Annotated in this window: 51 protein-coding genes (1 of these 51 running past the window's edge); 36 read left to right on the forward strand and 15 right to left on the reverse strand. The window is 64.5% G+C overall.

Annotated elements, in window-relative coordinates:
- The first annotated feature begins 149 nt into the window (after positions 1-149).
- Both dinB and ACREXZ_RS18705 read left to right on the forward strand, forming a co-directional pair.
- Positions 150-1295: a DNA polymerase IV gene (dinB, locus tag ACREXZ_RS18700; RefSeq protein ID WP_431765604.1), complete on the forward strand. Its 1146-nt coding sequence runs from the start codon at positions 150-152 to the stop codon at positions 1293-1295.
- A gap of 187 nt (positions 1296-1482) precedes the next feature.
- Positions 1483-2772, forward strand: a complete 1290-nt coding sequence (locus tag ACREXZ_RS18705; protein WP_431765605.1) for an amidohydrolase family protein — start codon at positions 1483-1485, stop codon at positions 2770-2772.
- 145 nt (positions 2773-2917) lie between these two features.
- Here the strand turns inward: ACREXZ_RS18705 and ACREXZ_RS18710 are convergent, their stop codons facing one another.
- Positions 2918-5020 (reverse strand): M3 family metallopeptidase, encoded by a 2103-nt coding sequence (locus ACREXZ_RS18710; protein WP_431765606.1) that lies wholly within the window; start codon positions 5018-5020, stop codon positions 2918-2920.
- Positions 5021-5345: 325 nt separating this feature from the next.
- Here ACREXZ_RS18710 and ACREXZ_RS18715 point away from each other — a divergent pair, with 325 nt between their 5' ends.
- Positions 5346-6470 carry an acyltransferase family protein gene (locus ACREXZ_RS18715; RefSeq protein WP_431765607.1) on the forward strand — a complete coding sequence of 375 codons (1125 nt, stop codon included), beginning with the start codon at positions 5346-5348 and terminating at the stop codon, positions 6468-6470.
- A 31-nt stretch (positions 6471-6501) separates the two neighbouring features.
- On the opposite strand, the gene folD is transcribed toward ACREXZ_RS18715, so the two are convergent.
- The 3 genes from folD to fixL form a co-directional block, all read right to left on the reverse strand.
- The gene (gene folD / locus ACREXZ_RS18720; protein ID WP_431765608.1) at positions 6502-7359 is read right to left on the reverse strand and encodes a bifunctional methylenetetrahydrofolate dehydrogenase/methenyltetrahydrofolate cyclohydrolase FolD; all 858 of its coding nucleotides are present in this window, start codon (positions 7357-7359) and stop codon (positions 6502-6504) included.
- A 311-nt stretch (positions 7360-7670) separates the two neighbouring features.
- Complete coding sequence (gene fixJ, locus ACREXZ_RS18725) at positions 7671-8315, reverse strand: oxygen response regulator transcription factor FixJ (RefSeq protein ID WP_431765609.1); 645 nt, start codon at positions 8313-8315, stop codon at positions 7671-7673.
- Positions 8312-10825, reverse strand: coding sequence for an oxygen sensor histidine kinase FixL (gene fixL, locus ACREXZ_RS18730; RefSeq protein WP_431765610.1), 2514 nt, complete (start codon positions 10823-10825; stop codon positions 8312-8314). Before fixL ends, fixJ begins: the two co-directional genes overlap by 4 nt.
- Before the next feature lie 290 nt (positions 10826-11115).
- On the opposite strand from fixL, the gene aceE reads away from it, so the two are divergent.
- The 3 genes from aceE to lpdA all read left to right on the forward strand — a co-directional run bounded on the left by aceE (position 11116) and on the right by lpdA (position 17438).
- Positions 11116-13821 (forward strand): pyruvate dehydrogenase (acetyl-transferring), homodimeric type, encoded by a 2706-nt coding sequence (gene aceE / locus ACREXZ_RS18735; protein ID WP_431765611.1) that lies wholly within the window; start codon positions 11116-11118, stop codon positions 13819-13821.
- 73 nt (positions 13822-13894) lie between these two features.
- A complete protein-coding gene (aceF, locus tag ACREXZ_RS18740; protein ID WP_431765612.1) occupies positions 13895-15547 on the forward strand; it encodes a dihydrolipoyllysine-residue acetyltransferase in 1653 nt (550 codons plus the stop codon).
- Between the two features lie 127 nt (positions 15548-15674).
- Positions 15675-17438, forward strand: a complete 1764-nt coding sequence (lpdA, locus tag ACREXZ_RS18745) for a dihydrolipoyl dehydrogenase (protein WP_431765613.1) — start codon at positions 15675-15677, stop codon at positions 17436-17438.
- Positions 17439-17764: 326 nt separating this feature from the next.
- On the opposite strand, the gene ACREXZ_RS18750 is transcribed toward lpdA, so the two are convergent.
- On the reverse strand, positions 17765-18337 hold the full coding sequence (locus ACREXZ_RS18750; RefSeq protein WP_431765614.1) for a phasin family protein: 573 nt from the start codon (positions 18335-18337) through the stop codon (positions 17765-17767).
- Positions 18338-18991: 654 nt separating this feature from the next.
- Between ACREXZ_RS18750 and pbpG the strand changes: the two genes are divergently transcribed.
- Positions 18992-20170: a D-alanyl-D-alanine endopeptidase gene (pbpG, locus tag ACREXZ_RS18755; RefSeq protein WP_431765615.1), complete on the forward strand. Its 1179-nt coding sequence runs from the start codon at positions 18992-18994 to the stop codon at positions 20168-20170.
- A gap of 103 nt (positions 20171-20273) precedes the next feature.
- Here pbpG and ACREXZ_RS18760 read toward each other — a convergent pair whose 3' ends face one another.
- Positions 20274-21095 (reverse strand): IclR family transcriptional regulator, encoded by an 822-nt coding sequence (locus ACREXZ_RS18760; RefSeq protein ID WP_431765616.1) that lies wholly within the window; start codon positions 21093-21095, stop codon positions 20274-20276.
- Between ACREXZ_RS18760 and ACREXZ_RS18765 the strand changes: the two genes are divergently transcribed.
- Genes ACREXZ_RS18765 through ACREXZ_RS18775 form a run of 3 tightly spaced genes read left to right on the forward strand, consistent with a single transcriptional unit; the run spans position 21043 to position 23465 of the window.
- Positions 21043-21306, forward strand: a complete 264-nt coding sequence (locus ACREXZ_RS18765) for a hypothetical protein (protein ID WP_431765772.1) — start codon at positions 21043-21045, stop codon at positions 21304-21306. The genes ACREXZ_RS18760 and ACREXZ_RS18765 overlap by 53 nt on opposite strands.
- Positions 21276-21998, forward strand: coding sequence for a (Fe-S)-binding protein (locus ACREXZ_RS18770; RefSeq protein ID WP_431765617.1), 723 nt, complete (start codon positions 21276-21278; stop codon positions 21996-21998). The genes ACREXZ_RS18765 and ACREXZ_RS18770 overlap by 31 nt, the downstream gene beginning before the upstream one ends.
- Positions 21999-22052: 54 nt before the next feature.
- Entirely contained in the window at positions 22053-23465 is a 1413-nt protein-coding gene (locus tag ACREXZ_RS18775; RefSeq protein WP_431765618.1) for a lactate utilization protein B, read from the forward strand.
- Positions 23466-23493: 28 nt separating this feature from the next.
- On the opposite strand, the gene ACREXZ_RS18780 is transcribed toward ACREXZ_RS18775, so the two are convergent.
- Positions 23494-24096, reverse strand: a complete 603-nt coding sequence (locus ACREXZ_RS18780; protein WP_431765619.1) for a hypothetical protein — start codon at positions 24094-24096, stop codon at positions 23494-23496.
- 277 nt (positions 24097-24373) lie between these two features.
- Between ACREXZ_RS18780 and ACREXZ_RS18785 the strand changes: the two genes are divergently transcribed.
- The 10 genes from ACREXZ_RS18785 (at position 24374) to iscX (ending at position 31436) form a co-directional block, all read left to right on the forward strand.
- On the forward strand, positions 24374-24610 hold the full coding sequence (locus ACREXZ_RS18785; protein WP_431765620.1) for a hypothetical protein: 237 nt from the start codon (positions 24374-24376) through the stop codon (positions 24608-24610).
- A gap of 123 nt (positions 24611-24733) precedes the next feature.
- Entirely contained in the window at positions 24734-25234 is a 501-nt protein-coding gene (locus ACREXZ_RS18790; RefSeq protein WP_431765621.1) for a low molecular weight protein-tyrosine-phosphatase, read from the forward strand.
- Positions 25235-25352: 118 nt separating this feature from the next.
- Positions 25353-25886, forward strand: a complete 534-nt coding sequence (gene iscR / locus ACREXZ_RS18795) for a Fe-S cluster assembly transcriptional regulator IscR (RefSeq protein WP_431765622.1) — start codon at positions 25353-25355, stop codon at positions 25884-25886.
- Between the two features lie 60 nt (positions 25887-25946).
- Positions 25947-27170 carry an IscS subfamily cysteine desulfurase gene (locus ACREXZ_RS18800; RefSeq protein ID WP_431765623.1) on the forward strand — a complete coding sequence of 408 codons (1224 nt, stop codon included), beginning with the start codon at positions 25947-25949 and terminating at the stop codon, positions 27168-27170.
- Between the two features lie 50 nt (positions 27171-27220).
- On the forward strand, positions 27221-27640 hold the full coding sequence (gene iscU, locus ACREXZ_RS18805) for a Fe-S cluster assembly scaffold IscU (RefSeq protein ID WP_431765624.1): 420 nt from the start codon (positions 27221-27223) through the stop codon (positions 27638-27640).
- A 160-nt stretch (positions 27641-27800) separates the two neighbouring features.
- Positions 27801-28124 (forward strand): iron-sulfur cluster assembly protein IscA, encoded by a 324-nt coding sequence (gene iscA, locus ACREXZ_RS18810; protein WP_431765625.1) that lies wholly within the window; start codon positions 27801-27803, stop codon positions 28122-28124.
- A 126-nt stretch (positions 28125-28250) separates the two neighbouring features.
- Positions 28251-28778, forward strand: a complete 528-nt coding sequence (hscB, locus tag ACREXZ_RS18815) for a Fe-S protein assembly co-chaperone HscB (protein ID WP_431765765.1) — start codon at positions 28251-28253, stop codon at positions 28776-28778.
- 103 nt (positions 28779-28881) lie between these two features.
- On the forward strand, positions 28882-30753 hold the full coding sequence (gene hscA / locus ACREXZ_RS18820) for a Fe-S protein assembly chaperone HscA (protein WP_431765626.1): 1872 nt from the start codon (positions 28882-28884) through the stop codon (positions 30751-30753).
- Positions 30754-30881: 128 nt separating this feature from the next.
- Positions 30882-31223: an ISC system 2Fe-2S type ferredoxin gene (fdx, locus tag ACREXZ_RS18825; RefSeq protein WP_431765627.1), complete on the forward strand. Its 342-nt coding sequence runs from the start codon at positions 30882-30884 to the stop codon at positions 31221-31223.
- Positions 31224-31238: 15 nt separating this feature from the next.
- Positions 31239-31436, forward strand: coding sequence for a Fe-S cluster assembly protein IscX (gene iscX, locus ACREXZ_RS18830; protein ID WP_431765628.1), 198 nt, complete (start codon positions 31239-31241; stop codon positions 31434-31436).
- Between the two features lie 127 nt (positions 31437-31563).
- On the opposite strand, the gene ACREXZ_RS18835 is transcribed toward iscX, so the two are convergent.
- The 5 genes from ACREXZ_RS18835 to ACREXZ_RS18855 all read right to left on the reverse strand — a co-directional run bounded on the left by ACREXZ_RS18835 (position 31564) and on the right by ACREXZ_RS18855 (position 38263).
- Positions 31564-32265, reverse strand: a complete 702-nt coding sequence (locus ACREXZ_RS18835) for a glycine zipper 2TM domain-containing protein (RefSeq protein ID WP_431765629.1) — start codon at positions 32263-32265, stop codon at positions 31564-31566.
- Between the two features lie 304 nt (positions 32266-32569).
- Positions 32570-34096 carry a lysine--tRNA ligase gene (gene lysS / locus ACREXZ_RS18840; protein WP_431765630.1) on the reverse strand — a complete coding sequence of 509 codons (1527 nt, stop codon included), beginning with the start codon at positions 34094-34096 and terminating at the stop codon, positions 32570-32572.
- A 116-nt stretch (positions 34097-34212) separates the two neighbouring features.
- Positions 34213-35317 (reverse strand): peptide chain release factor 2 gene (gene prfB / locus ACREXZ_RS18845; RefSeq protein WP_431765631.1). Its coding sequence is split into 2 segments (ribosomal slippage): positions 34213-35235 and positions 35237-35317, totalling 1104 coding nucleotides; the frame shifts between segments, so codons are not numbered across the junction.
- 104 nt (positions 35318-35421) lie between these two features.
- Complete coding sequence (gene recJ, locus ACREXZ_RS18850; RefSeq protein ID WP_431765632.1) at positions 35422-37128, reverse strand: single-stranded-DNA-specific exonuclease RecJ; 1707 nt, start codon at positions 37126-37128, stop codon at positions 35422-35424.
- Between the two features lie 28 nt (positions 37129-37156).
- Positions 37157-38263 carry a regulator gene (locus ACREXZ_RS18855; protein WP_431765633.1) on the reverse strand — a complete coding sequence of 369 codons (1107 nt, stop codon included), beginning with the start codon at positions 38261-38263 and terminating at the stop codon, positions 37157-37159.
- 315 nt (positions 38264-38578) lie between these two features.
- On the opposite strand from ACREXZ_RS18855, the gene ACREXZ_RS18860 reads away from it, so the two are divergent.
- From ACREXZ_RS18860 to ftsB, 9 genes are all read left to right on the forward strand, one after another.
- Positions 38579-39832, forward strand: a complete 1254-nt coding sequence (locus ACREXZ_RS18860) for a lipoprotein-releasing ABC transporter permease subunit (RefSeq protein ID WP_431765634.1) — start codon at positions 38579-38581, stop codon at positions 39830-39832.
- 31 nt (positions 39833-39863) lie between these two features.
- Entirely contained in the window at positions 39864-40577 is a 714-nt protein-coding gene (gene lolD, locus ACREXZ_RS18865) for a lipoprotein-releasing ABC transporter ATP-binding protein LolD (RefSeq protein ID WP_431765766.1), read from the forward strand.
- A gap of 47 nt (positions 40578-40624) precedes the next feature.
- Positions 40625-41413: a TatD family hydrolase gene (locus ACREXZ_RS18870; RefSeq protein ID WP_431765635.1), complete on the forward strand. Its 789-nt coding sequence runs from the start codon at positions 40625-40627 to the stop codon at positions 41411-41413.
- Between the two features lie 102 nt (positions 41414-41515).
- Positions 41516-43969, forward strand: a complete 2454-nt coding sequence (locus ACREXZ_RS18875) for a DNA internalization-related competence protein ComEC/Rec2 (RefSeq protein ID WP_431765767.1) — start codon at positions 41516-41518, stop codon at positions 43967-43969.
- A gap of 101 nt (positions 43970-44070) precedes the next feature.
- Positions 44071-44874: an alpha/beta fold hydrolase gene (locus tag ACREXZ_RS18880; protein ID WP_431765636.1), complete on the forward strand. Its 804-nt coding sequence runs from the start codon at positions 44071-44073 to the stop codon at positions 44872-44874.
- Positions 44875-45168: 294 nt separating this feature from the next.
- On the forward strand, positions 45169-46842 hold the full coding sequence (locus tag ACREXZ_RS18885) for a CTP synthase (RefSeq protein ID WP_431765637.1): 1674 nt from the start codon (positions 45169-45171) through the stop codon (positions 46840-46842).
- Positions 46839-47693, forward strand: coding sequence for a 3-deoxy-8-phosphooctulonate synthase (gene kdsA / locus ACREXZ_RS18890; RefSeq protein ID WP_431765638.1), 855 nt, complete (start codon positions 46839-46841; stop codon positions 47691-47693). Before ACREXZ_RS18885 ends, kdsA begins: the two co-directional genes overlap by 4 nt.
- A 247-nt stretch (positions 47694-47940) precedes the next feature.
- A complete protein-coding gene (gene eno / locus ACREXZ_RS18895; RefSeq protein WP_431765639.1) occupies positions 47941-49224 on the forward strand; it encodes a phosphopyruvate hydratase in 1284 nt (427 codons plus the stop codon).
- A gap of 89 nt (positions 49225-49313) precedes the next feature.
- Positions 49314-49781 (forward strand): cell division protein FtsB, encoded by a 468-nt coding sequence (gene ftsB, locus ACREXZ_RS18900; protein ID WP_431765640.1) that lies wholly within the window; start codon positions 49314-49316, stop codon positions 49779-49781.
- Between the two features lie 99 nt (positions 49782-49880).
- Here the strand turns inward: ftsB and ACREXZ_RS18905 are convergent, their stop codons facing one another.
- From ACREXZ_RS18905 to ACREXZ_RS18915, 3 genes are all read right to left on the reverse strand, one after another.
- Positions 49881-50276, reverse strand: a complete 396-nt coding sequence (locus tag ACREXZ_RS18905; RefSeq protein ID WP_431765641.1) for a hypothetical protein — start codon at positions 50274-50276, stop codon at positions 49881-49883.
- Between the two features lie 86 nt (positions 50277-50362).
- Positions 50363-51313: an Hsp33 family molecular chaperone HslO gene (gene hslO, locus ACREXZ_RS18910; protein ID WP_431765642.1), complete on the reverse strand. Its 951-nt coding sequence runs from the start codon at positions 51311-51313 to the stop codon at positions 50363-50365.
- Between the two features lie 74 nt (positions 51314-51387).
- On the reverse strand, positions 51388-51912 hold the full coding sequence (locus tag ACREXZ_RS18915; RefSeq protein ID WP_431765643.1) for a gamma carbonic anhydrase family protein: 525 nt from the start codon (positions 51910-51912) through the stop codon (positions 51388-51390).
- 226 nt (positions 51913-52138) lie between these two features.
- Here ACREXZ_RS18915 and ACREXZ_RS18920 point away from each other — a divergent pair, with 226 nt between their 5' ends.
- The 7 genes from ACREXZ_RS18920 to ACREXZ_RS18950 all read left to right on the forward strand — a co-directional run.
- Complete coding sequence (locus ACREXZ_RS18920; protein WP_431765644.1) at positions 52139-53002, forward strand: ferritin-like domain-containing protein; 864 nt, start codon at positions 52139-52141, stop codon at positions 53000-53002.
- An 83-nt stretch (positions 53003-53085) separates the two neighbouring features.
- Positions 53086-53970, forward strand: coding sequence for an alpha/beta fold hydrolase (locus ACREXZ_RS18925; protein WP_431765645.1), 885 nt, complete (start codon positions 53086-53088; stop codon positions 53968-53970).
- Positions 53971-54102: 132 nt separating this feature from the next.
- Positions 54103-54933, forward strand: coding sequence for a 3',5'-nucleoside bisphosphate phosphatase (locus ACREXZ_RS18930; RefSeq protein ID WP_431765646.1), 831 nt, complete (start codon positions 54103-54105; stop codon positions 54931-54933).
- Between the two features lie 82 nt (positions 54934-55015).
- On the forward strand, positions 55016-55651 hold the full coding sequence (locus tag ACREXZ_RS18935) for an L-threonylcarbamoyladenylate synthase (RefSeq protein ID WP_431765647.1): 636 nt from the start codon (positions 55016-55018) through the stop codon (positions 55649-55651).
- A gap of 80 nt (positions 55652-55731) precedes the next feature.
- On the forward strand, positions 55732-56397 hold the full coding sequence (locus ACREXZ_RS18940; protein WP_431765648.1) for a site-2 protease family protein: 666 nt from the start codon (positions 55732-55734) through the stop codon (positions 56395-56397).
- Positions 56398-56401: 4 nt separating this feature from the next.
- A complete protein-coding gene (locus tag ACREXZ_RS18945; protein ID WP_431765649.1) occupies positions 56402-57604 on the forward strand; it encodes a tryptophan--tRNA ligase in 1203 nt (400 codons plus the stop codon).
- Positions 57605-57625: 21 nt separating this feature from the next.
- On the forward strand, positions 57626-57671 hold the 5' end (the start) of the coding sequence (locus ACREXZ_RS18950; protein WP_431765650.1) for a class I SAM-dependent methyltransferase. It continues 560 nt past the right edge of the window; 46 of the gene's 606 nt are visible here — the first part of the coding sequence; its start codon is at positions 57626-57628; the stop codon falls past the right edge of the window.

Here is a 57671-nt window from a genome sequence, read left to right on the forward strand (position 1 = left end):
TATCGTCTGCTTGAGCAGGCGGTTATATGCGAACCGGTCACGTACCGTGATGTTGCCCGAAAGCATGACGCACCGACCGCACCAGATTCCCACAATATGGAATAGTGGTGCTAAGTGGATAGCCCTTGTTTTTGTACAGTATCGGCATCTTGGAACCACCCGATCCCGATTCCTCTCCGCTTTCGTCCGAACCGTCGCCGCTGCGCAAGATCGTCCATTGCGACTGCGACTGCTTCTACGCGTCGGTCGAAATGCGCGACGACCCGTCGCTGCGCGGCCGGCCGCTTGCGGTTGGCCGCCGGCCCGAGCATCGCGGCGTGGTCGCGACCTGCAATTACGAGGCGCGCCGCTTCGGTGTGCATTCGGCGATGTCGTCCGCGCTCGCGATGCGCAAGTGTCCCGAACTGCTGATCATGCCGCCGTCGATGGAAAAGTACCGCATCGCGTCCCGCCAGATCATGGCGATCTACCGCGACTACACGGCCGACGTTGAACCGCTGTCGCTCGACGAAGCCTATCTCGACGTCACTCACACCACGCGCTGCAAGGGCAGTGCGACGCTGATGGCGAGCGAGATCCGTCAGCGCGTGCGCGAGACGGTCGGCGTGACGGTGTCGGCGGGCGTCGCGCCGAACAAGTTCGTCGCGAAGATCGCGTCGGACTGGAACAAGCCCGACGGCCTCTACGTCGTGCGGCCGCACGAGGTCGACGCGTTCGTCGCCGCGTTGCCGGTGCGCAAGATTTTCGGCGTCGGCAAGGTGACGGCGGCGCGGCTCGAGAAGCTCGGGCTCGTCACGTGCGCGGATGTCCGCACGTGGTCGCTGATCGATCTGCACCAGCACTTCGGCGTGTTCGGCAAGCGGCTCTACGAGCTGGCGCGTGGCATCGATGTGCGGCCCGTTCGTGCGAACCAGGAGCGCAAGTCGGTGAGCGTCGAGACCACCTACGTCACCGATCTCACGACGCTCGACGCATGCGCGGACGAAGTGCGTCGGCTCACCGCGATGCTCGATGAGCGCATCGCGCGGGCAGAGGCGGGGCCGGCGGTCCGCAAGCTGTTCGTGAAGATCCGCTTCGCCGATTTCCAGCGGACGACAGTCGAATGCGTTGGTGACGCGACCGACGTGCCGACGCTGCTCGGCCTGCTCGAAAAGGGTTTCGCGCGGCGTAACCAGCCGGTGCGGCTGCTTGGCGTCGGTGTGCGGCTCGAAGAGGACGATGTGGCACAGCGTGGGCAGTTTGATCTGTTCGATGAGGATGATGCGGACGGGCCCGATGAAGTTGCCTCTGTCTGACTTTGCCGATCTTCGCGTAACCATTCGCCGCATGGTTTTCTGATGCCGATAGAATTCGAAGCAGACAGCAACTATCTTGCATGGGACAGTAGTAGGCGCTAAAGCCGCCAACTGCTGTCGACAGCTTTGCATGGGACAGCAGTAGGCGCTAAAGCCGCCAACTGCTGTCGACAGAGGAGAGACGCACATGGACCTGATCATTCGCCGCGCCGCATTGCCACGCAGTACGTCGCAGCACGAGGGACTCGTCGACATCGGTATCGACGCTGGCCGCATCGTCGCAGTCGAACCACGTCTCGCCGCGACCGCAGCCGACGAAATCGATGCGGCAGGCTCGCTCGTCACGCCGCCGTTCGTCGATCCGCATTTCCATATGGACGCGACGCTGTCGTACGGGCTGCCGCGTGTGAACGCCTCGGGCACGCTGCTCGAAGGCATCGCACTGTGGGGCGAACTGAAGCCGCAGCTGACGCAGGACGCGCTCGTCGAACGCGCACTGCAGTATTGCGACTGGGCGGTCGCGCGCGGGCTGCTCGCGATCCGTAGCCACGTCGATATCTGCGACGAGCGGCTGCTCGCGGTCGAAGCGCTGCTCGAAGTGAAGCGCCGCGTCGCGCCGTACCTCGATCTGCAACTCGTCGCGTTTCCGCAGGACGGTCTGCTGCGCAGTCCCGGTGCGTTCGACAACCTGAAGCGCGCGATCGCGCTCGGCGTCGACGTGGTCGGCGGCATTCCGCACTTCGAGCGCACGATGGCGGACGGCGCACAGTCGGTGCGGCTGCTGTGCGAATTCGCGGCGGACAAGGGGCTGCGTGTCGATATGCATTGCGACGAATCGGACGATCCGCTGTCGCGCCATATCGAAACGCTCGCGGCCGAAACGCATCGGCTGGGGCTGCACGGTCGCGTCGCCGGCTCGCATCTGACGTCGATGCATTCGATGGACAACTACTACGTCAGCAAGCTGCTGCCTCTGATGCGCGAAGCGGGCGTCGCGGCGATCGCGAATCCGCTGATCAACATTACGCTGCAGGGCCGCTCGGACACCTACCCGAAACGACGCGGTATGACGCGCGTGCCGGAGATGCTCGCCGCGGGTATCACGGTTGCGTTCGGCCACGACTGCGTGATGGACCCGTGGTACAGCCTCGGCTCCGGCGATATGCTCGAGGTCGCGCACATGGGGCTGCACGTCGCGCAGATGACGGGCGTCGACGCGATGCACGCGTGCTTCGACGCGGTGACGGTGAACGCCGCGCGCATCCTCGGACTCGACGGCTACGGCATCGCGCCGGGCTGCGACGCGAACTGCGTGGTGCTCGACGCACGCGATCCGGTCGAGGCGATCCGTCTGCGTGCGGCGCGGCTCGCGGTCGTGCGGCGCGGCAAGGTGGTGAGCCGTGCGCCTGCGGCCCGTGCTGTGCTGTCGCTCGACGGGCGGCCCGCCGAAGTCGATTTCCGGCTGCACCGCGAATAAAAAAGCCGGCGCCCGCACGAGGCGGGCGCCGGCTTCGGCGAATGGACATTGCAGGGTGCCGCGTGATCCTTCGCTGCGATGTGTCACGGCAATATGCCATCGCTATCTGCCACTTCAATTCAGCAGCAGCGGATAGCAGCGACGCTCAGTTCGCGGCGCCTGGTGTCATCCCGTTATGCCGCAACAGCGCATCGATGTCCGGCTCACGACCACGAAACGCCTTGAACGATTCCATCGCCGGACGGCTGCCGCCCACTTCGAGAATCTCCTTGCGATAGCGCGTGCCGGTGGCCGCATCGAGCACGCTGCCGTTCGACGCCTGCGCAGCTTCTTCGAACGCCGCGTATGCATCGGCCGACAGCACCTCCGCCCACTTGTAGCTGTAGTAGCCCGCCGCGTAGCCGCCCGCGAAGATATGGCTGAACGTGTTCGGCCAGCGCGAGAACGACGCCTGCGGCACGACGTGGAAGCGCTCGTTGATCTCGCGCGCCAGATCGTTCGCGCTCTTCGGACCGGACGGATCGAAGTCGACGTGCAGCCGCATGTCGAACATCGAGAACACGATCTGCCGCGCGGTGCCGAGGCCGCTCTGGAAATTCTTCGCCGCGAGCATCTTGTCGAACAGTTCACGCGGCAGCGGTTTCGCGGTATCGACATGCGACGTCATGTCGGACAGCACGTCCCACTCCCAGCAGAAGTTCTCCATGAACTGCGACGGCAGTTCGACCGCATCCCATTCAACGCCGTTGAGACCCGACACGCCCAGCTCCTCGACGCGCGTCAGCATGTGATGCAGGCCGTGTCCGGTTTCATGGAACAGCGTGATCACTTCGTCGTGCGTGAAGCATGCGGGCTTGCCGCCGACCGGCGCGGAGAAGTTGCACGTCAGGTACGCGACCGGCGTCTGCACACCGCCGTGCGCGAGCTTGTGACGCGCGCGCGCATCGTCCATCCATGCGCCGCCGCGCTTGCCCTCGCGCGCGTAGAGGTCGAGGTAGAACTGCGCGACGAGGCCGCCGTCCTGATTCTCGACGCGGAAGAAGCGCACGTCCGGATGCCACAGCAGGGCTTCGTCGCGGCGGATGCGCACGCCGAACAGCGTCTCGATCACCTTGAAGAGTCCCTTCAGCACCGCGTCTTCGGGGAAGTACTGTTTGACCTCGTTTTCGGAGAACGCGTAACGGTTCTGACGCAGGCGCTCGGCGGCGAACGTCGTGTCCCATGGCTGCAGTTCCGCCATGCCGAGTTCGTCGGCGGCGAACGTGCGCAGTTCCTGCCAGTCGCGTTCGGCGTGAGGCCGCGCGCGGTCGGCGAGGTCTTCGAGGAACGCCATTACCTGCTCTGGCGACTCCGCCATCTTCGGCGCGAGCGACACTTCGGCGAAGTTGCGATAGCCGATCATGTGCGCTTCTTCCGCGCGCAACTGAAGCTGCTCGGCCAGATTCGCGGTGTTGTCCCACTCGGGCTTGCCGCCGCCGTATGCGGCGCCGAGTTCCGACGCGCGTGTCACGTACGCGCGATACATTGCTTCGCGCATCGCGCGGTTTTCCGAGTACTGCATCACGGGGAAGTACGACGGGAAGTGCAGCGTGAACTTCCAGCCTTCCTTGCCTTCGCGTTCGGCTGCTTCACGCGCGGCCGCGATCGTGTCTTCGGGCAGGCCGGCAAGTTCGGCTTCGCTGGTCGCGATGTAGGCGTAGGCGTTGGTCGCGTCGAGTACGTGGTCGGAGAACGCTTTCGACAGCCCCGCCTGGCGCTCTTGCAGTTCAGCGAAATGCGGCTTCTGGTCTTCAGGCAGTTCGGCGCCGGACAGGCGGAAATCGCGCAGCGAGTTGTCGAGGATCTTGCGGCGCTCGCCGGTGAGCGCGGAGAATTCGCCGCCGGCGGCGATCGCCTTGTACTTTTCGTAAAGCGCGAGGTTCTGTCCGACGCTCGACCAGAACTCGGTCACGCGCGGCAGGTTTTCGCCGTACACCGCACGCAGTTCCGGCGTATCGGCCACAGCATTCAGATGGCCGATGACGCCCCACGCGCGCGACAGCGGCTCGCTCGCACGTTCGACGGGCTCGACGACGTCGGCCCACGACGAAGGCGTGGCGGGGGCGCTGGCGCGCTCGACGGCGGCGCTCGCATCGGCGAGCAGCACGTCGAGTGCGGGCGTCACGTGTTCGGGGCGGATGTCGCCGAAGCGCGGCAGGTCGGAGAAGTCGAGGAGCGGATTGTCGGATGTCGATTGGGTTTGGGACATGGTGCTTCCTGTCTAACGCGAAAAAGGGGTAGGCGAAGCGGCTTGCCGCCCGTGCCACATGAACACATATAGGCACTATGGGGGCGGTGCGTGGTGATTCCAGTCCGCCTGCAGGACAAATTACCAGAACTTTGAAGAGAGGGCGTTTTCTGAGGGGATTTTTGGTCCGGTTCCGCGTACCCGGGTATGCACGGCCACTGTGGGCGAGCGCACCGTCATCGCGCTGCATTTGCCGCATCGTGGCGGGCATGCCTGGTTCGGCGCCGCGATGTCAGCCGGCCTGCATGTTTATCCATCCCTCTCCCGCCTTGTCATTGTCATCGCGATGAATCTGCTTTCGCATTCGCTGTCGCGCAACGGGAACAATTTCGGCCTCGTGCGTCTGATTGCCGCAATCTCGGTGGTCTATTACCACTCGTTCCTGATCCAGTTGCCCGACGGCACGAGCGATCCGGTTGGAGCCGCGCTCGGGTTCGACGGCGCGGGCTGCTTCGGTGTGTACGCGTTCTTTCTACTGAGCGGCATGCTGATCACGGCGAGCTTCGTGCACCAGCGCTCGGCGGCGCGCTTCGTTGCGTTGCGGGTCGCGCGGCTGTGGCCGGCGGTCGCGGTCGGCTCGCTGTTCGCGGTGTTCGCGATCGGACCGCTGTTCACGACGCTGCCGCTGTCCGCGTATTTTCATCTGCACGCGACGTGGGCCAATCTCGACAACTTCTCGACGCTCGTGTTGAAGCACGGCTGGGTGCTGCCTGGCGTGTTCGAGCACAACCGCTTCGGCCCCGACGTCAGCGCGCCGCTGTGGACGCTGCCGCTCGAGGTCCGCTGCTATCTGATCGTGCTCGCAACGGGGATGGTCGGACTGCTGTCGACGAATCGTGGGATCGTCGCGGCGGCGTTTATCGGGCTCGTCGCGTTCGGGCTGCACGTGCACGTCGCTCCGTTCCAGCTCGGTCTGCGCGATTTCGCCGACAAGCCGGGCGGCTACTCGTTCTGGCCGGAGCCGTTCTTCATGCTGGGGATGCTGTTGTACGGAGTGCGCGACCATGTGCGCATCGACGGGCTCGCGGCGCTCGCGTTGTTCGGCCTGTATTTCGCGTTCCACGATACGGCCGCCGCGCAGCCGTTGTTCTATCTGGCGTTCGCGTACGGCGTGCTGTGGACCGGCACGACGCCGCTGCTGCGCCGCTGGGTGCCGGGCAACGATTACTCGTATGGGATCTATCTGTATGGGTTCGCGATCCAGCAGTGCGTCGCGGCGATTGCGCCGCGGCTGGATCATCTGACCGCGCTACTGATCGCGGCGCCGGCGATCCTGCTGTGCGCGGCGCTGTCGTGGCATCTCGTCGAGCGGCCCGCGTTGCGCTGGTGCCGGCGACGCATCGCGCGTTCGCCGGGTTCGTCTGGTCGCTCATCGGGTGCCGACGAAAGCGCGGTCGAGCCGGCGAACTGAACTACGCGCGACGCAAAACTGCGTGTGTCGTTTAAGCGCGGCCCGCAGCCCGTTCGGCGGCTTCGATCGTGTTGACGAGCAGCATCGTGATCGTCATCGGACCGACACCGCCCGGCACCGGCGTGATATAGCCGGCCACTTCCTTCACGCCCGCGAAGTCGACGTCGCCGCACAGCTTGCCGGCGTCGTCGCGATTCATACCGACGTCGATCACCGTCGCGCCGGGCTTCACCATGTCGGCGGTCAGGATGTTGCGCTTGCCGACGGCCGCGACGATGACGTCAGCGGTGCGCGTGTGCGCGGCGAGATCGCGGGTCTTGCTATGGCAGATCGTGACGGTCGCGCCCGCTTCGAGCAGCATCAGCGCGACCGGCTTGCCGACATTGTTCGAGCGGCCGATCACGACCGCGTTCGCGCCGCGCAGCGCAATGCCGTACGCGTCGAACATCTTCATCACGCCGTATGGCGTGCACGGGCGGAACAGCGGCTTGCCGGTCATCAGCGCACCCGCGTTCGCGACGTGAAAACCGTCGACGTCCTTCTCCAGCGCAATCGCTTCGATGACCTTGTGGGGGTCGATATGCGGCGGCAGCGGCAACTGCACGAGAATCCCGTGGATCTCCGGCGCGCGGTTCAACGCATCGATGCGTGCGAGCAGGTCGGCTTCGGAGAGCGTCGCGGGATAGCGGTCGTACGACGAGAAGAGGCCGTTATCCTCGCAGGCCTTGACCTTGTTGCGCACATACACTTCGCTCGCCGGATCGTCGCCGACCAGCACGACGGCGAGGCCGGGGCGATGGCCGCGGGCCGTCAGCGCGGCGGCGCGTGTGGCGACATCGGTGCGCAGGGTCCTGGAAAGGGCGGTGCCGTCGATCAGTTTGGCTGTCATGGTCGGTCAGATAGGGCGGTCGGAATGTGGGCGGCGGGCAGCGCGGATGCGGTGGCGTTTTTCAGCAGGAACCTGGCGGCTCGCGAAAAGCGCGCGGTGCGGAAACTGCGGCGCGTCGGGAGCGACATTATACCGTCGCGGTTTTGTTCGGCGAGGGGCAGCGTCTACGAGACGCCGGGCGCACAAACGACGAGGCCGGACCACAAAGGGCCCGGCCTCGTCAACAGACAGGAAGTGCTGCGCACACCCGTTCGGCGTGCGTGAATAAGCTCGGCGTCAATACGTTCGGCGCGCGACGGCGCCCAGCGTGACTACCCTTGCTGTTGCGGCTTGTTCGACAGCGCGAGTCGCAGCAGATCGGCGACCGTGTTGACGTTGAGCTTTTCCATGATGTTCGCGCGATGCGCTTCGACCGTCTTGATGCTGATGCCGAGATCGTCGGCGATCTGCTTGTTCAGCCGGCCGGCGATGATCCGCTCGAGCACCTGATGTTCACGCGCGGTGAGCTTGCCGAGGCGCTCGGCCGCCGCACGCTGCTGCTGGACACTGGTGCTTTCGCTGCGCGCCTTGTCGAGCATCCGCTCGACGAGCTTGCGCAGTTCGGCTTCGTCGAACGGTTTCTCGATGAAGTCCATCGCGCCTTTTTTCATCGTCGACACGGCCATCGGCACATCGCCGTGACCCGTGACGAAGATGATCGGCAGCGACGCGTTGTCGGCGATCAGCCGCTCCTGCAGTTCGAGCCCGCTCATGCCGGACATCCGCACGTCGAGAATCAGACACGCGATCTGTCCCGGATGCTGCGCGGGGTGCCATGCGTCGAGAAACTGCTCAGAGCTGGAGAAGCACTGCACGCGGTAGCCGTTCGCCTCCAGCAGCCAGCGCAGCGAGTCGCGCACGGCCTCGTCGTCGTCGACAACAAAGACGGTTTCCTGTGTGGTGACTGGGGTGTTCATGGCTCTCCCGTAACGGTTTGTGGTATCGGCGCCTCGGACCCGCCGTTGCTCGGGCCGTCAGGCTCCCCAATGGGCAGACTGCAGTGAAAGGTCGCACCGGTGATGTGGCCGTCAGCCTCGACGTTGTTGACCACCCACAGACGACCTCGATGCGATTCGATAATCGAACGGCAAATGTTGAGACCCATTCCCATGCCGTCCGACTTGGTACTGTAGAACGGCTCGAACAGACGCTCGGCCATCGCCTCGTCGACGCCCGGCCCCTGATCGACGACGCTGATGCAGACGAATCCGCTGTCGAGCCGCACGACTACGCGAACCACCGGATCGATCGCATTCGGCCGCGCGTCGTGCATCGCTTCGGCCGCGTTCTTCAGCAGGTTCACCAGCACCTGCTCGATCAGCACCGGGTCGACGTAGATCACGGGCAGCCGCGAACGCAGGTCGGTGACGATGCGGATGCGGCGTTTGCGTGCCTCGAGTTCAGCAAGACCAACCGCGTCCGCGACGATGTCGGCAACGCGGGTGGCCTGGCGCTTCGGTTCGCTGCGTTTCACGAATTCACGGATCCGCTTGATGATCATGCCTGCCCGAACGGCCTGCTGCGCGGTCTTTTCGAGCACGGGCAGCAGATTGTCAGGCGTCGTCCGACCAGATTTAACCAGTGCGACGGTTCCGGAGCAATAGTTATTGATCGCGGCGAGCGGCTGGTTCAGTTCGTGCGCGAGCGACGACGCCATTTCGCCCATCGTCATCAGGCGGCTCGTGAACTGCAGCTTTTCGTCCTGCTGGCGCGCCAGTTCCTGCGCCTGCTTGCGGGTCGTGATGTCGGTGGCGATCTGCATCTGCGCGAGGTGGCCGTCGACCCACTGAATGTACTGGCGCCGTACCTCGAACCATTTCTGGGCGCTTTGTACGTAGATTTCCTGCGCGTCCGCGGTGCTTTCGGTCAGCGCTGCGGCGGGCAGGCCGGCGTACGCGTCGACCAGATCGATCGAATCGGACGACGCCTCGCCGCTGTCGAAGCCGCCGCCCGCGAGTTCGAGATGGCCGTCCGGGCGGATGCCGAACAGGTGCCGGTAGTAGCGGTTCGCGAACAGCAGCTCGGCTTCGTCGGCGGCGAGCACCGACACCGCAGCATCGAGGCTTTCGAGTACCGTCGTGAAGCGCTCGTGCGCGGCGGCGAGTTCTTCGCGTGCGCGCTTCGGTTCGGTGATGTCGGTCATCGACGACATCCAGCCGGTCTGGCGGCCCGAACTGTCGATCAGCGGCGATACGTAGAGCCGTGCATGGAACAGCGAGCCGTCCTTGCGGCGCACGCGCAACTCGAAGCCGGACGACGGCGCCTTGCCGCGCAGCGTCATGTCGAGCTGACGCTGCATCTCGGGATACGCGTCGCGCGGCCAGTACGGGAACGGCGCGTTCTTGCCGACGAGGTCGCTTTCGTCCCAGCCAGTCATCCGGCAGAACGCCGGATTCACGTGCGTGATGCGGCCGTGCATGTCGAGCACGCGCATACCGATCAGCACGGAATTTTCCATCGCGCGCCGGAAGAACGCTTCTGCATACAACGCCTGCTGCGCCTCGAAGCGCTGGCGGGTGTGCTTCCACAAGCTCCACAGGCTCCACAGCACGAAGCACGACAGACCCGCGACCAGCCACACGAGCGTGTTGTTCGTGAAGTTGGTCATCTGCGGATACGAGTACACGCGTACCGATACGCCGCGGCCCGGCGGGTCGAGCGGCAGATCGTAGAACACGTCGCGCGGCAGGCGCGGACGCGACGACGTGGTCGCGAGTTCGTGGTTGTTGACGTCGATGATCGAGATCTTGTACTTCGCGGACAGCTCGGGCGGAATGTCGTGCTTCAGGATCCCTTCGATCGAAAACACCGCGGCGATCGTGCCGAGAAAGTCGCGATCGCGATAGACCGGCGTCTGCAGCGTCAGATAGCCGTTGCCGACGTCGTCGTAGATCAGCGGCGAGTAGATCTGGCGGCGCGTGTTGCGCGCCTCGGCGAACGCGGCCTTGACGGCCTCGTCCATCTGCGTGTCGTTGGGTTTTGCGAGGCGCTGGCCGAACAGAGGCAGCGCGGTATTCGGCCAGCGCGGCTGCTGCAGGCTCGTGTACCAGTTCATGTAGAGGATTTCGGGGTGCCCCTGCATGATGTCCGTGGTGGACACCTGGAACGAATGCGGATCCGCATGGCCTGCAACGAGATCGCGCGACAGCGCCTGGATCTGTTCCTGCGCGCCTGTCATCGACAGGCGGATCTGCTGCTGCGCCCAGGCCACATTGCGATAGAGCGTGTCTTCCTGCTGCTGCTGCTCGCGCCGGTTGAGGCTCCACAGAATCAGGCTCATGACGATCAGGAACACCAGGATCGACAGCAGCGGCGTGAGCAAATAGGAGTTCGACCACCACGGTCCGTGGTGCCAGCGGGACGGCGACGAGTCCGCCGGCGAACCGGAAGGCCGCGCCGAGCGTGCGAAAAGCCGTTCGGTCAACATTGCGGCATTGTAGCGCAGCGTGTCGGGCTCAAATGCCGCAAAAAAGCACTGAAACTCCCCCTAATCGGAGCAAACTAGCCGACGTATCGGCAAGGGAGCAGTCAATTCAAGGTGCGCCGCAACAATTTTCCGCATTATGAGAATACATCTCGTAATTCGAAAATTTTGTTGCGCGGACATCGGGCGACTCATTACAATCGGCGGCAAAGCTAGCTGCAGTGGGTGAGTCTTGCCCGCGTTGTCCGTTCAGTCTGTCCAAAGAGGCGTTCCTTCAATTCTAGGAGACAAGCATGTCCGCTGTACCCGACGAAGTCATGAAATATGTCGCCGCCGAAAACGACGACGATCCGCAGGAAACCGGTGAATGGCTTGAAGCGCTGGATGGCGTGATTTCTGCTGTCGGACCGGACCGTGCGCACTACCTGATCGAGAAGCAGATCGAATTCGCCCGCGTGCACGGCGAACACCTGCCGTTCTCGGCCAACACACCCTACATCAATACGATTCCCGTTTCGCGTCAGGCGAAGATTCCCGGCGACCAGGACATCGAACACCGCATCCGCTCGTACACCCGCTGGAACGCGATCGCGATGGTGTTGCGCGCCGGCAAGGACACCAACGTCGGCGGCCACATCGCATCGTTCGCATCGGCCGCGACGCTGTATGACGTCGGCTTCAATCACTTCTGGCATGCGCCGTCGCCCGAGCATGGCGGCGACCTCGTGTTCGTGCAGGGCCATTCGTCGCCGGGCGTGTATTCGCGCGCATTTCTGCTCGGCCGTCTGACGGAGAACCAGCTCGACAACTTCCGTCAGGAAGTGGGCGGCGAGGGCATCTCGTCGTATCCGCATCCGTGGCTGATGCCGGACTTCTGGCAGTTCCCGACGGTGTCGATGGGCCTCGGTCCGATCATGGCGATCTACCAGGCGCGCTTCATGAAGTACCTGCAGGCGCGCGATATCGCGAAGACCGACGGCCGCAAGGTATGGGCGTTCCTCGGCGACGGCGAGACGGACGAACCGGAATCGCTCGGCGCGATCGGCATGGCCGGCCGCGAGCGGCTCGACAACCTCGTGTTCGTCATCAACTGCAATCTGCAGCGCCTCGACGGTCCGGTACGCGGCAACGGCAAGATCATCCAGGAACTCGAAAGCGAATTCCGCGGCGCGGGCTGGAACGTGATCAAGGTCGTGTGGGGCAGCCGCTGGGATGCGCTGTTTGCACGCGATCGTTCGGGCGCGCTGATGCGCCGGATGATGGAAGTCGTCGACGGCGAGTACCAGACGTACAAGTCGGAGTCGGGCGCCTTCGTGCGCGAGCATTTCTTCAACACGCCTGAACTGAAGGCGCTCGTCTCGGACTGGTCCGACGACGACATCTGGAATCTGAACCGCGGCGGCCACGACCCGCACAAGATCCACGCGGCGTTCCAGGAAGCGACGCATACCAAGGGCCAGCCGACCGTGATCCTCGCGAAGACGATCAAGGGCTACGGCATGGGCGAAGCCGGCCAGGCGATGAACATCACCCACCAGCAGAAGAAGATGCAGGTGGAGCAGCTGAAGCAGTTCCGCGATCAGTTCCGTCTGCCGATCTCCGACGAAGACCTCCCGAGCGTGCCGTACCTCAAGTTCGAGGAAGGCTCGAAAGAACTCGAATACATGCGCGCTCGCCGCCAGGAACTGGGCGGTTATCTGCCGGCTCGCCGGCAGAAGGCGGAATCGCTGCCGGTCCCGGCGCTCGACGTATTCGAGCCGCTGCTGAAGGGCACGGGCGAAGGCCGCGAGATCTCGACGACGATGGCATTCGTGCGGATTCTCAACATTCTGCTGAAGGACAAGGCGCTCGGTAAGCGCGTCGTGCCGATCGTGCCGGACGAGTCGCGTACGTTCGGTATGGAAGGCCTGTTCCGTCAGATCGGCATCTGGAATCAGGACGGCCAGAAGTACGTGCCAGAAGATTCCGACCAGCTGATGTTCTACAAGGAATCGAAAACCGGCCAGATCCTGCAGGAAGGGATCAACGAAGCCGGCGGTATGTCGGACTGGATCGCGGCCGCGACGTCGTATTCGACGCACGGCGAGATCATGATCCCGTTCTACATCTTCTATTCGATGTTCGGCTTCCAGCGCATCGGCGATCTCGCGTGGGCCGCGGGCGACATGCGCTCGCGCGGCTTCCTGCTGGGCGGTACCGCGGGCCGCACGACGCTGAACGGCGAAGGGCTGCAGCACGAAGACGGCCACTCGCTGCTGTGGGCCGCGTCGGTGCCGAACTGCATCAGCTACGACCCGACGTTCGGCTACGAACTCGCGGTGATCATGCAGGACGGTCTGCGCCGGATGGTGCAGGACCAGGAGGATGTGTACTACTACATCACGGTGATGAACGAGAACTACGAGCACCCGGCGATTCCGCAGGGCGAGCATGTAGCCGCCGACATCATCAAGGGCATGTACGCGTTCCGCAAGGCCGAAGACGCCGCATCGGGCAAGAGCACGCCGCGCGTGCAGTTGATGGGCGCGGGCACGATCTTCAACGAAGTGATCGCCGCCGCCGATCTGCTGAAGAACGACTGGGGCGTCGCCGCCGATCTGTGGAGCGTGCCGAGCTTCACCGAACTCGCGCGCGAAGGTCACGAAGTGCAGCGCTGGAATCTGCTGCACCCGACCGAAGAGAAGAAGGTGTCGCACGTCGAGAAGCTCCTGAAGGGCGCGCAAGGTCCGGTCATCGCATCGACCGACTATGTGCGCGCGCTGACCGAGCAGATTCGCGCGTTCGTGCCGCAACACTTCGTCGTGCTGGGCACCGACGGCTATGGCCGCTCGGACACGCGCGAGAAGTTGCGTCACTTCTTCGAGGTGGACCGCTACTGGGTGACCGTCGCCGCGCTGAACGCGCTTGCCGACGAAGGTACGATCGAACGCAAGGTTGTCGCCGATGCGCTCGCCAAGTACAACCTGGATCCCGCCAAACCCAACCCGATGACCGTTTAAGGCATCACCCCCCGCGTGTGTCGCACGTGCTTCCCCGCATGGGGAGGCGCGCGCGTCCCAGGAGACACCCACAATGAGTCAAGCGATTGAAGTGAAGGTGCCGGACATCGGCGATTACAAGGACATTCCTGTGATCGAGGTGCTGGTGAAGGCGGGTGATGCCGTCGAGAAAGAGCAGTCGCTCGTGACCCTGGAGTCCGACAAGGCGACGATGGACGTGCCGAGCCCCGCATCGGGCACGGTCAAGGAAGTGAAGGTCAAGCTCGGCGATACCGTTTCGGAAGGCACGCTGATCGTTGTGCTCGATGGCGCCGAAGGTGCGGCAGCGAAGCCTGCGCAGGCGAATGGTGCGCAGCCGGCGGCGGCACCTGCTCCGGCGCCCGCACCTGCGGCTGCTGCACCCGCTGCGAGCGGTGGCGGTGTTCAGGAAGTGAAGGTCCCCGATATCGGCGACTACAAGGACGTGCCGGTGATCGAAGTGGCCGTGAAGGTCGGCGATCGCGTCGAGAAGGAACAGTCGCTCGTCACGCTCGAATCGGACAAGGCGACGATGGACGTGCCGAGCCCGATCTCCGGCGTCGTCAAGGAAATCAAGGTGAAGGTCGGCGACGCGGTGTCGGAAGGCTCCGTGATCGTGCTGCTCGAAGGCGAGGGCGCTGTTGCTGCGCCTGCAGCCGCACCTGCGGCTCCCGCGCCGGCAGCGAAGCAGGAAACCGCGCAGAAGCCGGCGAGTGTCGCTTCGTCCGCTCCGTCCGCGCTCGCTGAGGCACCGTCGATTCCGGCCGGCGAAGGCGGTGCGCATCGTACGAGCCATGCATCGCCGTCGGTACGCAAGTTCGCGCGCGAACTCGGCGTCGATGTGTCGCGTGTTCAAGGTACGGGTCCGAAGGGCCGCATTACGCAGGACGACATCACCGCGTTCGTGAAGGGCGTGATGACCGGTCAGCGTGCAGCACCTGCCGGAGCTGCGCCGGCTGCCGCGGGTGGCGGCGAACTGAACCTGCTGCCCTGGCCGAAGATCGACTTCACGAAGTTTGGCCCGGTCGATCCGAAGCCGCTGTCACGCATCAAGAAGATCTCGGGCGCGAACCTGCATCGCAACTGGGTGATGATTCCGCACGTCACGAACAACGACGAAGCCGATATCACCGAGCTCGAAGCGCTGCGCGTGCAGTTGAACAAGGAGAACGAGAAGGCCGGCGTGAAGTTCACGATGCTGGCGTTCGTGATCAAGGCGTGCGTCGCCGCGCTGAAGAAATTCCCGACCTTCAACGCGAGTCTCGACGGCGACAATCTGGTGTTCAAGCAGTACTACAACATCGGTTTCGCCGCGGACACGCCGAACGGCTTGATGGTGCCGGTGATCCGCGATGCGGACAAGAAGGGGCTCGTCGATATCGCGAAGGAAATGGCCGATCTGTCGAAGGCCGCGCGGGAAGGCAAGCTGAAGCCGGACCAGATGCAGGGCGGCTGCTTCTCGATTTCGTCGCTGGGCGGCATTGGCGGCACGCACTTCACGCCGATCATCAACGCGCCGGAAGTGGCGATTCTCGGTCTGTCGCGCGGCGCGATGAAGCCGGTGTGGGACGGCAAGCAGTTCGTGCCGCGCCTGACGTTGCCGCTGTCGCTGTCGTACGATCACCGCGTGATCGATGGTGCCGAGGCTGCGCGCTTCAATGCGTACCTGTCGTCTATTCTTGCCGATTTCCGGCGTGTGATTCTTTGATCGTCGATTGAAGACGGCCGCGACGCGGGCTTCGATGCCGCGCGTCGCGGGCGTTGTTGAAGGGGCTGCGCATGTCGGCTAATGCCGCCGGTCCGCCCGATCGCGATCAACAAAAGAAGGGGACACTATGAGTCTCGTCGAAGTGAAAGTGCCGGACATCGGCGATTTCAAGGATGTCGATGTCATCGAAGTGAACATCAAACCCGGCGACGTCATCGAGAAAGAGCAATCGCTGCTGACGCTCGAATCGGACAAGGCGTCGATGGAAGTTCCGAGCGATACCGCCGGCACCGTGAAGGAAGTCCGCATCAAGGCCGGCGACAAGGTGTCGCAAGGCACGGTGATCGCAATGGTCGAGGCATCCGCTGCGGCACCGGCGAAGGAAGCCGCGCCCGCGAAGGCGCCGGAACCTGCGCCGCAGGCCGCCGCACCAAAGGCGGCCGCTCCCGCGCCGCAGGCCGGCAGCTTCTCGGGCAGCGCCGATATCGAATGCGAGATGCTCGTGCTCGGCTCGGGCCCCGGCGGTTATTCGGCCGCGTTTCGCTCGGCGGATCTGGGCATGAAGACGGTGCTCGTCGAACGCTACCAGACGCTCGGCGGCGTGTGCCTGAACGTCGGCTGCATTCCGTCGAAGGCGCTGCTGCACACTGCGCTCGTCATCGACGAAGCGGCGGCGCTCGCGTCGCACGGCATCACGTTCGGCAAGCCGCAGGTCGATCTCGACAAGCTGCGCGATTTCAAATCCGGTGTCGTGAAGAAGCTGACCGGCGGTCTCGCCGGCATGGCGAAGGCACGCAAGGTCGAAGTGGTGACGGGCGTCGGTACGTTCATCGATCCGCACCATCTCGAAGTGCAGACCGACGGCGGCAAGAAGGTCGTCAAGTTCGCGCAGGCGATCATCGCGGCGGGTTCGCAGGCGGTGAAGCTGCCGTTCATTCCGGAGGATCCGCGGGTTGTCGATTCGACCGGCGCGCTCGAGCTGCGGCAAGTTCCGCAACGGATGCTCGTGATCGGCGGCGGCATCATCGGCCTCGAAATGGCGACCGTCTATGCGACGCTCGGCTCGCAGATCGACGTCGTCGAAATGCTCGACGGCCTGATGACCGGCGCGGACCGCGACCTCGTGAAGGTCTGGGAAAAGTACAACAGCAAGCGTTTCGCGAACGTGATGCTGAAGACGAAAACGACGGCTGCGCAAGCGAAGGACGACGGCATCTATGTGTCGTTCGAAGGCGAGAAGGCGCCGGCCGAACCGCAACGCTACGATCTCGTGCTGGTCGCCGTGGGCCGCAGCCCGAACGGCAAGAAGATCGGTGCCGACAAGGCGGGCGTCGCGGTGACCGATCGCGGCTTCATCGACGTCGACAAGCAGATGCGCACGAACGTCCCGCACATCTTTGCGATCGGCGACATCGTCGGGCAGCCGATGCTCGCGCACAAGGCCGTGCACGAAGGACACGTCGCGGCCGAAGCGGCACATGGCGAGAAGGCGTACTTCGACGCGCTGCAGATTCCGTCGGTGGCCTACACGGACCCGGAAGTCGCATGGGCCGGCAAGACCGAAGACCAGTGCAAGGCCGAAGGCATCAAGTACGGCAAGGCGGTGTTCCCGTGGGCAGCGTCCGGTCGCGCGATCGCGAATGGCCGCGACGAAGGCTTCACGAAGCTGCTGTTCGACGAAGAGACGCATCGCGTGATCGGCGGTGCGATCGTCGGGCTGAATGCCGGCGACCTCATCAGCGAAGTGTGCCTGGCGGTCGAGATGGGCGCGGACGCGACGGATATCGGCAAGACGATCCATCCGCATCCGACGCTCGGCGAATCGATCGGCATGGCAGCCGAACTGTATGAAGGTGTGTGTACGGATCTGCCGCCGCAACGGAAGAAGTAATGACGCGTCTGTTGCCCGTTCGCTGACGGCGAGCGGACAACAGCGATAAAAAAACGGCGCGCCCTTTGCGGGGCGCGCCGTTTTTTCTGGCACTGATGCGCGGATACAGATTGGTGTTGCTTCAACGTCGTTCAGGTATCGCCCAAAAAAATCCCGGACAAGCCGGGAAACGATACGCTGCTTAACGTATCGGAGCGTTGTGCCGTGCGACTCTCCGGGAAGGAGAGCGACACGGCGCTGTTGCCTGATACGGTACAGCTCGATGATCTTGCAATTCGTCTTGCTACTGCGAGAGGCTTGCGCCGCGCATCGTTCGGTGCTGAAGCTTAAACAGTCTTCTTGGCCGAGCGCGAAGCTTGCGCAGTTGCTTGCGTTGCAGCCTTCTGCGCGGCCGCTGCGGCTGCGTTGAAGTTGCTTTCAGCGAGTTCGACGGCTTGCTTCGTTGCCTTGTGGACTGTTTCGTACGTCGTGTTCGCGGCAGTGATCGCCGACTTGATCACGGCGACGGCGGTTTCCGAACCGGCCGGTGCATTCTTCGCGACGTTGTCGACGAGCGCTTGCACCTTGCGGTTCTGCTCTTCGTATTGCGATTCCGCGACGCGAGCGAATTCGGCTTGCGTAGCCGACGCGATTTCATACAGGTGACGACCGTACGACAGAACCTTTTCCGCGACCGGCTGCGTCAGGCTGGCTTGCAGTGCCAGCAGTTCCTGCGCGTCCTTCACCGACAGTGCGCGCTGGGCGTTTTCCTGGCTTTCAGCAATCGTCGACTTCACGACTTGCAGGTTCAGTTCGACCAGCTTTTCCACGCCTTCGAATGCCTTCGTCGTAAGGCCGAACAGCGTTTCGAGGTTGGCTTTTTGGGCTGCGGCGATTTGCTCGGGGGTCAGCAGACTCATGTTTACGCTCCTGATAACGATCTGTCTGGCGCAGACCGTGTGGGTTTAACGGCAGAAACCGGGTTGCACATGGCACGGTTTTGGTTCATCTACCGTTCCGTATGCGTTTTGTGCGTCGCACAATGGTTCCCATTTTAGGTGGGCTTCGGTGGAAGTCAAGCTCTTTTTGTGCGTCGCACAATATTAAGAATTTGCCGATAAAACAATACGTTATGCGGCAGGCATGACGACCGGATGACGCACGTGGAAAGCCCATTGCCTCCAGATGGTGCGTGGCTGCGGCGCGAGCGGAAGTGGGGCGAAATTCGCGTTCGATGTAAACCGGGTATTGTCACGGAACGTTAACCTGGCGCCCGCGGTCGAATGCGCGCCGCGTGGTTCCTCGTGATTGGGCCACCGTTTCGTGTTTGTCCCCATCAAGCGCGCGGCGAGTTGGCCGTTAAGCCGGTAAGCAGGGTCCCGGTGTGGCTAGACGCATCGCCGGGCTATCCGGCAGCGCGATCGTTTTTTTCGATTGAACGGCAAACTTGGTTGGTTCACTCAATCAAACCTTACAACGAGGTTTAACGAGAACCGATAAGTGCTTAATATTGCTAATTTTTCACGCTTTTACTACACTTGCGGAAAACTCCTGCAGCTCCCTTCAGAACACCAATGAAAACCGACATGTTTTCGCCGCTCAGAACACTCCACGGCGCCGTACTCGGCGCCGTGCTGTCGCTGACCGCTTCGGCCGTCATTGCAGCGGCATTTGCGATGCCAGTAGACGCGTTTGCCGCGTCCACGACTACGCACGCCAAACGTACCGCCCAATCCGCCAAAACCGCACGCAAGACCACGCGCGGCGCTGCAACGGTGGCGGCACGGTCCTCTAAAACCGCGGTGAAAACCGCCGCCGTGAAGGCGGGCGATGACGCGCCGCGGGTCGTCGCGAAGAGGCGTCGCGTCTCGTACACGATGAACGGGCGTCACCACTCGGTGGTGCGTCGCGTCGCGTTCGAACCGCGTCAGCCGTCAGTCGGCCAGGCATTTGGACTGCACGACACGCCCGACGCGCTCGCGCTGCGCTCCAGCGTCGCGTATGTCGTCGACCAGAATTCGGCCGAGCCGCTGTTCGACAAGAACTCGCAGGCCGTCGTGCCGATCGCGTCGATCACGAAGCTGATGACCTCGATGGTCGTGCTCGATTCGAAAGAGCCGATGACCGAGCAGATCGAGGTCACAGACGAAGACCGCGATTACGAAAAGAACACGGGCTCGCGCCTGTCGGTCGGATCGGTGCTGTCGCGCGAGGATATGCTGCACATCGCGTTGATGGCGTCGGAAAACCGCGCGGCCGCCGCGTTGTCGCGCTACTTCCCGGGCGGCCGTCCGGCGTTCATCGCCGCGATGAACGCGAAGGCGAAGCAGTTGGGCATGACCGATACGCACTTCGAGAATTCGACCGGCCTCACGAGCCAGAACGTCTCGAGCGCGCGCGATCTCGTGAAGATGGTCAACGCCGCGTATCAGTATCCGTTGATCCGCCGCTTCTCGACCGATCGCAGCTACGAAGTGTTCACCGGCAAGCGCTCGCTTGCGTACAACAGCACGAATGCGCTGGTGCGCAACCCGACATGGGATATCGGCCTGCAAAAGACCGGCTTCATCAACGAAGCGGGCGAGTGCCTCGTGATGCAGGCGACGATCCACGGCCGTCCGATGATCATGGTGCTGCTCGATTCGTCGGGCAAGTATTCGCGGTTCGCGGATGCGGCGCGTCTGCGGACGTGGCTCGATAACGGCGGCGAAGCGCGTATCACCAGCGCGGATGCCGGCGGTGCGGGCACCTGACTTCTTCGTCGGTTCGCCTGAAAAGGGAACCTGGCGTCAAATGCAAAAGAGCCTCGCGATGCGAGGCTCTTTTCTTTGTGTCCGCTTACCCGTGTATCCGCGTTCAGGCGTGGTGCGGCGCGTGGCTGTTAAGGCTCTGGACCACCTTGGCTGCATCCGCGTGATAGCCGAGCGATTCGGAGATCACGAGCGCTGTCTTGCTGACCTGGCCGAGCCACGAATCCTGCAACCGGTCGGCTGGCGCGGACAGCGACAGGCCAGCGACCAGCTTGCCCGTGTCGTCGTAGATGCCCGCGGCGATGCAGCGCACGCCCAGTTCGAGTTCCTCGTTGTCGCGTGCGCACGCCTGCTGGCGCACGAAATTCAGTTCGCGCTCGAGCTTCGCGAGATCGGTGATGCTGTTCTGCGTATGTCCTGACAGCCCGGTGCGTGTCGCGTAAGCGCGTACGCGGGTCGCTTCGTCGGCGGCGAGAAAGAGCTTGCCCACCGACGTCAGATGCAGCGGTGCACGGCCGCCGATCGCGCGCACCACCTGCATGCCGGAGCGCTCCGAGTAAGCGCGTTCGATATAGACGATCTCGTCGCCCTGACGTACCGACAGATTGACCGTTTGCCCGGTGAGCCGGTGCAGCTCGCGCATCGGCGTCAGCGCGGCATCGCGCACCGACAGGCGAGCCTTCACGAGATTGCCGAGTTCCAGCAGACGCATGCCGAGCCGGTAGGTGCCCGGGTCCGAACGATCGACCAGCCGGCATGTGACCATGTCGTTGAGAATGCGGTGTGCGGTGGAGGGATGCAGTTCGGTGCGCAGGGAGAGTTCTTTCAGGCTGACCGGGTCGCTGTGCGCCGCGAGGGCGTCCAGCAAGCGCATCATGCGCTCGATCACCTGGATCGAAGTCTTGGGATCCGGGTTCTTTTCGCTCATGGGGATTGATCAGTTGACGTGTCAAGCAGCGGGAAAATTGATTGTATCTCGTATGGTGAAAAAAGCGAACGCCGTCCGAGACAGCATTCAAATCCGCGCCGCTCGCGCCGAAGCCCGCGCGGCGTTGGTGCCGACGATCAAACAGCGGATAATCGGGAACGCCATCCTGGAGGAGACCTCATGCGAGTCGGACTGTTCGTCACGTGCCTGATCGACCTGATGCGCCCGGAAATCGGCTTCTCGACGATCAAGCTGATCGAACGCGCCGGCTTCGAGGTCATCGTGCCACCCGCACAAACCTGCTGTGGGCAACCGGCCTACAACTCGGGGGACCGCCGGATTGCGCGCGATCTTGCCGAGAAGGCGGTGCGCGAGTTCGAACAGTTCGACTATGTGGTCGTGCCATCGGGCTCGTGCGGCGGCATGATCCACGCGCATTACGGCGACCTGTTCCGCGACGATCCCGAACTGATGGGCCGCTACAGCCGGCTGCGGCCCAAGGTATTCGAGTTGACCGATTTCCTCGTCAACGTCGCGAAGATCGAACTGGCCGAAGTCGGATTCGCCGGGCCGGTGACGTATCACGATTCGTGTTCGGGGCTACGCGAACTGGGCGTCAAGACGCAGCCGCGCGCGCTGCTCGCGCAGGCCGGCGTGCCGGTCACGGAAATGAAGGGCTGCGAACACTGCTGCGGTTTCGGTGGCACGTTCGCGATCAAGTACGGCGACATCTCCACGGCGATCGTCGACGAGAAGTGCGCGAACATTGCCGCGAGCGGCACGGACGCGGTGGTGCTCGGCGATCTCGGCTGCATGCTGAACATCGAAGGGCGCCTGCGTCGCACCGGCGACACGACGACGCGCGTGCTGCACATTGCGCAGGTGCTGGCCGGCGACGCCTGAGCCAGCCGCGCCGCTCAACACCATTTCCGTTTCCACGCTTTTCTCAGAGCCGCCATGCAAGTTCAATCGATGCAGTTCAAGGCGCGCGCAGGTCAGAAGCTTGCCGATCAGCGTCTGCAGCAGAACCTCACGAAGCTGTCGACGAAGTTCGTGTCGGCCCGCGCCGAAGCGATGACCGCGATCGATTTCCAAGCGACGCGCGATGCGTTGAAGGCGCGCCGCGACCGCGCGCTCGAGAACCTCGACGTCTGGCTCGAAACCTTCGAGCGCGAAGCGACGCGGCGCGGTGTGACGGTGTTGTTCGCGGAGACGACGCAGGAGGCGGCGCGGCTCGTCGCCGACATCGCGCGCCGGCACGACGTGAAGAAAGTGATCAAGACGAAGTCGATGGTGTCGGAGGAAATGCGGTTGAATGCGGTGCTCGGCGAGATGGGCGTGCAGTCGATCGAGACGGATCTCGGCGAATACATCCTGCAGATCAACGACAACGAGCCGCCGAGCCACATCATTGCGCCCGTCGTGCACAAGGACAAGGACGAGATCGCGGATCTGTTCGCGAAGACGCATCAGCGTCCGCGCCTCACCGAGATTCCGGAGATGGCACACGAAGCGCGCGAGATGCTGCGCCCGCACTTCATGACCGCCGACATGGGCGTGACCGGCGGCAACTTCGTGATCGCGGAAACCGGCTCGGTGGCGATCGTGACGAACGAGGGCAACGAGGGCATGTGCACGGTGATGCCGCGCGTGCACGTCGCGATCACGGGGATCGAGAAGGTGCTGCCGACGCTCGAGGATCTCGCCACCGCAATGCGTCTGCTGCCGCGTTCGGCGACCGGCCAGGCGACGTCGAACTACTTTTCGGTGCTGACGGGACCACGCGGACCGGGCGACCAGGACGGTCCCGAGCACATGTACGTGGTGCTCGTCGACGGCGGTCGCACGGGGCTCATCGGCGGCGACTTTCAGGAGATGCTGCGCTGTATCCGCTGTGGCGCATGCATGAATCATTGCCCGGTTTATCAGAAGGTCGGCGGGCATGCGTACGGCTGGGTGTATCCGGGGCCGATGGGCTCCGTGCTGACGCCGAGCTACGTAGGGCTCGACAAGGCGCTCGACCTGCCGCAGGCCGCGACGCTATGCGGTGAATGCAACAGCGTTTGCCCGGTCGGCATTCCGCTGTCGGATCTGCTGCGCAAGCTGCGCGAGAAACAGGTGGAGCGCCGGCTGCGTCCGTGGCGCGAGCGGGTGGGGCTCGCCGTGTGGGGCTATCTCGCGTTGCATCCGGATGCGTACGCGCTACTGACGAAGCTCGCGGTGCGGGTGCTAGAACGGATGGGCGGTCGGAAGCGTTCGATCGCGCGGTTGCCGCTCGGCGGCGGCTGGACCGGTACGCGCGACATGCCCGCACCGGTCGGGCGTACTTTTCGCGAGCTGTACAAGGCGCAGCGTAGCCACCTCGGTTGATCGCGGCCACGGTGTGTGGGTGATGCCGTCAATGGCGGCCACCGTGGGACTGGTCGTCATTGCTGGCCGACCCGCGACTGCCGCCGCGGTTGCCACCGTGATCACCCCCGCGGTCGCCGCCGTTCCCGCCATGTCCCGCATTCCCTCCGTTCCCTCGATTCCAGCCGCCTCCGCCGCCGGGCGCCTGCGGAGGCGGGCCGGCGGGTCGACCGCCGGGATTGCCGCTTCCATGCCATCCACCACCCGGCGCATTCGCTTGAGGCGGGTTGGCTTGCGGCGGATTGCCGCCCGGTCCGCGCCAGCCGCCGTGATCGGGGCGCCAACCGCTCCGGTCGGGGTCGCGCCGTCCGTTGTCGTCGGGACGTCCACGATAGCCCGGCTGGCCCCACCATGGGCCACGGTCCGGATAGGACGGTCCGGAATAGCCGCCGAAGCCCAGATAGACGTTCGATTGGTCGGCCGGCGCGCCGTAATAGGCCGGGCCGCCGCCAGCGTCGCCGTAGTCGGCATAGCCGGCATCGTAGCCGTTGCCGTACATGGGGGTGCCGTCAGGGTAGGCGGCGCAACCGCCAAGCAACGCGGCAAGCCCGAGGCCTGCGAGCGGTACAACGCGTTTCAGCAGAAGCGACATTGATGCGATCCTGAAGGGAGGTTGTCTTGATTTTCCACCCGACCGGTTCTTTCGTCTGTATGTCTTTGTAAGATTTCTGTCTGCTCGTTTACATGGCGATCCATCGCGATTGTCGCGGCTCCACTTCGGTCACTGTTCATTCGGAGACAACACTGTATTCTGCCTGCGCGGGTTTTTCCGGATTGTTCGAACCTCTATCATTGCATCAAGGCGTAATGGGTCTTCACGTGACGCACAGTGAGTCGCGAGACCCGCGCCAAACGTAGAGAGCGACATCATGAAAAAGACAATATCGGTGTACTGGCCATTGGCCATCGTCGTACCGCTCGCAGCGGCCGCGTTTCTTCACATCTGCAGCGACGCGGCTTCGCGCGCGTCGCAGGCGCCGCTCGCCGCGAACCAGCTGACCGCGGAACTGGCGCGTACGGTGTCGTACGGTTTCATCGCCGACACAATCGACACGCCTATGAAGCCGATCCGCGCCACGGCGCTGCCGTTGCCCGCATCGTTTTAACTCCGCTGCGCGCCGGGCCATGCCCGGCGCGTTCGACAGCCGCTTTGTCTAATCGCGGCACCCGTTTTTCTGACCCATTGAACCTGCGCGGCACCGCCGCCCGAACGCACGAAAAAGCCGCTGATGAAATCCATCGCCATCTGCTTTATCTGTCTCGGGAACATCTGCCGTTCCCCGACTGCCGAGGGCGTGATGCGGCATCAGCTCGCCGAGGCGAAGCTCGCGGATCGCATCGAGGTCGATTCGGCCGGCACTGGCAACTGGCACGTCGGCGAGGCACCGGACGAGCGCGCGCAACGCGCCGCGGGACAGCGCGGCTACGATCTGTCCGCATTAAAAGGCCGGCAGATCGCCGTGAACGATTTCGAACGCTTCGATCTGCTGATCGCAATGGATGACGCGAATATCTCCGCGCTGCGCGCCGTGTGTCCGCCGCAGCAGCGCGACAAGATCCGTCTGTTGATGGAGTTCGTGCCCGACACGGACAACCGCTGGTCGGGATCGAGGGAAGTCGTCGACCCGTATTTCGGAGGCGCCGCTGGCTTCGAGCAGGTGCTCGATCAGTGCGAGGCGGCATGCCGCGGACTCGTTGCAGTCCTTCGGCCCCAATTGCTTCAGACGTAACACGCATTCAGGCCGTTTGCAGTTAAGTAATGACCCAATTCGCGATAGGGATACTTGACTAAAACGCTCATGTATTTATACTTGACGAAAATTGTCGAGAATTGCGGACACCCACATCATGAGACTCACCACGAAAGGCCGTTTCGCCGTCACGGCGATGATTGACCTGGCACTGCGCCAGGAGCAGGGCCCGGTGACGCTTGCGGGTATCAGCCAGCGCCAGCACATCTCCCTGTCCTACCTGGAACAGCTGTTCGGCAAGTTGCGCCGCCATGAGATCGTCGAGTCCGTACGCGGGCCCGGCGGCGGGTACAATCTTGCCCGCCGCGCCGAGGACGTGACCGTTGCCGACATCATCATCGCCGTCGACGAGCCGCTCGATGCGACCCAGTGCGGCGGCAAGGGCACCTGCGAAGGCACGAAGCAGCACGACGGCCATTGCATGACGCACGAACTGTGGTCGACGCTGAACCAGAAGATGGTCGAGTACCTCGATTCGGTGTCGCTGAAGGATCTGGTCGATCAGCAGCGCTCGCGCGAAAGTGCCCCGGCGGTGCTACGCGATCGGCGCAGCGAGGCCCCCGCAGCGGCCGAAACGGTGCGCGCCGTGCCGAAAGGACCGAATTCCGTTTTCAACATGGCGAGTTCCTGAGCGCGCCGCGAGAGCGAGCCTGGAATGCAACGTCAGAACAATATGTCCCCGGAGCAACTGATGAATAACGATATTCCCCACCTGCCCATTTACATGGACTACAGCGCGACGACTCCGGTCGACCCGCGCGTGGTGGACAAGATGATCCCGTATCTGCGCGAGCAGTTCGGCAACCCGGCGTCGCGGAGCCATTCGTATGGCTGGGACGCCGAGCGTGCGGTCGAGGAAGCGCGCGAGAACGTCGCGGCGCTCGTCAACGCCGATCCGCGCGAAATCATCTGGACCTCGGGCGCGACCGAATCCGACAACCTCGCGATCAAGGGCGCCGCGCATTTCTACAAGAGCAAGGGCAAGCACATCATCACGGTGAAGACCGAGCACAAGGCTGTGCTCGACACCTGTCGCGAGCTCGAGCGCGAAGGCTTCGACGTCACGTATCTTGACGTGAAGGATGACGGTCTGATCGATCTCGACGTCTTCAAGGCGGCGCTGCGTCCGGACACGATTCTGGTGTCGGTGATGTCGGTCAACAACGAGATCGGCGTGATCCAGGACATCGAAACGATCGGCGAAATCTGCCGCGAGAAAGGGATCATTTTCCACGTCGACGCGGCGCAGGCCACCGGCAAGGTCGTGATCGACCTGCAGAAGCTGAAGGTCGACCTGATGTCGTTCTCGGCGCACAAGACTTACGGCCCGAAGGGCATCGGCGCGCTGTACGTGCGCCGCAAGCCGCGCGTGCGGATCGAAGCGCAGATGCACGGCGGCGGTCACGAACGCGGCATGCGTTCGGGCACGCTCGCGACGCACCAGATCGTCGGCATGGGCGAAGCGTTCCGCCTCGCACGCGAAGAAATGGCGACGGAGAACGAGCGCATCCGCATGCTGCGCGACCGTCTGCTGCGCGGCCTGTCCGAGATCGAAGAGGTCTACGTGAACGGCGACATGGAAACGCGTGTGCCGCACAACCTGAACATCAGCTTCAATTTCGTCGAAGGCGAGTCGCTGATCATGGCCGTCAAGGACGTCGCGGTGTCGTCGGGTTCGGCGTGCACGTCGGCGTCGCTCGAACCTTCGTATGTGCTGCGCGCGCTCGGTCGTAACGACGAACTCGCGCACAGCTCGATCCGCTTCACGGTGGGCCGCTTCACGACCGAGCAGGACGTCGATTACGTGATCAACCTGCTGAAGTCCAAGATTGCGAAGCTGCGCGACCTGTCGCCGCTGTGGGAAATGCACAAGGACGGGATCGATATTTCGACGATCCAGTGGGCTGCGCACTGACGCGCCCGTTTATATCGAATGCAGGTTGAAACGAATCAAGGAGTGTCATCATGGCTTATAGCGACAAGGTGCTGGATCACTACGAAAACCCGCGCAACGTCGGTTCGTTCGCGAAGGACGACGATACGGTCGGCACCGGCATGGTCGGCGCGCCGGCCTGCGGCGACGTGATGAAGCTGCAGATCCGCGTGGGCGCGGACGGCGTGATCGAAGACGCGAAGTTCAAGACCTACGGCTGCGGTTCGGCAATCGCATCGAGCTCGCTCGTCACCGAATGGGTGAAGGGCAAGACGCTCGACCAGGCGATGTCGATCAAGAACACGCAGATCGCGGAAGAACTCGCGCTGCCGCCGGTGAAGATCCACTGTTCGATCCTGGCGGAAGACGCGATCAAGGCTGCAGTGGCCGACTACCGGCAGCGTCACGGCGGCGAAACCGCCGAAGCGGGCGACAGCAAGCAGGCGGCCTGAGCGGGCTACTCCGGACACACGACGGCGCGGCGGTCGAAGTCAGTACGAGCCGCGTCGCCGTACGGTACGGAACAGCAGAAGCGGAGCAGGGCCGACGCGCGTGGCGGATGTGAAGCAGGATGAGCGCATACCGGCGCGCAACGGAGCAATGAGAGACGTTATGGCAATCACGTTGACGGAAAAAGCGGCACAGCATGTGCAGAAGTACCTGACGCGCCGCGGCAAGGGCGTCGGGCTGCGGCTCGGCGTGCGGACGACCGGGTGCTCGGGGCTCGCGTACAAGCTCGAGTATGTGGACGACCTCGCGCCGGAAGATGAGGTATTCGAGTGCAACGGCGTGAAGATCATCGTCGACCCGAAGAGCCTCGCGTATATCGACGGCACGGAACTCGACTTCGCGCGTGAAGGGCTGAACGAAGGCTTCAAGTTCAATAACCCGAACGTGAAGGACGAGTGCGGCTGCGGCGAATCGTTCCGCGTGTAAGCGCGCGCAGAGTGGCAAAAAGGCGGCGCGGGCCGCCTTTTTAATTTCCCGCCGCGCGTTGCCCATTGCCCCCGTTGCCTCTACTCCCTGAACCGACCCACGCGACCCACGCGAATGACACTCAAGATGGCCTCGCTGAACGACAGCCACTTCGATCTCTTCGACCTGCCGGCGCAGTTCGCGCTCGATGCGCACGCGCTCGATGACGCTTACCGCACCGTGCAGGCACAGGTGCACCCCGACCGTTTCGCGGCCGCCGGTGACGCGCAGAAGCGTATCGCGATGCAATGGGCGACGCGCACGAACGAGGCGTATCAGACGCTGCGCGATCCGCTGCGGCGCGCGACGTATCTGCTCGGACTGCGCGGCATCGACGTCGGTGCGGAGAACAACACCGCGATGGAGCCGGCGTTCCTGATGCAGCAGATGGAATGGCGCGAACGGATCGAGGACGCGGCCGGCGCGAAGAACGTCGATGAACTTGAGTCGCTGCTGACCGAACTGCGCGACGAAGAGCGCGTGCGTTTCGGCAAGCTTGCCGCGCTGCTCGACAGCAACGCGGACCAGGCCGCGAGCGAAGCGGTGCGCCAGTTGATGTTCATCGAGCGCGTCGCAGCGGAGATCGGCACCCAGATCGAACGGCTCGACGCGTGAACGCCCGCGTGAATGTTCAGATGAGGCAGCGACCCCCGGCGACGCCCCCAACAGCAATGCGATCCGCCCGATGCGGATCGAACGATTCCGAAGAAGATCACTGATGGCTTTACTGCAAATCTCCGAACCCGGCATGGCGCCCGCGCCGCACCAGCGGCGCCTCGCAGTCGGCATCGACCTCGGCACCACGAACTCGCTCGTCGCCGCGGTGCGCAGCGGCGTGCCCGACGTGCTGCCCGACGAGGAAGGTCACGCGCTGCTGCCGTCGGTCGTCCGCTATCTGCCGAAGGGTGGCCGGCGCATCGGCCGGATCGCAAAGGCCGAGGCCGCGACCGATCCGCGCAACACGATCGTGTCGGTCAAGCGCTTCATGGGGCGCGGCAAGAGCGAAGTGGAGGGCGCCGAAAACGCGCCGTACGACTTCGTCGACGCGCCGGGGATGGTGCAGATCCGCACGGTCGACGGCGTGAAGAGCCCGGTCGAAGTGTCCGCCGAAATTCTTGCGACGTTGCGCCAGCGCGCCGAAGACACGCTCGGCGACGAACTGGTCGGCGCGGTGATCACGGTGCCCGCGTACTTCGACGAGCCGCAGCGCCAGGCGACGAAAGACGCCGCGCGCCTGGCCGGCCTGAACGTGCTGCGTCTTTTGAACGAGCCGACCGCGGCCGCGATCGCCTACGGTCTCGATAACGGCGCGGAAGGCCTGTACGCGGTGTACGACCTCGGTGGCGGTACGTTCGATCTGTCCATTCTGAAGCTCACGAAGGGCGTCTTCGAAGTGCTGGCGGCCGGCGGCGATTCGGCGCTCGGCGGCGACGACTTCGACCAGGCGCTGTATCGCCACGCGCTGGACCAGGCCGGCATCGCCCCCAACACGCTGACGCCCGAAGACGTGCGTCTGTTGCTCGACACCGTGCGCGAAACGAAGGAAGCGCTGTCCGACGCGACGTTCGCGCGGCTCGCGGTAACGTTGTCGAACGACGCGAAACTCGATCTGACGATCGACGAAGCGACGTTCGAAACGGTTACGCAGGCGCTCGTGCAGCGCACGCTCGGTCCGACGAAGAAAGCGTTGCGCGACGCGAAGGTCACCACAGCGCAGATCAAAGGTGTCGTGCTGGTCGGCGGCGCGACGCGGATGCCGGTGATCAGGTGCGCGGTCGAAACGTTCTTCGGCCAGCCGCCGCTGATCAATCTAGATCCCGACAAGGTCGTCGCGCTCGGCGCGGCGATCCAGGCCGATCTGCTTGCCGGCAACCGGGGCGGTGATGGCGACGACTGGCTGCTGCTCGACGTGATTCCGCTGTCGCTCGGCGTCGAGACCATGGGTGGTCTCACCGAGAAGATCGTGCCGCGCAACTCGACGATTCCCGTCGCGCGTGCGCAAGACTTTACGACCTTCAAGGACGGCCAGACGGCGATGGCGATTCACGTGGTGCAGGGCGAGCGCGAGCTCGTGTCCGACTGCCGGTCGCTCGCGCGTTTCGAATTGCGCGGCATTCCGCCGATGGCCGCCGGCGCGGCGCGGATTCGCGTCACGTATCAGGTCGACGCAGACGGCCTGCTGTCCGTGTTCGCGCGCGAACAGCTGTCGGGCGTCGAGGCATCGGTGGTCGTCAAGCCGTCGTATGGCCTCGCCGACGACGACATCGCGAAGATGCTCGAAGACAGCTTCCAGACCGCTGAAGTCGACATGCGCGCCCGCGCGCTGCGCGAGGCGCAGGTCGAAGCGCAGCGTCTGCTGGAAGCGACCGGCGCGGCGCTTGCCGCCGATGGCGAACTGCTCGACGAAGCCGAACGTGCGCAGCTCGACACACAGATCGCCGCGTTACAGGCGGTCGCGCAGAGCTATGACGCTGGCGTGATCGAGGCCGTGACGAAGACGCTCGCCGAAGGCACCGACGAATTCGCCGCGCGCCGGATGAACAAGGGCATCCGCCGCGCACTCGCGGGCCGCAAGCTCGACGAGATCTAAACGCGGGCACAGATGTGCCTGCACGAAGGTGCCAGACGAAACACACGCGTGTGCCAAAACGGCATGCGCGACCAGTAAAATGACGTGGAGCCGACCTGGCGGCCGCGTCGCGGACTAACGGAATACGTATGCCTCAAATCGTTGTGCTGCCTCACGTCGAACTGTGCCCCGAAGGCGCGGTGATTGACGCCGTACCGGGCAAGAGCATCTGCGACAATCTGCTCGACAATGGCATCGAGATCGAGCACGCGTGCGAAAAATCGTGTGCCTGCACGACGTGTCATGTGATCGTGAGAGAAGGGTTCAACGCGCTCACGCCGTCGGAAGAAGATGAGGACGATCTGCTCGACAAGGCGTGGGGGCTCGAACGCGAGTCGCGGCTGTCCTGCCAGGCGATCATGCCGGAAAGCGAGGATCTCGTCGTCGAGATTCCGCGCTATTCGATCAATCATGCGAAGGAAAATCACTAACAGGAGCGAGCTGCCATGAAGTGGACTGACACGCAGGACATCGCGATGGCGTTGACCGACAAGCACGCGGACATCGATCCGCAGCAGGTGCGCTTCACCGATCTGCACCGCTGGGTGATGGAGCTGGAAGGTTTCGACGACGACCCGAACCGGTCGAACGAGAAAATCCTCGAGGCGATCCAGGCCGCGTGGATCGAGGACGCGGATTACTGAGTCAGGCGGTTTTCTCTGCAGGCCGCAATAAAAGCAAAAGGCGATTCCGTGAGGAATCGCCTTTTTGTTTGCCTGCTGCTTTGATCAGATCCCGATCATCATGATCGGGAGCGAATCAGAAGCGCACTCAGCCCGCAACGATCGTGCCGTTTTCGATGCGCACGCGCTGACCTTGCTGGAACGGCGGCGGCGACGCATACGTGAAGTAGCGCGTATGGCCGTTCTCCATCCGCACGCGGACCGAGTACGACGTCGTGCTGCGCAGATGCTTCTCGACCGAGTTACCCGCGAACCCACCGCCCAGCGCGCCGAGAATCGTCATCGCGGTACGACCGCCGCCGCGGCCGAACTGGTTACCCACGACACCGCCGGCCACCGCACCGCCGACCGCGCCGATCCCGGTTCCGTGACCTTCCTGACGAACCGCCGAAATCCCTTCGACCGTGCCGCAGGACTGGCAGTACGCTGGCTGAACCGGCTGCTGTTGAGCGTATTGCGGCGCCTGTTGAGCCGCATATTGCTGCGTCGGCGCAGGCGCACGCGGTGCCTGTGGTTGTTGCTGTTGCTGCTGCTGCGCGTAGGCGGCTGGATTGGCCGGCGCCGCGGAATCGACGACCGCCTGCGATGCCGCGGCAGGTGAAACCTGCGCGGCCTGCGTCTGGTCGGTCTGTGCGTCGGTACTCGACGCCTTCGGGAACATGCCCGTGACGGCCGCGGTGGCCGCGAGGCTGGCGACGATCACCGCACCGGCTGCGGTCGCGACGAGCGGGTGCATACGGCGTTTCGAAGTGTTCTGTTGCGCGGGTTGCGTGTTGTTCAGGTTGTCCATGATTGGCCTCCGTCTCAAGCAGAGTCGAGTGTGATCCAGACTAGTGTCGGACACGTACGAATCGGCGGGGTTTCAATTTGTAACGAAATCCGCAGCACGACCGATGCAAGCCGCGTGAACGGGCACTCGTGGGCCTGCGGAGCCTTGAATTCTCACGATGTTTCGAGCGGCTGCGCGCACGCTGACATCGGTGTATCGGTAGGCTTTTACCGATAGTTACAAACCATAAGAAGAAAAGGGCGGCCGGATGATCCGGCCGCCCCTTCGAACGCTGCGCGATGCTGCCACAACTCGCGCCCGCGCGTTAGTCTTCGCGGCGCAGGTGCGGGAACAGGATCACGTCGCGGATGCTGGGGCTGTCGGTCAGCAGCATCACCAGACGGTCGATGCCGATCCCGCAGCCGCCGGTCGGCGGCATGCCGTATTCGAGCGCGCGGATGTAGTCGGCGTCGTAGTACATCGCTTCCTCGTCGCCGGCATCCTTCTGGTCGACCTGCTTGCGAAAACGCGCGGCCTGGTCTTCCGGATCGTTCAGCTCGGAGAAGCCATTGGCGATTTCGCGGCCCGTGATGAACAGTTCGAAGCGCTCGGTGACACCGGCGAATTTATCGGACTCGCGCGCGAGCGGCGACACTTCGATCGGATAGTCGACGATGTAGGTCGGCTCCCACAGCTGCGCTTCGGCGGTCTCTTCGAACAGCGCGAGTTGCAGCGCGCCGACTCCTGCGTTCAGGAACTGCGGTTGCGACGCGTCGACGCCGAACTTCTTCAGTTCGGTGCGCAGGAACGCGGCATCGCCAAGCTGTGCATCGGTGTATTGCGGCGCGAATTTCTGGATGGCCTGGTTGATCGTCAGGCGATGGAACGGCTTCGACAGATCGAGCTCGCGTCCCTGGTACGTGATCGTTGCACTGCCGAGCGAGTCGATCGCGGCCTGACGGATCAACTGCTCGGTGAAGTCCATGATCCACGCGTAGTCGGTGTACGCCGCGTAGAACTCGATCATCGTGAATTCCGGGTTGTGCCGGACCGACACGCCCTCGTTGCGGAAATTCCGGTTGATCTCGAAGACGCGTTCGAAGCCGCCGACCACCAGCCGCTTCAGATACAGCTCGGGTGCGATGCGCAGGGACATCTGCATGTCGAGCGCGTTGTGATGCGTGGTGAACGGCTTGGCCGCCGCGCCGCCGGGAATCGGGTGCAGCATCGGCGTTTCGACTTCCATGAAGTTCGCGTCGGCCATGAACTTGCGGATCGACGACACGGCCTTCGTGCGCGCGATGAACGTCTGGCGCGTTTCCGGCGTGACGATCAGGTCGACGTAGCGCTGGCGGTAGCGAATCTCCTGGTCGGCGAGACCGTGGAACTTGTCCGGCAGCGGACGCAGCGACTTGGTCAGCAGACGCAGTTCGGTGCAGCGCACCGACAGCTCGCCCTTGTTCGTGCGGAACAGCACGCCGCGCGCCGCGACGATATCGCCCCGGTCCCACTTCTTGAAGGCGTCGTAGGTGGCTTCGCCGACGTCGGCAGCTGTGATGAAGAACTGGATCTCGCCCGACCCGTCGCGCACGGTCGCGAAACTGGCCTTGCCCATCACGCGCTTGAGCATCATCCGGCCGGCCAGCGCGACGTCGAGCGGACTTGCTTCGAGCGCTTCCTTGTCACTGCCGGCGTACTGCGCCTGCAGATCGGCGGCGTGGTGAGTCGGACGAAAGTCGTTCGGGTAGGCGATGCCCTGCTCGCGCAATGCGCGCAGCTTTTCACGGCGCTCGGCAATGAGCTGGTTCTCGTCAAGCTCGGCGCCGGCATTCGGCTGATTCGGTTCGGTCATGATGGTTCGGTAATCGGGAAGGTCCCGCAACGGCAGTAAAAGTGCACGCTACACGGCTTGGGTGACTTCAATGACTTCTGTTGGGGCGGCCGCACGCTGCGCCGCCCCGTGAGACGTCAGACGCCCTGTTTCAGGCTGGCGCTGATGAACGGGTCGAGATCGCCGTCGAGCACGCTCTTCGTATTGCTGATTTCGACGTTGGTGCGCAGATCCTTGATACGGCTGTTGTCGAGCACGTACGAGCGGATCTGGTGACCCCAGCCCACATCGGTCTTGCCCGCCTCGAGCTTGTCCTGCTCGGCCTGGCGCTTGCGGATTTCCGCTTCGTACAGGCGCGATTTCAGCATCGCCATCGCTTCCGCGCGGTTGCGGTGCTGCGAGCGGTCGTTCTGGCACTGCACGACGATGCCCGACGGAAGGTGCGTGATCCGCACCGCGGAGTCGGTCTTGTTGATGTGCTGACCGCCCGCGCCCGACGCGCGATAAGTATCGATGCGCAGGTCGGCCGGATTGATGTCGACCTCGATCGAGTCGTCGACTTCCGGGTACACGAACACCGACGAGAACGACGTGTGCCGTCCGCCCGACGAATCGAACGGCGACTTGCGCACCAGCCGGTGAATGCCGGTCTCGGTACGCAGATAGCCGTACGCATATTCGCCTTCGACCTTGATCGTCGCGTTCTTGATGCCTGCGACGTCGCCTTCCGATTCTTCGAGCACTTCGGTCTTGAAGCCCTTGCGCTCGCAGTAGCGCAGATACTGGCGCAGCAGCATCGCGGCCCAGTCGCACGCTTCGGTGCCGCCGGCACCGGCCTGGATGTCGATGAATGCGTTGTTGGGGTCGGCCGGGTTCGCGAACATCCGGCGGAATTCCATGTCGGCGACGCGCTGTTCGAGCCCGGCCGCATCGGCCTCGCACGCGACGAGCGTGTCTTCGTCGTTCTCTTCGCGCGCCATGTCGAACAGATCCTGCGTGTCGCGCAGATCGTTATCGAGCGCGAACAGCGTATCGACGACGCCTTCGAGCAGCTTCTTTTCCCTACCGAGTGCCTGGGCGTGCTTCGAGTCGTTCCAGACGTCCGGGTCTTCGAGTTCCCTGTTGACTTCGACTAGACGTAAAGCTTTGGTGTCGTAGTCAAAGATACCCCCGTAGCTCGCCCGCGCGATGGCGCAGGTCTGCGAGGGAGCTTTCGATCGCGTTGAGGCGTTCCGCTTCCATGTGGGTCTTCTTGCTTCCGATGCTGTAAAGAGGGCGAATTATAGCCCATCGGGCCCGCCTCACGGGTCTGGCTCACCGCGTTGGCTGTCGCTTCAGGCAGCGTTTCAGCCGGCCGCGTGCTCGACGATCAGCTGCACTCGCGACACGCCATTCCACGTATCGCACGCGAGCCGGTAGGCGAGGGTCGTCCGGGCGGGCAGCGTCTCGGTGTGATTAAACCAGATCGCGTTGAAACGCTGCCGGCCGCGCAGCAGCTGCAGCTTCAGATGCCGGTCCTTGACGAGTGCCTGCGACGCCACGTCGAATTCGCCGGAAAACACTGGCGCCGGGAACCCCTGGCCCCACACCGCGGCCTCGATCAGCTCGACGAACTGCGGCGTGAAATAAGCGTCTTCCAGATCGCCGTCGGTTTCGACGGTGCGCGCAAGCGCGTCGTCCGACAGCCACTCGCGGGCGACCGCTTCGAACGCGGCCGAGAAGCGCGGCACGTCGGCGGCGGCGAGCGTGAGGCCGGCAGCCATCGCGTGGCCGCCGAACTTCATGATCAGACCCGGCTGGCGCTTCGAGATCAGATCGACCGCGTCGCGCAGATGGAAGCCGGGGATCGAGCGGCCCGAGCCCTTGACGAGTTCGCCGCGATCGTCGGCAGGCGCGAACGTGAACGACGGCCGATGAAATTTTTCCTTCAGCCGGCTCGCGACGATGCCGATCACGCCCTGGTGCCAGGTCTCGTTGAACAGCGTGATCGTCGCTGCGCCCTCGGGGTCGACCTCGGACAGATCGGCGAGCGCCTGCTGCTGCATGCCGGCCTCGATTTCGCGCCGCTCGCGGTTCATCCCGTCGAGCTGCTGTGCGAGTTCCCATGCACGGCCGATGTCGTCGGTGATCAGGCATTCGATGCCGAGCGACATGTCCGACAGCCGGCCCGCCGCGTTCAGCCGCGGCCCGAGCGCGAAGCCGAGATCGAAGCCGGATGCGCTGCGCGCGTCGCGGGCTGCCGCGCGAAACAGCGCGGCGATGCCCGGTTGCATGCGGCCGTTGCGGATGCGCTGCAGCCCCTGCGCGACGAGTACGCGGTTATTGCCGTCCAGCTTCACGACGTCGGCGACCGTGCCGAGCGCGACGAGATCCAGCAGGCCGTCGAGGCGCGGCTCCGGCCGTGCGTCGCCGAACGCGCCGCGGCGCCGCAGTTCGGCGCGCAGGGCGAGCAGCACGTAGAACATCACGCCGACGCCCGCGATGCATTTGCTCGGGAACGTGCAGCCCGGCTGGTTCGGATTGACCATCGCGCGCGCGGCGGGGAGGGTGTCGCCGGGCAGATGGTGGTCGGTGACGAGCACGTCGATGCCGAGCGCGTTCGCCGCCTCGACCCCATCGACGCTCGCGATGCCGTTATCGACGGTGATCAGCAGATCGGGCTTGACCGAGGATCGCGTGGCCGCCAGCGCGACGATCTCGGGCGTGAGTCCGTAGCCGTATTCGAAGCGGTTCGGCACGAGGTAGTCGATCTGCGCGCCGAACATCCGCAGGCCGCGCACGGCGACCGCGCAGGCGGTCGCGCCGTCGCAGTCGTAGTCCGCGACGACCAGCATGCGGCGACCGGCGGCGAGCGCATCGGCGAGCAGCGCGGCCGCGTCGTCGCAGCCCTTCAGCGCGCCGGGCGGCACGAGCCGCGCGAGGCCCGTTTCGAGCTCGTCGGGGCGGCAGACGCCGCGTGCCGCATAGAGCCGCGCGAGGACCGGATGCAGGCCATGCCGGGCCAGCACTTCGGCGTCGGCGGGAGGGCACGTGCGCGTAACGATTCGAGTCATGCGGGCAAGCTGCCGGAGAGTCGTGAAGTCATTCGATGAACAGCGACGCGAATACGCGGCGTCGCCAGAATTTGCGCAGGTCACCGCGGGTCACCGCGAGCGTGACCGAGCCGGTATCGCCGCACAGCGTGAATTCGAACGCGCCGAGCTGGCCGGTCTGCAATGCCGCGAGCGCCGGCGCGAACCAGTCGCGCTCGAGTGCTGCGAACGCATCGTTCCAGCGGGCCCAGTCCCGCTCGAGAAACGGCGCGGACAGCGGATCGAGTTCGACGAGCGTGTTGTTAGTCGATGCCGTAGTCGACGCTTCGAGCGCTGCAAACGAAGCCGGCGCGTCGCCAACTGGCGTACCCGCCGCGAGCGCGAGTCCGCGCGTGGCCGCGGCCGCCGACAGTACCCGCGCAAACGGACTCGTCACCGATTGCGCCGCGCCCTGCGCATGAAACCAGATCGAGTTGACGGCGGGCAGCCCACGCGCCTCGCGTGCTTCGTTGACCGGATGCTCGAACCACGCCATCTGCACTTCGTTCTGAAGCTTCATCCACATCCGTGAACGGGCGCCGGTATGCGCTTCGTGAGGTAGCCAGATTTCGATGTTGCGGCCGCTCGCGCGCAGCGGCGATGCGCCCGCGAGCGTACCGAACGCATCGCTCGACAGATACCAGCGCGTCGGCTGTGGCGCCTCGATGCGCACACCGAGTTCTTCGATCAGCGGCCGCGCGAGTGCAAGCAGCGTCGCGGCTTCGTCGTCGGACACGTCGAGCGACGCGGGATCGATCAACACGAGATGGTCGTGTGCGATGCGCACGTGGACCGGTTGCACGCAGGCCCACGTCGCGCTGCCGGGATCGCCGCCGTCGGCGAGCAGCATGTAGGGGGCCAGAGGGGCTTCGTCGGTAGCGGCTGCAGCGTTGGCAACGTCAGCGACCGCGCCGAAGCGCTTCGCGATCCAGCGTTCGTGCGGCAACGTGCGCTGGAAGTCCTCGCCGATCACCCGTTCGACTTCGGTCGCCCGTGAGATCAGCCGGGCCAGTGCCGGGTAAGCCGTGCCGGACAATGTGGCGGATGCGTCGGCCGCGGCGGGCAGCGCGAAAGGCAGCAAAAGATGGAGGCGGTCGACATGCATGATGCTGCGCATTGTATGGCAAACTTCGCGGTTGATCGGTGTATCGGCGGTGGCGCACGAGTCCCGAAGGAACCATTAGGCCCTCCCGGCACCCGAAGCAACAGGCGCCTTGTTCAGCAGGCTGGGACGACGCACCGGTAAACAGCCGTAAGATCCCGGCGAGAAAATACAACGCGGCACGCACGGCATGACACGCAACAATAGAGCAACAGTAAAAAGCAACGGCAGGGGCGGTATCCGGGGGCAACGGTGGTGCGCGGTCAGGGCCGGTCGCGCTGCACCACGGCATACCGCGCCGACGGCCGTAGAACGCAGATAAGGATTCGCTTGAAATTTCCCTACGAATGGCAGATCGGCTGGCGCTACACCCGCGCTGGCAAACGCACGACCGGCAACGGCTTCATTTCTTTCATCGCGCTCGTGTCGATGTCGGGCATCGCGCTCGGCGTCGCGGCGCTGATCGTCGTGCTGTCGGTGATGAACGGCTTCCAGAAGGAAGTGCGCGACCGGATGCTGTCGGTGCTCGCGCACGTCGAGATCTTTTCGCCGACCGGCTCGATGCCCAACTGGCAACTGACCGCGAAAGAAGCCCGGCAGAACCACGAGGTGATCGGCGCGGCGCCTTACGTCGAAGCGCAGGCGCTGCTCACGCGTGCCGACGCGGTGAGCGGGGTCGCGCTGCGCGGCGTCGAACCGTCGCTGGAGCCGGAGGTGTCGGACATCGGCAAGGACATGAAGGAAGGCACGCTGAACTCGCTGACCCCTGGCGATTTCGGCATCGTGCTTGGCGCCGATCTCGCCGCGAATCTCGGCGTGCGCAAGGACGACAAGATCACGCTCGTCGCGCCGGAAGGCACGATAACGCCGGCCGGCATGCTGCCGCGGCTCAAGCAGTTCACCGTGGTCGGCGTGTTCGAGTCCGGGCATTACGAATACGACAGCACGCTCGCGCTGATCAACATCCGCGACGCGGAGGCGCTGTTCCGGCTACCCGCGCCGACGGGCGTGCGGCTGCGACTAACCGACATGCAGCGCGCGCCGGAAGTCGCGCATCAACTGGCGCGCTCACTGTCGGGCGACCTGTATATCCGCGACTGGACGCAGCAGAACAAGACCTGGTTCTCCGCGGTGCAGATCGAGAAACGGATGATGTTCATCATCCTTACGCTGATCATCGCGGTCGCGGCATTCAATCTCGTGTCGTCGCTGGTGATGACCGTGACCAACAAGCAGGCGGACATCGCGATCCTGCGCACGCTCGGCGCGCAGCCGGGCTCGATCATGAAGATCTTCGTCATACAGGGCGTGACGATCGGCTTCGTCGGCACGGCGACCGGCGTCGCGCTCGGCTGTCTGATCGCGTGGAGCATTCCGTGGCTCGTGCCGATGATCGAGCATCTGCTCGGCGTGCAGTTCCTGCCGCCGTCGGTGTACTTCATCAGCGAGCTGCCGTCGGAACTGGTCCCGAGCGACGTGATCCGCATCGGCGTGATTGCGTTCGTGCTGTCGTCGCTTGCCACGCTGTACCCGAGCTGGCGCGGTGCGAAGGTCCGTCCGGCGGAGGCGCTCCGCTATGAGTAATCTCGATCTCGACCAGAAGCGGCCCGATACGATGTCCGGCGATGCCAGCAAGTACCCCTACGTGCTCGAAGCGTTGAGCATCTCGAAGTCGTTCGTGCAGGGCGGCCTGAACGTGCAGGTGCTCGACAACACCGCGCTCACCGTGCATCGCGGCGAGAAGCTCGCGATCGTCGGCGCGTCGGGCTCCGGCAAGAGCACGCTGCTGCATGTGCTCGGCGGTCTCGACGATCCGAGCGCGGGCCAGGTGTCGGTGATGGGCAAGCCGTTCACGAAGCTGTCCGAGCGCGAGCGCAACGACCTGCGTAACCGCGCGCTCGGCTTCGTCTATCAGTTCCATCATCTGCTGGCGGAATTTACGGCGCTCGACAACGTCGCGATGCCGCTGCGCATCCGTCGCCTCACGACCGAGGCCGCGCGCAGCGAAGCACTCGCGATGCTCGATCGCGTTGGGCTCGCGCATCGTGCGAAGCACCGGCCCGGCGAACTCTCGGGCGGCGAGCGGCAACGCGTGGCGATCGCCCGCGCGCTGGTGACGAAGCCCGCGTGCGTGCTTGCCGACGAGCCCACGGGCAATCTTGACGGCGGTACCGCGGACACGGTGTTCGACCTGATGCTCGAACTGTCCGAAACGCTCAATACGAGCTTCGTGATCGTCACGCACGATATGGAACTCGCGGCGCGCTGCGACCGCATCATGCGGTTGCGCGACGGCGTGCTGCACGAGGAGCCGAAGGTCTCGGCCTGACGTTCGACGTTTCGTTTGACGTTTCACCCTGACGGGGAGCGCCGCGCATGTGGATCGATACGCACTGTCATCTCGACGCGTCGGAATTCGACGCGGACCGTGACGCGGTCGCCACGGCGGCGCATGACGCGGGTGTCGCGCGGATCGTGATTCCCGGCGTCGCGCGCGACCACTTCTCGCGGGTCCGCGAGCTCGCGCATCGGGTGGCGGGCGGCGCGTACGCGCTCGGCATCCATCCGCTCTTCACGCCGCAAGCGCAGGACAGCGACCTCGACGCGTTGCGGATGGAGATCGAAGCGAGCCTCGACGATCCCCTGTTCGTCGGGCTCGGCGAAATCGGTCTCGACTATTTCGTCCCCGGTCTCGACGACGAACGTCAGCAGTTCTTCTACAACGAGCAACTCAAGCTTGCGCGCGAATTCGATCTGCCGGTGATCTGTCACGTGCGTAAATCGCAGGACCAGGTGTTGAAGGGGCTCCGTCGACATGGCGTGCATCGCGGCATCGCGCACGCGTTCAACGGCAGCTTCCAGCAGGCGCATGCGTTCATCGATCACGGCATGCATCTCGGCTTCGGCGGCAATCTCACTTTCGAGCGCGCACGGCAGATTCGCCGGCTCGCGGAGCAGTTGCCGCTCGATGCGCTCGTCGTCGAAACCGACGCGCCCGACATCGCGCCCGAATGGCTCTACCGGCAGCGCAACACGCCGGATCAGGTGCCGCGCATCGGTGCGTGCCTCGCGCAACTGCGCGGCATCGGCGAAGACGAACTCGCCCTCGGCACAACGGCTAACGCGCACGTCGCGCTGCCCCGGCTCGCCCGATCCTCCGCATAATCGTCCGCAGCGGGCCGCGTTCTCGCGACCGCTGCGGTGAGCTTCGCTTGCCGTTTTGTCGTCGACGCGGCGACCGCTGTCGACGGCGAGCGGGGAGGGCGAGTGCGGGCGGTGTGGTGCGGGTTTGCGTTGGGCGTGATGGTCTTGCAGCAGCAGGCAGCGTTGCCGTCGGCGACAGCGTGGGGCATGCTGATCGCGATGGCAATCGCGGGCGTGAGCGTCGCTGTGTGGCCTTGCGAGAAGGCTCGCGTTTATTTTGGCGCAAGTGCGCTGATGTTCGCCGCTGTATGTATTGGCTTCGGCTATGCAGCCTGGCGCGCGGAACTGCGTCTCGCGGCGGGCTTGCCGCACGCCTGGGAAGGGCGCGACATCGACGTGACCGGCTATATCGACGGCCTGCCTTCGGTCGATGAAAACGGAGTACGTTTTCTATTCCACGTCGATACGGTCGCCGCACCGATTCCCCATTTTCCGCGCACGCTGCAGCTATCGTGGATCGCCCGCGATGCGCCGCCGCCCGCACTGCCGCCCGGTTCGCGCTGGCGTCTGCCGGTGCGGCTCAAACGGCCGCACGGCAACGCGAACCCCGGCGTGCGCGACGCCGAGGCCGCTTGGCTCGAACGCGACGTGCGCGCGACCGGCTACGTCAGCGCACCCATTCGTGCAATGCGGCTCGCAGGCGATGCGCACAGCGTTGGGGTGACGATCGATCGCTGGCGCGCCGCGCTGCGCGCGCGGATCGATACAGTGCTCGCGGATGCACCGCATCGCGGGATCGTCGTCGCGCTCGCAGTCGGTGCGCAGGACGCCGTGAGCGCGGACGACTGGAAAGCGATGCGCGATACCGGCACGAGTCATCTGATCGCGATCTCGGGTTTGCATATCGGTCTTGTCGCGGGCTTCGCTGCGTGGATGGTGGGCGGCGTGTGGCGGCGCTCAGGCTTCGTCGGCCGCAACTGGGCGTTGCGCGTGCCGGCGCAGAAGGTCGCGGCGCCCGGCGGCGCGGCGTTCGCCGCAGTGTATGCAGCGCTGGCCGGTTTCAACGTACCGGCGCAACGCACATTGTGGATGCTAACGGTCGTCGCGCTGGCATTCGCGAGTGGCCGCACGGTCCCGGCGTCGGTCGTGCTCGCGTGGGCGCTCGGCCTCGTGCTGCTGATCGATCCGTGGGCGGTGCTGTCGGCGGGATTCTGGCTGTCGTTCTGCGCGGTCGCGGCGATCCTGTTCGCGCTGTCCGGACCGTCGCATCGCGTGGTGCCCAATGAGACGATCGAGCATGAGTCTGTTGTCCGGCGCTTCGTGCGGCGCAGTCTGCGCGTCTGGGCGAATCATCTGCGCGAAGGCTCGCGCGTACAGTTCGCGGTGACGATCGCGCTCGCGCCGCTCACCGTCTGGTGGTTCGCGCAGATTCCGCTCGTCGGGCCGCTCGCGAATGTGTTCGCGGTTCCATGGATGAGTCTGCTCGTCACGCCCGCGGTGCTCGTGGGTACCGCGCTGCCCGCACCGCTCGATGCATTTGCGTTCGACGTCGCACACGCACTGCTGCGCGCGCTGATGCCGGTTCTGCAATGGCTCGCCGCGCCGAAGTGGGCGCTGTGGTTTCTGCCGCGGCCGGGCATCGGTGCGCTTGCGTGCGCGGCGCTCGGTGTCGCGTGGTGCCTCGCGCCGCGTGGCTGGCCGCTGCGGCCGGCGGGGGCGCTCGCGTGCCTGCCGCTGCTGTTGCCGCCGCCTGCCGGGCCGCCACCAGGCACGTTCCGGCTGACCGCGCTCGACATCGGGCAGGGCTCGTCGATCCTCGTCGAGACCGCGCATCACACGCTGCTGTTCGACGCGGGGCCGGGCGCGGAGTCGACCCATGCGGGCGAGCGCATCGTCGTGCCGTTCCTGCAGGCGCACGGCGTGACGACGCTCGACGCGCTCGTCATCAGTCATTCGGATTCCGATCACTCGGGCGGAGCGTCGGCGGTGTTCGACAACATCGACGTGCGGCAACTGCTCGCGTCGTTGCCCGGCACGCATGCATTGTGGAGCCGCGCGATTGCGGTGGGCGCCGACCGCGTGCGCTGCGCCGCGGGGCAGCACTGGCAGTGGGACGGCGTCGACTTCGCGATGCTGTGGCCGGACCCGGGTCCGCTGCGCGGCAGTCCGAACGACCAGTGCTGCGTACTGCGCGTCAGCATCGCGGCGCCGAACGGCGCGCCCGCGCTGGCCGCGTTGCTGGCCGCCGATATCGAGGCGCCGGTCGAACGCACGCTGCGCGGGCGCGATCCCGCCGCGCTGCGCGCGCAGGTGCTGCTCGTGCCGCATCACGGCAGCCATACGTCGTCGACCGAGCCGTTCCTCGATTCTGTCGGTCCGCTCATCGCCGTATTTCAGGTAGGCTATCGCAACCGTTTTCATCACCCGCATCCCGGCGTGTTCGCGCGTTACGAGGCGCGGCACATCGAGCTCGCACGCAGCGACGACGACGGTGCGGTGACGGTCGAGGCGGCGGGTACGACGCTGTCGCTCGATCGGTACCGCGATACGCAGCGGCGCTACTGGATGGGCCAGTGATTGGGCAAGCGATGGCGCCGCGGCGGTCAGCGGGCGGACACGCCGCAGTTTGGGTTAGGGGTCAGGGTTCAGCACCGCATTCAGAACGGAGACAGCCGCAGTTGAAAAACATCATCCACTTCTCGCACGCAAACGGTTTTCCGGCGTCGACCTATCGAACGATCTTCGCGGAGCTGTCGGACGACTACGAATTGCGCTTCATCGAGCGCATCGGTCACGACACGCGCTTTCCGGTCACGCGGGACTGGCCGCATCTCGTCGAACAGCTGCTCGAGGACATCGGCCGCACGTACGAGCAGCCAGTGTGGCTCGTCGGCCATTCGCTGGGCGGCTATCTGTCGCTGATGGCTGCGCTGAGAAAGCCGCAGTGGGTGAGGGGCGTGGTGATGCTCGATTCGCCGGTCATCGCGGGCTGGCGCAGCAGCATGCTGCGCGTGTCGCAATGGACCGGGCTCGACGAGCGGCTGTCGCCGGCCGCGGCCACGCGCACGCGCCGCACGCACTGGACGAGCCGCGAAGAGGCATGGCGGCATTTCCATTCGAAACCGGCGTTCGCGCGCTGGGACGAACGCGTGCTGTCCGACTACATCGATTTTGGCATTCCGCAGAGTTCACCGGACGGCTCGCGCGCGCTCGCGTTCGACCGCCGCACCGAATACCGGATCTACCGCACGTTGCCGCATACGGTCGGTGCGCGGCTCGCGCGTGGGGCGCCGGTGCCGGTCGGGTTCATCGCGGGCACGCATTCGAAGGAGATCCGCCAGGCGGGTCTCGATGCGACACAGCGGGCGACTGGCGGGCATCTCGAATGGATCGAAGGCAGTCATCTTTATCCGATGGAAAAGCCGATCGAAACCGCGCGGGCAATTCAGCGGATGCTGCGCGAACTCGAACACCGCGCGTAGCAGAGCGGGGAGGTGGGAAAGCGGCGGGTTCTCCGCCTGCGAATACGGAGCGTGGTGCACGTCGTGATGCGCATCGATAGCAGGCCTGCGACGCGCCAGTGCCACGTGCACAGCACGTAGACACGCCCATTCTGCAATCTCAAAATGAGGGTGGAGGAAGGCCCTGCCGTACACGTCCGAACGGTCGTGCCGCGCATCGCGCCAGACTGCCCGAAGTGCACCGGATGCCCCGCAGATTGCTGGGTTGGGGCCCTGCTTTACGGTATAATCCGTTTTTCCCGCGAGCATCCAGCGATGACCAAATATGTTTTCGTCACCGGCGGCGTAGTGTCTTCCCTCGGCAAGGGTATTGCCGCCGCTTCTCTCGCCGCGATCCTCGAATCGCGCGGCCTCAAAGTCACCCTCCTCAAGCTCGATCCCTACATCAACGTCGACCCCGGCACGATGAGCCCGTTTCAGCACGGCGAAGTGTTCGTGACGGAAGACGGCGCGGAGACCGATCTCGACCTCGGCCATTACGAGCGCTTCATCAGTACGAAGATGCGCAAGGCCAACAACTTCACGACCGGCCAGATCTACGAATCGGTGATCCGCAAGGAACGCCGCGGCGATTATCTGGGCAAGACGGTGCAGGTCATTCCGCATATCACGAACGAAATCCAGGCGTTCATCGAACGCGGCGCGGCATCCGCGACGTGCGGTGAGCCGGACGTCGCGATCGTCGAGGTGGGCGGCACCGTCGGTGACATCGAATCGTTGCCGTTCCTCGAAGCCGCGCGGCAGATGAGCCTGCGCATGGGGCGCAACAGCGCGTGCTTCGTGCACCTCACGCTCGTGCCGTTCATCGCCACGGCCGGCGAACTGAAGACCAAGCCCACGCAGCACAGCGTGCAGAAGCTGCGCGAAATCGGCATCTTCCCGACCGTACTGCTGTGCCGCGCCGACCGTCCGATCCCCGACGACGAACGCGCGAAGATCTCGCTGTTCTCGAACGTGCCGGAAGACGCGGTCATTTCCGTGTGGGACGTCGACAGCATCTACAAGATTCCGCAGATGCTGTGCGACCAGGGGCTCGACAAGATCGTCTGCGAAGAACTCAAGATTGCGCCGAAGCCGGCCAACCTGTCGCTATGGGCCTCGCTCGTCGACAAGCTCGAGAACCCGCAGCACGAAGTGACGATCGGCATGGTCGGCAAGTACGTCGATCTGACCGAGTCGTATAAGTCGCTGATCGAAGCGCTGCGTCACGCGTCGATCCATACGTCGACGAAGGTCAACATCGAGTACATCGACTCGGAAGAGATCGACGCGAACGGCGTCGACGGCCTCAAGCATCTCGATGCCGTGCTCGTGCCGGGCGGCTTCGGCCGGCGCGGCACCGAAGGCAAGATCAAGGCTATCGCCTACGCACGCGAAGCGAAGGTGCCGTACCTCGGCATCTGTCTCGGCATGCAGCTCGCGGTGATCGAGTTCGCCCGCGACGTGGTCGGCCTCGCCAATGCAAACAGCACCGAATTCGATCCGGCCACGCCGAGCCGCGTCGTCGCGTTGATCACCGAGTGGTACGACCGCGACGGCAAGGTCGAGAAGCGCACTGAGGAATCCGATCTCGGCGGCACGATGCGGCTCGGTTCGCAGCGCTGCCCGATCAAGCCCGGCACGATGGCCGGGGAGATCTACGGCAAGGACGTGAACGAGCGCCATCGCCACCGTTATGAAGTCAATAACCGCTTCGTACCCCAGCTCGAAGCGGGCGGCCTTATCATCAGCGCGCGTACCCCGAGCGAGGATCTGCCGGAAATGATGGAACTACCGCGCGATATGCATCCGTGGTTCGTCGGCGTGCAGTTCCACCCGGAATTCACGTCCACGCCGCGCGACGGTCATCCGCTCTTCAAGTCGTTCGTCGAAGCGGCGCTTGCGCACCAGCAGTCGCACACGGTGAGCGAAGTGAAGGAGAAAGCATGAAACTCTGCGGGTTTGAAGCCGGCCTCGACAAGCCGTTCTTCCTGATCGCGGGCACGTGTGTCGTCGAATCCGAACAGATGACGATCGACACCGCCGGCCGGCTGAAGGAAATCTGCGCGAAGCTGGGCGTGCCGTTCATCTACAAGTCGTCGTACGACAAGGCCAATCGAAGCAGCGGCAAGTCGTTTCGTGGCCTCGGTATGGACGAAGGGCTGCGCATCCTGTCCGAAGTGAAGCGCCAGCTTGATCTGCCGGTGCTGACCGACGTCCACAGCGAGCACGAGATCGAGCAGGTCGCTGCCGTCGTCGACGTGCTGCAGACGCCGGCGTTCCTGTGCCGGCAGACCGACTTCATCCACGCGTGCGCGCGCTCGGGCAAACCGGTCAACATCAAGAAGGGCCAGTTTCTCGCGCCGCACGACATGAAGAACGTGATCGACAAGGCACGCGACGCGGCCCGCGAAGCGGGGCTGTCGGAAGACCGCTTCATGGCTTGCGAACGCGGCGTTTCGTTCGGCTATAACAACCTCGTGTCGGATATGCGCTCGCTCGCGATCATGCGCGAAACCGGCGCGCCGGTCGTGTTCGATGCAACTCACTCGGTGCAACTGCCGGGCGGACAGGGCACGAGCTCGGGCGGCCAGCGCGAATTCGTGCCGGTGCTCGCGCGCGCGGCGATCGCGTCGGGCATCGCGGGCGTCTTCATGGAGACTCACCCGAACCCGGCGGAAGCGAAATCGGACGGCCCGAACGCGGTGCCGCTGCACCGCATGGCCGATCTGCTCGAAACCCTGGTTACGCTGGACCGGGCGGTGAAGCGCACCCCGTTCCTCGAGAGCGATTTCAACTGATGCGGCATCCGCGGCGCGATCTCGCGATCTGCGCCGTGGATGAACCGATGGAGGAGAGGCGAACGGCCGGCGGCGATGCACGACATCGACACGCGGGTCCACGAAGATACGCAACGCGTTGCTCGACCGGGTTGACCGGCTGCGGCGCGCAGATGAACCGACGACCTTCAGCGGCGTCTGACGACAGACGCACGGCGCGAATGCAGTCGTCACCGGAAAGCATCCACCGTTATTTCTTGAGGAAACCATGAGTGCTATCGTAGATATCATCGGTCGCGAGATTCTCGATTCGCGAGGCAACCCCACCGTCGAATGCGACGTGCTGCTGGAATCGGGCACGATGGGCCGCGCAGCGGTGCCGTCGGGCGCATCGACCGGCTCGCGCGAGGCGATCGAGCTGCGTGACGGCGAAACTGGCCGCTACGGCGGCAAGGGCGTGCTGAAAGCGGTCGAGCATATCAACACCGAAATCTCCGAAGCGATCATGGGGCTCGACGCCTCCGAGCAGGCGTTCCTCGACAAGACGCTGCTCGAACTCGACGGCACCGACAACAAGTCGCGCCTCGGCGCGAACGCGATGCTGGCGGTGTCGATGGCCGTCGCGAAAGCCGCCGCGGAAGAAGCCGGCCTGCCGCTGTACCGCTATTTCGGCGGCTCGGGTGCGATGCAACTGCCGGTGCCGATGATGAACATCGTCAATGGCGGCGCGCACGCGAACAACAGCCTGGATATCCAGGAATTCATGATCGTGCCGGTCAGCCAGCCGAGCTTCCGCGAAGCGCTGCGCTGCGGCGCCGAAGTGTTCCACGCGCTGAAGAAGATCCTCGCGGACCGCGGCATGAGCACGGCGGTCGGCGACGAAGGCGGCTTCGCGCCGAACTTCGGCAGCAACGACGAATGCCTGTCCACCATTCTGCAAGCCATCGAAAAAGCTGGCTACCGCGCCGGCGAAGACGTGCTGCTCGCGCTCGACTGCGCGGCGAGCGAGTTCTATCACGATGGCAAGTACCAGCTGGCGGGCGAAGGCCTGCAGCTTTCGTCGGCGGAATTCACCGACTACCTCGCGACGCTCGCCGACAAGTTCCCGATCGTGTCGATCGAAGACGGCATGCACGAAAGCGACTGGGCCGGCTGGAAGCTGCTCACCGACAAGCTCGGCAAGAAGATCCAGCTGGTCGGCGACGATCTGTTCGTCACGAACACGCGGATCCTGAAGGAAGGCATCGAGAAGGGTGTCGCGAACTCGATCCTGATCAAGATCAACCAGATCGGCACGCTGACCGAAACCTTTGCAGCGATCGAAATGGCGAAGCGCGCCGGCTACACCGCAGTGATCTCGCACCGCTCGGGCGAAACCGAAGACTCGACGATCGCCGACATCGCAGTCGGGCTGAACGCCGGGCAGATCAAGACCGGCTCGCTGTCGCGCAGCGACCGTATCTCGAAATACAACCAGCTGCTGCGCATCGAGGAAGATCTCGGCGATATCGCGAGCTACCCGGGCAAGTCGGCGTTCTACAACCTGCGTTAAGCGTTGCAGCCGTCATCCTTCATTTCAGCATCGACCCGCCGCCCTGCGTATAGCGCAGGGCGGCTCGTATTATCTGCACTCCCTTTTTCATGCGGCTCGTCACTGTCGTTCTGATCGTTCTGCTGGCGCTGATCCAGTACCCACTCTGGTGGGGGCATGGCGGCTGGCTGCGCGTTCACGAACTGCAGCAACAACTCGGCGAACAGCAGAAAAAGAACGCCGATGAAAAGGTGCGCAACGAACGGATCGAGGGTGAGGTGCAGGATCTGCAGAACGGCACGTCGGCCGTCGAGGAACGCGCGCGTTACGAGATGGGGATGGTAAAGGACAGCGAAGTGTTCGTGCAGTTCGTGTCGCCGAACGCATCGAGCCCGGTGGCGAATACACAGACCTCACAGACCTCACAGACCTCGGCCACGTCGACGCGTGGTGTGATGTCGGCGGCACCGGTGCGCGTCGTGCCGAATCCGGAATCGCGCGCAAGGCCTGACCGCAAACATGCGGGCAAGAAGGGTAAGGACAGCAAGGATGCAAAGGGTGCGGTGGCCCAGCATTGATGGGACGACGGCGGGGCGGGTCGAGGTTCCCGGAAACGAAAAAAGCGCGATTTTCATCGCGCTTTTTTTATTGGCCAAAGCCGGGGACTACTCCTGACGTTACCAGCCCCATCCCCATCCCGGCGCATAGCCGTAGCCCACGCCCGTTCCCCATCCGCGGCCCCATCCACCGCCGCCGTAATAGCTGCCATAGACGCTTACCGGCGGACTGTAATAGCGCGCATACGCCTCAGCGGCAGCTTCGGCGGCCATCGACTGGTTCTGCTCGTTCAGCACCTGCCGGTCGATTGCGTCGTAGCGCTGGCGTTCCTGTTCGGTCAGCGGGCGGGCACCGTTCGGCAGCCCGGATTGATCTGCCGGCAGACGGCTATAGATCGGCGCGGGGCCTGGCGGCTCCAGCGCGCAGCCGGCAAGTGCCACGGCGCCGGCCGTCAGCGACGCGGCGATCGCCGCTCGGCGGCCCGGCAGCAAAAAAATGGAAAGAGGCGTTGTCATTTTTAAATCTCCCGTCGGCCGTGCCCGCGGCTGTTATCGCGTGGGCAACCGTCCGTCATACCTCACCCCACGCTGCGGCGACGCGATCAGTGCCGTTGCGTCGCGGCGGGCGTCAATCCTTCTGAGAGCCCGGTGGCGAGAAAAAGTTGCGCGACGTCAACCGGATCGAACTCGTACCGCTGATTGCAGTACTCGCAGTGGATTTCGACGTGGCCGCGCTCTTCGAGCACGCTGTCGACTTCCTCGCGACCCAGCATCTTCAGCATTGCACCGACCCGTTCGCGCGAACAGCTGCACTGGAAGCGCGCCGTGGCGGGCTCGAAGTGCTGCACGTTCTCCTGCCAGAACAGGCGGCGGAATACGGTGTCCGGCTCCTCGGTCAGCAGTTCCTCACGCGACAGTGTGCCGCCAAGCGTGCACACGCGCTCCCACGTGTCGGCGTCGAGTTCGCCCGGATGCGGGACGATGCCGCCGTCGCCGGGCAGCTTCTGCAGCAGCATGCCGACCGCGCGGTCGGCATCGGCAGCGAGCCACAGCCGCGTGTCGAGCTGCTCCGAGTGGTGCATGTAGTGTTCGAGCACCTCGGCCATCGATTTCAGCGGACCATCGACGCCCGACAGCGGCACGATGCCCTGATACGGCTGCTGGCCGGGCTGTTTGTTGAGCGGATCGAGCGTGATTACACAGCGACCGTGGCCACCCGCGTTGAGGAGCTCGATCAGCGTCACGTCGTCGCCGATCGTGGCCGCGACGTCGCCCGAGAATTTCGCGGTGGCGCGCATCGACAGATCCGAGCCGCACTGCACGACCAGCATCTTGACCGGCCCGTCGCCGAAAATCTGCATGATCAGCGTGCCGTCGAATTTCAGGTTCGCGGACAGCAGCGCGCACGCGGCCATCATTTCGCCGAGCACCGTACGTACGGGCGTCGGGTAGTCGCGGCGCGTCAACACTTCTTGCCACGTGTTCCGCAGCGAAACGATCTCGCCGCGCACCGGCGCCGCGCTGAAGATGAACTTTTGCAACTCGTCCTTCACAACTTTTCCTTGTCTAATGGCACGGCTGGTCGCCGCACCTGCACGCCATCGCGCGACCGGCACCTAATCTGCACTTAGCCGATCCGCACGAGCTGTGCCTTGAAATATTCGCGGCGTTCCACATAAGTCGCCGCGTTGCGCCGCATGCCGGCAATATCCGCGTCCGTCAGTTCGCGCACTACCTTCGCTGGCGCGCCGAGGATCAGCGAGTTGTCCGGAAACACCTTGCCTTCGGTTACGACCGCGCCCGCACCAACCAGACAGTTGCGGCCGATGACCGCACCATTCAAGACCACCGCCTGAATTCCGACCAGCGCGCCTTCCTTGATCGTGCAGCCGTGCAGCATCGCCTGATGGCCGATCGTCACGTTTGCTTCGATCGTCAGCGGGTAGCCGGGGTCCGTGTGCAGCACTGCGCCTTCCTGGATGTTGCTGCCGGTGCCGACCGTGATCGGCTCGTTGTCGCCGCGGATCGCCGCGCCGAACCAGACGCTGGCGTTTTCGTCGAGCGAGACCTTGCCGATGATCGTCGCCGTGTCCGCGACGAACACGCTTTCATGGATGGTCGGGGCTGCGCCGCCCAGCTTGTAGATTGCCACGGTGTCTCCTGTGCGTCGCGTGCCGCGCGGCCGGCGCCAGCACGCGTTCGCAGCGCCAGCGCGCTGCATCGTGATCGAATCGCGTATTGTAAACGGTTGTACATGCAGGCTGGGTGACGTGGGATCCGGAGGACCGGATGCCTGCGCAGGTTCTTCCGGCTGCCGCGCCGTATCGGCTTTCCTCTGCCTCTTTCTCGCAGACCGTGTTTCCGTCTGCCATGACGTCATGAGTTCTATCGCTTCCGTTGCTTCCGTTGGTTCCGTCCCGTCCGCGCCGTTGTGTGCGCGGACCGTCGCGCTGGTCGCGCTGCGCGAATCCGATCCGCCGGTGAAGGCGCGGGCCACGCGTCTGCTGCGCGAGCAGGTTGCGAGCGGCGCGGCGGTGTGTCTGCCCGACGCGGCGATCGCGGAGCCGAACGATCTGCCGGGACGGCCGGCCCGTCCCGAACTGGTCGAGCCGCGACGGCTAGGGCGGCGCAGTATGCAGTCGCCGGAAGGGCGCGCGGTGCTGCTGCACGCGCTCGCGCACATCGAATTCAACGCGATCAATCTCGCACTCGACGCCGTCTGGCGTTTCTCAGGCATGCCGCACGCGTTCTACGTCGACTGGCTGAAGGTCGCAGCGGAGGAGGCGCATCACTTCTCACTGCTCGTCGCGCGGCTCGCCGAACTCGGTCACGCGTACGGCGATTTTCCCGCGCACGACGGCCTCTGGGACATGTGCGACCGCACCCGCGACGACGTGCTCGCGCGGATGGCGCTCGTGCCCCGCACGCTCGAAGCGCGCGGGCTCGACGCATCGCCGCCGATTCGCGCGCGGCTCCAGCAGGCGGGCGATCACGCGTCGGCGGAGATTCTCGACGTGATCCTGCACGACGAGATCGGCCACGTGCTGATCGGCAACCGCTGGTTCCGGCACCTGTGCGACGAGCGGGGGCTCGATCCCCATCCGACCTATGTTGCGCTTGCCGACCGCTACCACGCGCCGAAGCTGCGTGGCCCGTTCAACTTCGCCGCACGGCGCGACGCCGGTTTCGACGAAACTGAACTGGCGGCGCTGGCCGCCTCCGACAACCCACCTGCAGACTGAGCGATCGAGCGATCCCTCCGGCACGCGGCAGCCGTGAGCGAAGCTGGCTATAATCGGACGATCGTTCTTTTTTTGGGTTGCTCATGAATACTTCCCTGTCCGAATTCGTTACCGTCCGTGGCGTCCGGCTGCACGTGCGCCGCTGGGGTAACGCGGACGCGCCCACGCTGTTCATGCTGCACGGCTGGATGGACGTCGCCGCGTCGTTCCAGTTCGTCGTCGATGCGCTCGGCGGCGACTGGCAGGTGATCGCTCCGGACGCGCGCGGCTTCGGGCTGTCGGACTGGCCGGTTGCGGCGAACGGCGGCGGCCATTACTGGTTTCACGAATACCTGTCCGATCTCGATGCGCTGCTCGACCACTACGCGCCGTCGGGCGAAGTGAATCTGGTCGGGCACAGCATGGGTGCCAATGTGGCGTGCATGTACGCGGGCGCGCGGCCCGAGCGCGTGCGCCGTGTCGTCGATCTGGAGGGCTTTGGCTTGCCACCGGCGTATGCCGCGCAGACGCCGCATCGTCTGCGGGCGTGGCTCGATGAAATGCGCGAGCCGCCGCGCCTGAAGCACTACGCGTCGCTCGACGATGTCGCCGCACGTCTCATCAAGACCAACGAACGGCTGCAGCCGCAGCGCGCGCGCTTTCTCGCGCCGCACTGGTCGCGGCCGGACGGCGAGGGCGGTTACATGCTGCTCGCCGATCCCGCGCACAAACTGCGCGGGCCGATGCTGTACCGGCTCGACGAGGTGATGGCGGTGTGGGCCAAGGTGCGTGCGAAAGTGCTGCACGTGGAAGCGGTCGCGTCGCCGACGCTCGCGCAGATTGCCGGCGAGATTCCGCTCGCGGAGTTCAAGGCGCGTTTCAGTGCCTTCCCGAACTGGCGCGAAAAAATCATCGACGACGCGGGGCACATGGTCCATCACGATCAGCCGGAGCAGGTGGCCGCGCTAATCGAGGCGTTCTGCGCGTGATGTCACTTCAGTGGTCACGCCAATGACTTTTTGCGCATAAGGCGCTGTAGGGGCGGCGTAAGCCGCTACGGAGATTGCCCGCGTCCGCGTTACTGCATTGCAGTAAAATGGAGTGAATTTCCTCACGCACCCATGAACGCCGATCTCCACTGTCACTCCACCGTTTCCGACGGCCATTTCGCGCCGGTCGACGTCGCGCGTCGCGCGCACGCCGGCGGCGTGACGCTGTGGGCATTGACGGATCACGACGAGCTGGGCGGTCAGCGGGAAGCACGCGAAGCGGCCGAGGCGCTCGGCATGGACTATCTCAGCGGCGTCGAGATTTCGGTGACGTGGGCCTCGCGAACCGTGCACGTGGTTGGATTGCACGTCGATCCCGAGTGCGCGGCGCTCGTCGACGGTCTCGCGCGTACCCGCGACGGACGTGCGGCGCGCGGTGAAGCGATCGGCGAGCAGCTGGCCACGCTCGGCATCCCGGACGCGTACGAAGGCGCGCTGAAATACGTGTCGAACCCGGACATGATGTCGCGGACCCATTTCGCGCGTTTCATGGTGGACCAGGGCTACGCGCAGTCGACCCAGGACGCGTTCACCCGTTATCTGGGCGACGGCAAACCGTGCTGCGTCCCGCATCGCTGGGCGAAGCTCGCGGATGCGGTCAAATGGATTCAGATTGCGGGCGGCGAGGCGGTGATCGCGCATCCGGGCCGTTACGCGTACACGCCGCTGGAATTCGATGCGCTGTTCGGCGAGTTCATCGATCTCGGCGGCAAGGCGATCGAAGTCGTCACTGGCAGCCATACGCCGGACCAGTATCGCGAATATGCGGACGTGGCGCGCCGCTTCGGTTTCGAAGCGTCGCGCGGATCCGATTTTCATGCACCGGGCGAGGGCCGCGTCGACCTCGGCAGCCTGCCGCCGCTTCCCGCCGATCTCAAGCCCGTCTGGGAACGCTGGCTGTGATGCCGCGCGGTGCCGCCACGGCACACAGCAGGCATCCGGCGAAGCAGGCCATAGTCGCGTCCCACTTCATTCTCTGATAGACATGTCGCAACTTTTTCGGCTTCATCCGGACAATCCGCAGCCGCGTCTGATCAAGCAGGCGGTGCAGATCATCAACGACGGCGGTGTCGTCGCGCTGCCGACCGATTCGAGCTATGCGCTCGCGTGCCATCTCGACGACAAGCAGGCGGTCGAACGGCTACGGCGGATTCGCGGACTCGACGAGCGTCAGTTGCTGTCGCTGCTCGTGCGCGATCTGTCGGAGCTTTCCAATTTCGCGATGGTCGACAACCGCCAGTACCGGCTGATCAAATCGGTAACGCCGGGCCCGTACGTATTCGTGCTGCAGGCCACCAAGGAAGTGCCGCGCCGGCTGTCGCACCCGTCGCGCAAAACCATTGGGCTGCGCGTTCCCGATCACGCGATTACGCTCGCGATTCTCGAGGAACTCGGTCAGCCTCTGCTCGGCTCGACGCTGATCCTGCCCGGCGAAACAGAACCGCTGAACGACCCTGACGACATCCGCGCGCGTCTCGAAAAGCAGATCGATCTCGTGATCGACGGCGGCGCCTGTCCGTGCGAGCCGTCTACTGTCATCGACCTGAGCGGCGAGGAGCCGGTGCTGGTGCGTGCGGGGCGCGGCAGTCTCGCGCCGTTCGGGCTCGAGCAGCCGGCATGAGCGGCGCAGCGGGGTGCCGCCAACACATCGTAAAAGAAAGCGGCCGGCCGTATGCGGCCGCGTTGCTACAATAGCGCGCTATGGATTCTTCCCTGATACAAACTATCGTTGTCTACGCGCTGCCGGTGATCTTCGCGATCACGCTTCATGAGGCAGCCCACGGTTACGTCGCGCGCATGCTCGGCGACAACACGGCCTACGTGCTCGGTCGCGTGTCGTTCAACCCGATGCGGCACATCGATCCGCTCGGCACGATCGCGATCCCGCTGCTGTTGTACTTCGCGACGAGCGGCGCGTTCATGTTCGGCTACGCGAAGCCGGTGCCGGTCGCGTTCGGCAACCTGCGCAATCCCCGTTGGGGCAGTCTGTGGGTCGCGCTCGCGGGACCCGCGTGCAATTTCATCCAGGCGCTCATATGGGGCGTGCTGAGCGTCGGGCTCGCGGTGGCCGGCGTCGACGAGCCGTTCTTTACGCGGATGGCTGCGGCCGGCGTCGGCGTGAACCTCGTGCTCGGTGTGCTGAACCTGTTTCCGCTGCCGCCGCTCGACGGCGGCCGCATACTCGCCGCGCTGCTGCCGACGCGGCAGTCCATCGCGCTGTCGCGCATCGAGCCCTACGGCTTCTTCATCGTGATGGCGCTCGTGATGACGGGCACGCTGACGCGGTACTGGTTGCGGCCGCTCGTCAGCATCGGTTACGAAGCGGTGACCATCATCCTGTCTCCTCTCGTTTCGCTATTCTCATAAAACCATGTTCCCAGACCGTATCTTCTCCGGCATGCGGCCCACCGGGTCGCTGCACCTCGGCCACTATCACGGCGTGCTGAAAAACTGGGTGCGGCTGCAGTCCGAATACCCGTGCTTCTTTTGCGTCGTCGACTGGCATGCGCTGACGACGCACTACGAAACCCCCGAGGTGATCGAAAAGAACGTCTGGGAAGTGCTGATCGACTGGCTTGCGTCCGGCATCGACCCGGCGCAGGCGACGCTGTTCATCCAGAGTCGTGTGCCCGAGCACGCGGAGCTGTCGCTGCTGCTCGGCATGAGCACGCCGCTCGGCTGGCTCGAACGCGTGCCGACGTACAAGGAGCAGATGGAGAAGCTGAAGGACAAGGACCTGTCCACCTACGGCTTTCTCGGTTATCCGGTGCTGATGGCGGCGGACATCCTGCTGTATCGCGCGTCGCTCGTGCCGGTCGGCGAAGACCAGGTGCCGCACGTCGAGATGACGCGCGAGATTGCGCGCCGCTTCAACTACATGTACGGCCGGGAGCCGGAATTCGAGGCGAAGGCGCTCGAGGCCGCGAAGAAGCTCGGCGGCAAGCGCTCGAAGCTGTATCACGAGCTGCGCAACGCGTACCAGCAGGAAGGCGACGACGAGGCGCTCGAGCAGGCGCGCGCGATGCTGCAGGAGTCGCAGAGCCTGTCGCTGAACGACCGCGAGCGGCTGTTCGGCTATCTCGAAGGCGCGCGCAAGATCATCCTGCCCGAACCGCAGGCGCGGCTGACCGCAGCGTCGCGGATGCCGGGGCTCGACGGGCAGAAGATGTCGAAGTCGTACGGCAACACGATCGGCCTGCGTGAGGATGCCGAAACGATCGCGAAGAAGGTCCGCACGATGCCGACCGACCCGGCCCGCGTGCGCCGTACCGATCCGGGCGATCCGGACAAGTGCCCGGTGTGGCAGCTGCATCAGGTCTACACCGATGAAGCCACGCACGAATGGGTGCAGAAGGGTTGCCGGACGGCGGGCATCGGTTGTCTCGACTGCAAGCAGCCGGTGATCGAAGGCATCCTGCGCGAACAGCAGCCGATGCTCGAGCGTGCGCAGAAGTACATGGACGATCCGTCGCTGCTGCGCGCGATCGTCGCGGACGGCTGCGACAAGGCTCGCCGCTTCGCGGTGGAGACGATGCGCGACGTGCGCGAGGCGATGGGTCTCGCGTACAACTGATCGTCCGCGCGCATTTACCGTATGAGCAGGCCGACTTCCGCTGCTCCCGTGACCGGCGAGCCGTCGC

Origin of the sequence: Paraburkholderia sp. (assembly GCF_050742655.1) — a bacterium.
Taxonomy (GTDB): Bacteria; Pseudomonadota; Gammaproteobacteria; order Burkholderiales; family Burkholderiaceae; genus Paraburkholderia.

What these genes read in the sequence shown, in the direction of transcription:
- ACREXZ_RS18705 (WP_431765605.1), top strand. Translation starts at nt 1,483, where the DNA reads ATGGACCTGATCATTCGCCGCGCCGCATTGCCACGCAGTACGTCGCAG.
- ACREXZ_RS18710 (WP_431765606.1), bottom strand. Translation starts at nt 5,020, where the DNA reads ATGTCCCAAACCCAATCGACATCCGACAATCCGCTCCTCGACTTCTCC.
- ACREXZ_RS18715 (WP_431765607.1), top strand. Translation starts at nt 5,346, where the DNA reads ATGAATCTGCTTTCGCATTCGCTGTCGCGCAACGGGAACAATTTCGGC.
- folD (WP_431765608.1), bottom strand. Translation starts at nt 7,359, where the DNA reads ATGACAGCCAAACTGATCGACGGCACCGCCCTTTCCAGGACCCTGCGC.
- fixJ (WP_431765609.1), bottom strand. Translation starts at nt 8,315, where the DNA reads ATGAACACCCCAGTCACCACACAGGAAACCGTCTTTGTTGTCGACGAC.
- fixL (WP_431765610.1), bottom strand. Translation starts at nt 10,825, where the DNA reads ATGTTGACCGAACGGCTTTTCGCACGCTCGGCGCGGCCTTCCGGTTCG.
- aceE (WP_431765611.1), top strand. Translation starts at nt 11,116, where the DNA reads ATGTCCGCTGTACCCGACGAAGTCATGAAATATGTCGCCGCCGAAAAC.
- aceF (WP_431765612.1), top strand. Translation starts at nt 13,895, where the DNA reads ATGAGTCAAGCGATTGAAGTGAAGGTGCCGGACATCGGCGATTACAAG.
- lpdA (WP_431765613.1), top strand. Translation starts at nt 15,675, where the DNA reads ATGAGTCTCGTCGAAGTGAAAGTGCCGGACATCGGCGATTTCAAGGAT.
- ACREXZ_RS18750 (WP_431765614.1), bottom strand. Translation starts at nt 18,337, where the DNA reads ATGAGTCTGCTGACCCCCGAGCAAATCGCCGCAGCCCAAAAAGCCAAC.
- pbpG (WP_431765615.1), top strand. Translation starts at nt 18,992, where the DNA reads ATGAAAACCGACATGTTTTCGCCGCTCAGAACACTCCACGGCGCCGTA.
- ACREXZ_RS18765 (WP_431765772.1), top strand. Translation starts at nt 21,043, where the DNA reads ATGCGCTCGATCACCTGGATCGAAGTCTTGGGATCCGGGTTCTTTTCG.
- ACREXZ_RS18760 (WP_431765616.1), bottom strand. Translation starts at nt 21,095, where the DNA reads ATGAGCGAAAAGAACCCGGATCCCAAGACTTCGATCCAGGTGATCGAG.
- ACREXZ_RS18770 (WP_431765617.1), top strand. Translation starts at nt 21,276, where the DNA reads ATGCGAGTCGGACTGTTCGTCACGTGCCTGATCGACCTGATGCGCCCG.
- ACREXZ_RS18775 (WP_431765618.1), top strand. Translation starts at nt 22,053, where the DNA reads ATGCAAGTTCAATCGATGCAGTTCAAGGCGCGCGCAGGTCAGAAGCTT.
- ACREXZ_RS18780 (WP_431765619.1), bottom strand. Translation starts at nt 24,096, where the DNA reads ATGTCGCTTCTGCTGAAACGCGTTGTACCGCTCGCAGGCCTCGGGCTT.
- ACREXZ_RS18785 (WP_431765620.1), top strand. Translation starts at nt 24,374, where the DNA reads ATGAAAAAGACAATATCGGTGTACTGGCCATTGGCCATCGTCGTACCG.
- ACREXZ_RS18790 (WP_431765621.1), top strand. Translation starts at nt 24,734, where the DNA reads ATGAAATCCATCGCCATCTGCTTTATCTGTCTCGGGAACATCTGCCGT.
- iscR (WP_431765622.1), top strand. Translation starts at nt 25,353, where the DNA reads ATGAGACTCACCACGAAAGGCCGTTTCGCCGTCACGGCGATGATTGAC.
- ACREXZ_RS18800 (WP_431765623.1), top strand. Translation starts at nt 25,947, where the DNA reads ATGAATAACGATATTCCCCACCTGCCCATTTACATGGACTACAGCGCG.
- iscU (WP_431765624.1), top strand. Translation starts at nt 27,221, where the DNA reads ATGGCTTATAGCGACAAGGTGCTGGATCACTACGAAAACCCGCGCAAC.
- iscA (WP_431765625.1), top strand. Translation starts at nt 27,801, where the DNA reads ATGGCAATCACGTTGACGGAAAAAGCGGCACAGCATGTGCAGAAGTAC.
- hscB (WP_431765765.1), top strand. Translation starts at nt 28,251, where the DNA reads ATGGCCTCGCTGAACGACAGCCACTTCGATCTCTTCGACCTGCCGGCG.
- hscA (WP_431765626.1), top strand. Translation starts at nt 28,882, where the DNA reads ATGGCTTTACTGCAAATCTCCGAACCCGGCATGGCGCCCGCGCCGCAC.
- fdx (WP_431765627.1), top strand. Translation starts at nt 30,882, where the DNA reads ATGCCTCAAATCGTTGTGCTGCCTCACGTCGAACTGTGCCCCGAAGGC.
- iscX (WP_431765628.1), top strand. Translation starts at nt 31,239, where the DNA reads ATGAAGTGGACTGACACGCAGGACATCGCGATGGCGTTGACCGACAAG.
- ACREXZ_RS18835 (WP_431765629.1), bottom strand. Translation starts at nt 32,265, where the DNA reads ATGGACAACCTGAACAACACGCAACCCGCGCAACAGAACACTTCGAAA.
- lysS (WP_431765630.1), bottom strand. Translation starts at nt 34,096, where the DNA reads ATGACCGAACCGAATCAGCCGAATGCCGGCGCCGAGCTTGACGAGAAC.
- recJ (WP_431765632.1), bottom strand. Translation starts at nt 37,128, where the DNA reads ATGACTCGAATCGTTACGCGCACGTGCCCTCCCGCCGACGCCGAAGTG.
- ACREXZ_RS18855 (WP_431765633.1), bottom strand. Translation starts at nt 38,263, where the DNA reads ATGCGCAGCATCATGCATGTCGACCGCCTCCATCTTTTGCTGCCTTTC.
- lolD (WP_431765766.1), top strand. Translation starts at nt 39,864, where the DNA reads ATGTCCGGCGATGCCAGCAAGTACCCCTACGTGCTCGAAGCGTTGAGC.
- ACREXZ_RS18870 (WP_431765635.1), top strand. Translation starts at nt 40,625, where the DNA reads ATGTGGATCGATACGCACTGTCATCTCGACGCGTCGGAATTCGACGCG.
- ACREXZ_RS18885 (WP_431765637.1), top strand. Translation starts at nt 45,169, where the DNA reads ATGACCAAATATGTTTTCGTCACCGGCGGCGTAGTGTCTTCCCTCGGC.
- kdsA (WP_431765638.1), top strand. Translation starts at nt 46,839, where the DNA reads ATGAAACTCTGCGGGTTTGAAGCCGGCCTCGACAAGCCGTTCTTCCTG.
- eno (WP_431765639.1), top strand. Translation starts at nt 47,941, where the DNA reads ATGAGTGCTATCGTAGATATCATCGGTCGCGAGATTCTCGATTCGCGA.
- ftsB (WP_431765640.1), top strand. Translation starts at nt 49,314, where the DNA reads ATGCGGCTCGTCACTGTCGTTCTGATCGTTCTGCTGGCGCTGATCCAG.
- ACREXZ_RS18905 (WP_431765641.1), bottom strand. Translation starts at nt 50,276, where the DNA reads ATGACAACGCCTCTTTCCATTTTTTTGCTGCCGGGCCGCCGAGCGGCG.
- ACREXZ_RS18920 (WP_431765644.1), top strand. Translation starts at nt 52,139, where the DNA reads ATGAGTTCTATCGCTTCCGTTGCTTCCGTTGGTTCCGTCCCGTCCGCG.
- ACREXZ_RS18925 (WP_431765645.1), top strand. Translation starts at nt 53,086, where the DNA reads ATGAATACTTCCCTGTCCGAATTCGTTACCGTCCGTGGCGTCCGGCTG.
- ACREXZ_RS18930 (WP_431765646.1), top strand. Translation starts at nt 54,103, where the DNA reads ATGAACGCCGATCTCCACTGTCACTCCACCGTTTCCGACGGCCATTTC.
- ACREXZ_RS18935 (WP_431765647.1), top strand. Translation starts at nt 55,016, where the DNA reads ATGTCGCAACTTTTTCGGCTTCATCCGGACAATCCGCAGCCGCGTCTG.
- ACREXZ_RS18940 (WP_431765648.1), top strand. Translation starts at nt 55,732, where the DNA reads ATGGATTCTTCCCTGATACAAACTATCGTTGTCTACGCGCTGCCGGTG.
- ACREXZ_RS18945 (WP_431765649.1), top strand. Translation starts at nt 56,402, where the DNA reads ATGTTCCCAGACCGTATCTTCTCCGGCATGCGGCCCACCGGGTCGCTG.